Source organism: Flavobacterium gawalongense (assembly GCF_007097265.1).
Classification (GTDB): domain Bacteria; phylum Bacteroidota; class Bacteroidia; order Flavobacteriales; family Flavobacteriaceae; genus Flavobacterium; species Flavobacterium gawalongense.
On record NZ_VJZP01000026.1, the window covers coordinates 1 to 57,671 of the forward strand.

At 34.8% G+C, this 57,671-nt stretch carries 42 protein-coding genes; 23 read left to right on the plus strand and 19 right to left on the minus strand.

The genetic code is table 11. The features are described from left to right. Window positions 1-747 precede the first annotated feature (747 nt). Both FNW38_RS12975 and FNW38_RS12980 read left to right on the plus strand, forming a co-directional pair. Window positions 748-975 carry a helix-turn-helix domain-containing protein gene (locus FNW38_RS12975; RefSeq protein WP_144064898.1) on the plus strand — a complete coding sequence of 76 codons (228 nt, stop codon included), beginning with the start codon at window positions 748-750 and terminating at the stop codon, window positions 973-975. Further along, entirely contained in the window at window positions 972-1,142 is a 171-nt protein-coding gene (locus FNW38_RS12980) for a HipA N-terminal domain-containing protein (RefSeq protein ID WP_143388107.1), read from the plus strand. Before FNW38_RS12975 ends, FNW38_RS12980 begins: the two co-directional genes overlap by 4 nt. Window positions 1,143-1,312: 170 nt before the next feature. Here the strand turns inward: FNW38_RS12980 and ltrA are convergent, their stop codons facing one another. The 11 genes from ltrA to FNW38_RS13035 form a co-directional block, all read right to left on the minus strand. Further along, window positions 1,313-2,710 (minus strand): group II intron reverse transcriptase/maturase, encoded by a 1,398-nt coding sequence (gene ltrA, locus FNW38_RS12985; protein WP_143388148.1) that lies wholly within the window; start codon window positions 2,708-2,710, stop codon window positions 1,313-1,315. 637 nt (window positions 2,711-3,347) lie between these two features. Next, on the minus strand, window positions 3,348-3,863 hold the full coding sequence (locus tag FNW38_RS12990; protein ID WP_144064897.1) for a cupin domain-containing protein: 516 nt from the start codon (window positions 3,861-3,863) through the stop codon (window positions 3,348-3,350). 53 nt (window positions 3,864-3,916) lie between these two features. After that, a complete protein-coding gene (locus FNW38_RS12995) occupies window positions 3,917-5,545 on the minus strand; it encodes an alpha-amylase family glycosyl hydrolase (protein WP_144064896.1) in 1,629 nt (542 codons plus the stop codon). Window positions 5,546-5,557: 12 nt separating this feature from the next. After that, entirely contained in the window at window positions 5,558-7,282 is a 1,725-nt protein-coding gene (locus FNW38_RS13000) for a glycoside hydrolase family protein (RefSeq protein WP_144064895.1), read from the minus strand. Between the two features lie 47 nt (window positions 7,283-7,329). After that, the gene (locus FNW38_RS13005) at window positions 7,330-8,619 is read right to left on the minus strand and encodes an MFS transporter (protein ID WP_144064894.1); all 1,290 of its coding nucleotides are present in this window, start codon (window positions 8,617-8,619) and stop codon (window positions 7,330-7,332) included. Next, window positions 8,619-9,677, minus strand: coding sequence for a glycoside hydrolase family 130 protein (locus FNW38_RS13010; protein ID WP_144064893.1), 1,059 nt, complete (start codon window positions 9,675-9,677; stop codon window positions 8,619-8,621). Before FNW38_RS13010 ends, FNW38_RS13005 begins: the two co-directional genes overlap by 1 nt. A 131-nt stretch (window positions 9,678-9,808) precedes the next feature. Continuing rightward, entirely contained in the window at window positions 9,809-11,479 is a 1,671-nt protein-coding gene (locus tag FNW38_RS13015) for a hypothetical protein (protein WP_218043835.1), read from the minus strand. 608 nt (window positions 11,480-12,087) lie between these two features. Continuing rightward, the gene (locus FNW38_RS13020) at window positions 12,088-15,162 is read right to left on the minus strand and encodes a SusC/RagA family TonB-linked outer membrane protein (RefSeq protein ID WP_144064892.1); all 3,075 of its coding nucleotides are present in this window, start codon (window positions 15,160-15,162) and stop codon (window positions 12,088-12,090) included. Window positions 15,163-15,315: 153 nt separating this feature from the next. Beyond that, window positions 15,316-16,797, minus strand: coding sequence for a RagB/SusD family nutrient uptake outer membrane protein (locus tag FNW38_RS13025; protein WP_143388112.1), 1,482 nt, complete (start codon window positions 16,795-16,797; stop codon window positions 15,316-15,318). A 24-nt stretch (window positions 16,798-16,821) separates the two neighbouring features. Further along, entirely contained in the window at window positions 16,822-19,887 is a 3,066-nt protein-coding gene (locus FNW38_RS13030) for a SusC/RagA family TonB-linked outer membrane protein (RefSeq protein ID WP_218043726.1), read from the minus strand. A 203-nt stretch (window positions 19,888-20,090) separates the two neighbouring features. Beyond that, the gene (locus FNW38_RS13035) at window positions 20,091-24,383 is read right to left on the minus strand and encodes a hybrid sensor histidine kinase/response regulator transcription factor (RefSeq protein ID WP_235890199.1); all 4,293 of its coding nucleotides are present in this window, start codon (window positions 24,381-24,383) and stop codon (window positions 20,091-20,093) included. 301 nt (window positions 24,384-24,684) lie between these two features. Between FNW38_RS13035 and FNW38_RS13040 the strand changes: the two genes are divergently transcribed. Both FNW38_RS13040 and FNW38_RS13045 read left to right on the plus strand, forming a co-directional pair. Further along, entirely contained in the window at window positions 24,685-25,467 is a 783-nt protein-coding gene (locus FNW38_RS13040; RefSeq protein ID WP_143388113.1) for an RMD1 family protein, read from the plus strand. Window positions 25,468-25,705: 238 nt separating this feature from the next. Beyond that, the gene (locus FNW38_RS13045; RefSeq protein ID WP_143388114.1) at window positions 25,706-26,416 is read left to right on the plus strand and encodes a DUF4339 domain-containing protein; all 711 of its coding nucleotides are present in this window, start codon (window positions 25,706-25,708) and stop codon (window positions 26,414-26,416) included. Window positions 26,417-26,418: 2 nt separating this feature from the next. Here FNW38_RS13045 and FNW38_RS13050 read toward each other — a convergent pair whose 3' ends face one another. Continuing rightward, on the minus strand, window positions 26,419-26,991 hold the full coding sequence (locus FNW38_RS13050) for a DNA polymerase ligase N-terminal domain-containing protein (RefSeq protein WP_143388115.1): 573 nt from the start codon (window positions 26,989-26,991) through the stop codon (window positions 26,419-26,421). A 295-nt stretch (window positions 26,992-27,286) separates the two neighbouring features. On the opposite strand from FNW38_RS13050, the gene FNW38_RS13055 reads away from it, so the two are divergent. Then, entirely contained in the window at window positions 27,287-28,357 is a 1,071-nt protein-coding gene (locus FNW38_RS13055) for a DUF3667 domain-containing protein (protein WP_144064891.1), read from the plus strand. 47 nt (window positions 28,358-28,404) lie between these two features. Here the strand turns inward: FNW38_RS13055 and FNW38_RS13060 are convergent, their stop codons facing one another. Further along, complete coding sequence (locus tag FNW38_RS13060) at window positions 28,405-28,770, minus strand: hypothetical protein (RefSeq protein WP_143388117.1); 366 nt, start codon at window positions 28,768-28,770, stop codon at window positions 28,405-28,407. Between the two features lie 325 nt (window positions 28,771-29,095). Between FNW38_RS13060 and FNW38_RS13065 the strand changes: the two genes are divergently transcribed. The 14 genes from FNW38_RS13065 (at window position 29,096) to FNW38_RS13130 (ending at window position 42,389) form a co-directional block, all read left to right on the plus strand. Then, the gene (locus FNW38_RS13065) at window positions 29,096-29,356 is read left to right on the plus strand and encodes a heavy-metal-associated domain-containing protein (RefSeq protein WP_143388118.1); all 261 of its coding nucleotides are present in this window, start codon (window positions 29,096-29,098) and stop codon (window positions 29,354-29,356) included. A gap of 105 nt (window positions 29,357-29,461) precedes the next feature. Beyond that, complete coding sequence (locus FNW38_RS13070) at window positions 29,462-29,845, plus strand: hypothetical protein (RefSeq protein ID WP_143388119.1); 384 nt, start codon at window positions 29,462-29,464, stop codon at window positions 29,843-29,845. Window positions 29,846-30,297: 452 nt separating this feature from the next. After that, complete coding sequence (locus tag FNW38_RS13075) at window positions 30,298-30,630, plus strand: ArsR/SmtB family transcription factor (RefSeq protein ID WP_143388120.1); 333 nt, start codon at window positions 30,298-30,300, stop codon at window positions 30,628-30,630. A gap of 103 nt (window positions 30,631-30,733) precedes the next feature. After that, complete coding sequence (locus tag FNW38_RS13080; RefSeq protein ID WP_143388121.1) at window positions 30,734-31,204, plus strand: DUF6428 family protein; 471 nt, start codon at window positions 30,734-30,736, stop codon at window positions 31,202-31,204. Window positions 31,205-31,221: 17 nt separating this feature from the next. Further along, window positions 31,222-31,854 (plus strand): arsenate-mycothiol transferase ArsC, encoded by a 633-nt coding sequence (locus FNW38_RS13085; RefSeq protein WP_185963145.1) that lies wholly within the window; start codon window positions 31,222-31,224, stop codon window positions 31,852-31,854. 2 nt (window positions 31,855-31,856) lie between these two features. Next, complete coding sequence (gene arsB / locus FNW38_RS13090; protein ID WP_144064890.1) at window positions 31,857-32,900, plus strand: ACR3 family arsenite efflux transporter; 1,044 nt, start codon at window positions 31,857-31,859, stop codon at window positions 32,898-32,900. 341 nt (window positions 32,901-33,241) lie between these two features. Then, window positions 33,242-35,749: a nitrite reductase large subunit NirB gene (nirB, locus tag FNW38_RS13095; protein ID WP_144064889.1), complete on the plus strand. Its 2,508-nt coding sequence runs from the start codon at window positions 33,242-33,244 to the stop codon at window positions 35,747-35,749. A 157-nt stretch (window positions 35,750-35,906) separates the two neighbouring features. Next, window positions 35,907-36,284 (plus strand): nitrite reductase small subunit NirD, encoded by a 378-nt coding sequence (nirD, locus tag FNW38_RS13100; RefSeq protein WP_143388124.1) that lies wholly within the window; start codon window positions 35,907-35,909, stop codon window positions 36,282-36,284. A 29-nt stretch (window positions 36,285-36,313) separates the two neighbouring features. Beyond that, a complete protein-coding gene (locus tag FNW38_RS13105; protein WP_143388125.1) occupies window positions 36,314-36,901 on the plus strand; it encodes a DUF4202 domain-containing protein in 588 nt (195 codons plus the stop codon). Window positions 36,902-36,913: 12 nt separating this feature from the next. Continuing rightward, a complete protein-coding gene (locus FNW38_RS13110) occupies window positions 36,914-38,719 on the plus strand; it encodes a sensor histidine kinase (RefSeq protein WP_143388126.1) in 1,806 nt (601 codons plus the stop codon). A gap of 256 nt (window positions 38,720-38,975) precedes the next feature. Further along, window positions 38,976-39,635 (plus strand): response regulator transcription factor, encoded by a 660-nt coding sequence (locus FNW38_RS13115; protein ID WP_143388127.1) that lies wholly within the window; start codon window positions 38,976-38,978, stop codon window positions 39,633-39,635. A gap of 154 nt (window positions 39,636-39,789) precedes the next feature. Beyond that, entirely contained in the window at window positions 39,790-41,268 is a 1,479-nt protein-coding gene (locus FNW38_RS13120) for an MFS transporter (RefSeq protein WP_143388128.1), read from the plus strand. Window positions 41,269-41,617: 349 nt separating this feature from the next. Next, a complete protein-coding gene (locus tag FNW38_RS13125) occupies window positions 41,618-41,827 on the plus strand; it encodes a hypothetical protein (protein WP_143388129.1) in 210 nt (69 codons plus the stop codon). A 280-nt stretch (window positions 41,828-42,107) separates the two neighbouring features. Then, window positions 42,108-42,389, plus strand: coding sequence for a hypothetical protein (locus FNW38_RS13130; RefSeq protein ID WP_143388130.1), 282 nt, complete (start codon window positions 42,108-42,110; stop codon window positions 42,387-42,389). A 358-nt stretch (window positions 42,390-42,747) separates the two neighbouring features. Here FNW38_RS13130 and FNW38_RS13135 read toward each other — a convergent pair whose 3' ends face one another. The 6 genes from FNW38_RS13135 to FNW38_RS13160 form a co-directional block, all read right to left on the minus strand. Next, entirely contained in the window at window positions 42,748-43,296 is a 549-nt protein-coding gene (locus tag FNW38_RS13135; RefSeq protein WP_143388131.1) for a chlorite dismutase family protein, read from the minus strand. 90 nt (window positions 43,297-43,386) lie between these two features. Next, complete coding sequence (locus FNW38_RS13140; protein WP_143388132.1) at window positions 43,387-44,193, minus strand: ABC transporter ATP-binding protein; 807 nt, start codon at window positions 44,191-44,193, stop codon at window positions 43,387-43,389. A 20-nt stretch (window positions 44,194-44,213) separates the two neighbouring features. After that, a complete protein-coding gene (gene ntrB / locus FNW38_RS13145; RefSeq protein WP_143388133.1) occupies window positions 44,214-45,101 on the minus strand; it encodes a nitrate ABC transporter permease in 888 nt (295 codons plus the stop codon). Window positions 45,102-45,198: 97 nt separating this feature from the next. Next, on the minus strand, window positions 45,199-46,428 hold the full coding sequence (locus FNW38_RS13150) for a CmpA/NrtA family ABC transporter substrate-binding protein (protein ID WP_143388134.1): 1,230 nt from the start codon (window positions 46,426-46,428) through the stop codon (window positions 45,199-45,201). A gap of 32 nt (window positions 46,429-46,460) precedes the next feature. After that, window positions 46,461-47,912, minus strand: a complete 1,452-nt coding sequence (locus tag FNW38_RS13155) for an alginate export family protein (RefSeq protein WP_218043727.1) — start codon at window positions 47,910-47,912, stop codon at window positions 46,461-46,463. 369 nt (window positions 47,913-48,281) lie between these two features. Then, a complete protein-coding gene (locus FNW38_RS13160) occupies window positions 48,282-48,980 on the minus strand; it encodes a Crp/Fnr family transcriptional regulator (RefSeq protein WP_143388135.1) in 699 nt (232 codons plus the stop codon). Window positions 48,981-49,158: 178 nt separating this feature from the next. On the opposite strand from FNW38_RS13160, the gene FNW38_RS13165 reads away from it, so the two are divergent. The 4 genes from FNW38_RS13165 to katG all read left to right on the plus strand — a co-directional run bounded on the left by FNW38_RS13165 (window position 49,159) and on the right by katG (window position 57,486). Beyond that, window positions 49,159-52,671, plus strand: coding sequence for a nitrate reductase (locus FNW38_RS13165; protein ID WP_143388136.1), 3,513 nt, complete (start codon window positions 49,159-49,161; stop codon window positions 52,669-52,671). 76 nt (window positions 52,672-52,747) lie between these two features. Continuing rightward, on the plus strand, window positions 52,748-54,187 hold the full coding sequence (locus tag FNW38_RS13170; protein WP_144064888.1) for a rubredoxin: 1,440 nt from the start codon (window positions 52,748-52,750) through the stop codon (window positions 54,185-54,187). A 116-nt stretch (window positions 54,188-54,303) separates the two neighbouring features. Next, entirely contained in the window at window positions 54,304-54,852 is a 549-nt protein-coding gene (locus tag FNW38_RS13175) for an acyl-CoA thioesterase (RefSeq protein WP_143388138.1), read from the plus strand. Between the two features lie 399 nt (window positions 54,853-55,251). Beyond that, on the plus strand, window positions 55,252-57,486 hold the full coding sequence (katG, locus tag FNW38_RS13180; protein WP_144064887.1) for a catalase/peroxidase HPI: 2,235 nt from the start codon (window positions 55,252-55,254) through the stop codon (window positions 57,484-57,486). Window positions 57,487-57,671: the final 185 nt, after the last annotated feature.

Below are 57,671 nucleotides of genomic sequence, written 5' to 3' on the forward strand. Positions count from 1 at the left end.
TAGGCTATGCCGGGAAAGACAAAATATGTTGGAGAATCCTAACTACCCTGCCTGTAGATAGTATCACAATGGCCATGGATATACAAATAAAAACTGCACATTAAGTTAGGCTACATTTTTTTTCGATTATGAAACCATATATAAAGATCTGTTTGCTTATCGTCTTAATTTGTTCAGATCCTTACCTCTATTTACTTGAATATATGTAAAACCCTGTAATTCTATATTTAAAATGCATTCAATTAAAGTTTAATCCCTTACCTTTACATAGTTTAAAAAAGACTTTGAAAGTCTAGTGACCCTATTGGTGACCCTGTTCTTAAATAGCATATCGAAAGCCCTGTATTTACTGGGATTATTATAAAGGCATCGGAACCTCTTTCTCCGCAACAGAAACCCAAAACGAAAGTTTTGGGTTTCTTTTTTTAAATACTCCCCTATTTTATATATTCCCACAGTTTTTAAGTTTGATCCTCATTTCTGTAAAAGTACCCGTCTAATTTGCTATTGTATTAAACTTGTTTTTTTGTCATTTAAAGACAATTCAAAGCGACTTAATTGTCGGAGTTTATTCTGAATAAGCCATTAAGTAAAACTATATGCTTTTACATATAGTTTTACTTAATTCGAAAAAATTATATGCTTTTACATATAATTTTATACATTTGTTTAAAATCGTTGCAAAAGCATATAATAATGAAGTATAGCGATTGCATAGAATCTTTAAAAATCAATAAATTGCTACTTATGAAAACACTGGCAGATTTTGTAAAAGAGAAAAGAAATGAAGTAAACCTCACGCAGGAAGCCTTTGCGGAACGTGCAGGTGTAGCACTGACGGTTATTCGAAAAATAGAGCAAGGGAAAGAAAACCTTAATCTCGAAAAAGTAAATCAAGTACTCAAAATGTTTGGGCATACGTTAGCTCCAGTTAACGCAAGAGAATTATCCAAAAACACCGACCATAGTGTATGAGAAAAGCAGCTATCTATTACAAAGAGTTCCTGGCAGGAATACTCACTGAAACAGACGAAGGGGAATATACTTTTCAATACGATGAAAAGTATGCAAATGAGCATCCAAAAGAAAGCATCACCTTGACAATGCCTGTGAGCACAAAAAAATATACCGATAAACGATGAGGGCACTGAAAAAGTATCTCTTTTTAGTAATTAGACATTTTAAGGCGATTAAGGAAAATTCGAGTTTTGCTTAAGTACTTCATTTTCAGGAATCGGATAGGAACCTAGGGATTATTTCCCTAGGTGACCTTCCACACCACCCGGCATACGGTTCCGTACCAAGGCGGTTCTTAATTTACGATACATTTTAGGTAGATGTCAGCTAGGAACGTGTATCCTGATTTTCTTAGAATTCGCGTGGTTAGAGCTGTTTGTAGGATTGGACTAAGTGCAGTTCGGCAATAGCTCTTTCGAGTATTAGCCCATTGATAGGCTTGATTGTCTCTAATACCAACCTTCCTAAGGTTGTTGTATTTAGTACTTATCTTCTTCCAACTTTTCCATATAAACATTCGTATTCTAAATCTAAGCCACTTGTCTATACTTTTAACCTTTCCTGACATATCCGCTAGTTTAAAATAGGATACCCAACCCTGTATGTAATATCGCAAGAGTTCTTTCTTCTTTTGATACCCCATACCATTACTGCGGTTAGTAATTTCCTTTAACCTGTTCTTAAGTTTACTGTAACTCTTTGGGTGTACGCAAAGCCCCCATTTCCCTTTACTTTTGTTATAGAAGCTATATCCAAGGAACTTCTTACCTTTAATATACCCAACCGTAGTTTTCTCTTTGTTTACCCTTAAGTATAATACGTTTTCAATAAACTTAGTTATACTTTCCTTAACACGAAGACATGCTTTCTTGCTTTTACAGAAGATTAAGCAGTCATCGGCGTAGCGTACAAAACGGTGTCCACGTCTAGCGAGCTCCTTATCCAATTCATGAAGCATTATATTGCTCAACAAAGGACTTAGAGGACCGCCTTGCGGAACACCTAATACACTTTCTTGGAATTTGTTTTCCACAACAACGCCAGCTATTAGGTACTTATGGATGAGTGATATCACTCGTGAGTCTTTGACTTTCCTTAATATTAGTTCTATAAGTCTACTGTGATTAACAGTATCAAAGAACTTCTCTAAGTCTAAATCCACTACATAGTGATACTTATCATTGAGATGACTTTCTACTTCTTTCAAAGCAGTATGACATCCTCTTTTAGGTCTAAAACCGTGGCTACTTGCGTGGAATTCTTGTTCGTAAATGGGCGTTAGGATTTGAGCAATACTTTGTTGGACTAAGCGATCTACAACAGTGGGAATACCAAGTGACCTTGTTTTACCTCCCTCTTTGGGTATCTCAACTCTTCGCACAGCTTGGGGTTTGTATTTCCCCTTTTCTAGCGATGTGATTAATGACTCTTTATGTTCTAAGAGCCATTCTAATAAATTTTCAGTGGACAACTTGTCTATTCCAGAACTTCCTTTATTGGATTTGACCCTTTTATAAGCCATATTCATATTGGAAGGACTAAGGATTAGTTCTAATAGCTTCCCCTGACCTAAATGTACTTCCGTGAGGTTGTTTTCAGTTATCCCAATAAAGGTCTGCACTTCTTGGTAGCTGTCGGATTCCGTCCTATCATTTCCAAGGTAGTTATCAAAATTATTCGATATTTTCTGCATTCGTTCCTTCATAGGTAACATTCATTTACTACTCACTTAATTAAGTTCAGTCCTTCGGTACTTAATTCTAGTACCTACTATGACCTCTGCTGACTTCTTATAGCAATTGTTATCCATAGTTCTGTAAAAAAAAATTCCCTATGTCTATAAGACCTCCCCAGGTAAGAACGATAACTTTCCTCTCATCTACCTGCTATATTTACCATGATGTTTCCGTACAGTTTTGGACTTCAGTTTGTTTAGCAACTTTATCCAACATCATTGGCCTTATATATAGTTTCTGTTCGTCAGGTCAAGAGTTTGCCTACTGCTTCCTTCAGATTCCACTTCACAATGGACACCCTTGCATTTAGCTAACACTTCCCACTGTAAAGGCGTGTTCGGGACTTGCACCCTAGAGTTACCGCCCATGCTGGGCACACTAAAAAAAAGAGTAGAAAATCTTATTTTTCTACTCTTTTAATGAAATCTAATTCTTTAAGGACTTTTTCAGTGCCCCTCGCTCGCTGGCTTATCTTTTTTTTCATGTCAAAAGTGATTATTCCAAAAAAAACATTGTTTAGGAATAAATGTATTCCTTAAACAATGTTTCTATTTTTAAAATTTTGTGACACAAAAGTAAAAAACAATACTTTCTTTATCTGCCAAAGTCATCTTGTAAACGAACGATATCCTCTTCATCAGAAGGGTTTTCAGGGTCTGTATGTTGCCAAATCTCGGCTACTATCCCCCATGAATCTAAACCTATTAAACGATGGCGTTCCCCTTTGTCCATTTGGATAAAAGTACCTGGTGTAAGTTCCTGAATTTCTCCTTCTTCATCTGTGGCACTGGTTTTCACCCCTACAACTCCGGAGAGTACTTTCCATATTTCCGCTCTGCGAAAGTGATATTGCCAAGACAAACGTTTGTGAGGTGCTACCACCAATATCTTCGGACTTAACTTATTGGTAATTTTAATCGCTTCCATATCAAGATGAGGAAAAAATTTTGCGGCAAAGGCAGACGCCTCACTTTCATCAATTACAAAAAAACCTCCCCAAGGTCGTGTTTCATCTTGTTTAACGACTGTGAAATTTTCTTTTTTTAATGCTGCAGCAATTTGTTCAAAAACAGCACTTTTGTCTAAAGTGTTAGAGATATTAAAATTCATTTTTATTGTTTTAAAAAGTAAAAAATATTCGATTGCTTGTATTTATACAAATTCTAGTGACTATAAATGATAAAGTCATTTGATTTCAATTTTGCTTTTCCCATCAGAATTTTTGCTCCTTTTGGAAGGCTTATTTTCTTTACTGAGCCAAAGTTAATCATCACAGTAATTTTATGGCCTTCAAAAGATCGGGTAAACAAAATTTGATTGTCTTGATGTTCCAATCTGTCGTATTTCCCGTATTGCAAGACTTTTTCATTATTTCGTATGGCTATCAACTTTTCATAGTGATTAAGAATAGAATTTTCTTTGTTCGCTAAATCCTGAACATTAACTTTCTTATAATCGGAATTGGTTTTAATCCATGTTTTTTCAGTTGAAAAACCGGCGAAAGCATTTCCATTCCATTGCATTGGACTGCGTGATTTGTCTCGGTTGTGTTCGTTTCCTTCCAAAAGTGCTTCATCGGGACTTTTACCTTTGGCAAGAGCCAATTGATAATGAGTTTTTCCCTGAATATCGGCCATCTCTTCCACATTTTTCGCGATGATGTTGTGCATTCCAATTTCTTCGCCGTAGTAAACAAAAGGAACTCCTTTTGCCGTGAGCATCAAAGCCGCTAATGCCAACGCTTTATCTGGATTCCCATCGGCTAATCGGTCTACCATACGAGGCATATCATGGCTTCCAAAAAACAACGTTGGGTAATTGCTCATGTTTTTTTCCATGCTTTGCAACTCATCAAAAATACGTTGCGAAGAAAATGTTTGAATACTTCCAAAGTTGAAATTAAAAACCACATCCAATAAATCCTGTGATTGGTATTGCTTTAAAACCTCAATTTTATCACTTCCTATTTCGCCAACAATGAAACGATTATCATACTCGCTTACGGTCGATTTTATCATTCGCATAGCCTCTTTTACACCTTCCTGATCGATGTCGTTGATGTGTTCTTGTTGTCCGTCTTTGACAGGATTATCAGCTGTAATTTCGTTGGTGGTTAAAAAATTGATCACATCCAATCGAAATCCATCCACACCGCTATCCAGCCAAAAGCGAAGCACTTTTTGAACCTCAGCAACCACTTTAGGGTTGGACCAGTTGAGATCCGCCATTTTTTTATCAAACTTATGATAGTAGTATTGATTAGTTAAAGTGTCTTTTTCCCAAGCCGTACCACCAAAAAAAGATTCCCAATTATTCGGTTTGCCCTTCCAGATGTAATAATCACGGTACGGATTATCTATTGATTTCCGGGATTCTTGAAACCACTTGCATTCCGTAGAAGTATGATTCAAAACCATATCCATAATTACTTTGATTCCTCTTTTATGGGCTTCTTTCAAAAAATTATTAAAATCGGCTTTGCTGCCATAAGTGGGATCTACCTCGTAATAATTAGCAATATCATAGCCATTGTCCACCTTTGGCGAAGTCAGAAATGGCGTGAGCCAAATCCCTTTTACACCTAAACCTTTCAAATAATCCAACTTATCAGTCATCCCTTTAAAATCCCCATAACCATCGCCATTGCTGTCTGCATAACTGGGCATATAGATTTGGTAAAACACCGATTCTTTCCACCAATTTTGTGAGTACTGCGTATTTTGTGCCACTACTAAACTAGTATTAAACATAATGAAAGAAAGCAGCGCAACGATTAACAGATTCGATTTCATAAGCAAATCCTTTTATTTTTTCTGTTGAAAGTTATAATCTACAACAACACCGTTCACCAGCATTTTAGAATCTTCATACGTTATTTTACCGCCTGAGGGAACACAAACAATTACCGCTGCACTTTCTGGTGCAATCTTTATTTTAGCCGAAGAAGAAACGTTACGGGCAACAAAACGTCCAGAAACTGTATTATACAAATCCACTTTTTTTCCTTGCTCTGTTTGTATTGAAACTTTTTTCTTAGTGGTATAAGGGTTATAATATAAAAAAGAAGGATAGGCTTTATCACTATAAAAATCAGTAGCCAGTAAATTCAGTTGTAAAATCCCCGTAACATTGGTTGCACGGATAATACTTCCGAAGATACCCACATGCCCACTGCCATAAACACTAAATTGAGATTCCTCAGGATTTTGACCCAGTACCCAAAGCGGTCCGTCTCCTTGTGCCACAGGTCCTTTTAAATTTTCATAGGCTTTATAACTGGACTGGCGAATAATACCCTCATATCCTATCACACCTTTGCTAACCTCAGCCAGTTGCGGAATCGTTTCATGCTCATCGGGCATGTACTGCGGATAAAAAAAACGGGATGCATTAGCGGCATTCAACATCCATTTACCAATTGCCGTAGCGTAGGATTGATTGTAGCGAACCATTGGAACCAACGGCCAGGCCATATCATAGGTATTCATTAAAAAACCATATCCGCCGTGATCTACTGTACTACCAACTGTTCCTGAAATATCAATTCCATTCCAGTTACCCACCAATACTCCCCAACCTTCGCGACATATTGCGGTTCCGTCGAAAGTCCAACCCAACATTTTATCGGTATCGTATTGCTTTCCTTCTTCAGCATTTATTCTTGCCGCTAAATAAGCGCCAAACGGCATTAATAATTCATACGTTGGATTTATAGGTTGTGATTGTAGTGCGGATAAAGCACTTTTGGCTCCTTTTAAATATCTTGGGTCTCCAAACTTTTTATACGCTGCATATAAAACCCAGGCATGTCCCGCCGCTGCATCGGGCTGCGCACAGATATTATTTTTCATGGGTTTCATTTTGCCGTAATCAAAATAGGAATAATCATAATTCCCATTTAAAATAGAATCGGCCTTGAAGAACTTTTCGGCAATACTTTTAGCAATAGCATCAAAACCCGGTTCACTAGGATATTTATCATAAACGGCATAAAACAAGAGATTCGGATACACATCGTACCACCAGTCACGACCATAACCGCCACCCAATAAAGCGACTTCCGGGCACGTATTATTCATCATAATATCCCAACCTGTTTCGGTATTGAAATAATTTTTCAGCATACCAACATAATTTAAATTTTGTTGCTTGCTTTTGTCAATACCTACTAAACTCGCTCCTAATGTCGCTCCCATAGTAGCCAAAGCTTCATGGAACATCCCTTTGTTATTTTTTCCTTGCCTTACATCGGCCACTGCAGTGTAGATACCTACAACGTCTTGAGGAAAATTCTTTTTGCTGCTGTCGATCCATACCATCGGCCAAAATTTACCTTTGGCATTGAAATCATACACTGTACTGTCAAAGCTGACCGCCAGTTTTTTATAATCGATGATTTGAAATGGTTTTGGCAAGTTTGGCATTTGATCCACACGAGCTATCTTTTGTTGTTTTACCTGTGCTGTTCCATTTATCCCGAAAAGGATAAAAAACAAACCAGCGAAAGTGATTTTGAAAATAGTATTCATTTCTTATTTTGATTTAATTGTAACTCTATTTTAGACACTAATCGGTATTACACCATTTTTTCAGCAACTTCGCTCAGTACTTTGCTATCAATTACAGGTTCATCCGGAGAAAGTAATTTTCCTTCTGCTATAATTTTTTTGGCTACAAAAATAGAACTCAACTGCAATATAGCAACAATTACAATAGCGTAACGCAACGCAATTTCAGTAGAAATAGCATAAGCCAAAACTAAGAATGTTCCTGCTCCTAAAAATCGACCCGCAAACAAACCTGCTTCATGGTTCAGGATATAAGCAAATTCGCCTCTTTTTTCTATTTTCGAAACAATATCAATTACTTTAAATTGAATTGGAAAATACGCCAAATCCATCAGCGGTTTTGCAATCAGCAACAATAAAATAAATATGATTACACCGGTTTGATTGAATAACAACCCATTGACTACTGCCCCTAAAGCAAATAAAACGAGTCCCGCTGTAAATATTTTTATTCGGTCAGAAGGTTTTGAAATCCTTCCTAAAACATACATAATTACCGCTGCGATTATAGCTCCTATCGACTGTGCAGTTCCTAACGCTCCTTCTTTACCTATCAACAACATGATAAGCATTGCGGGTGCTGTTACCAGAAAACCTTGAACCAACCCTTTCAATAATGACAACGACAATAATTTATACCATAGCTGATGAAATTTAAAAAACACATATTTTTTCTGTTCCGGATTTTGGAACGTTCCTCTGAAACAAACAATAGATGCTGCAACAGTCACTAGAAACACTATTCCGGTAATAACTAAATAAGCAGTATGTATTTGTGCTTCGTCTCCGCTTGATTCGATAAACCAACCAATAGTAATAGGAATGACAACGGCAATAATAGTGTAAAAAAAAGTTTCCAAACCATAATAATAATTTCGATTCGTATCATTGGTAATGGCTAATGCCAAATAATCCCGGTTAGACCAATAAAAACCAAAAGACAATCCCATCGTAATTCCGGCAAATCCTATTCCTACCAAGTCAAGTGTTTTCAATGACATCATGATCATCATAGAAACGCCGCTCAGCATCATTCCTGCCGAATATAATTTTCTGATGTTAAAATGTTTCAATAAAAATCCATTTAATAAAAAAGTAAGTGGAATTCCCGCATAAATTGTCAGTTGATAGATGACAACTTTAACAGGATCATTGGAACTTCGCATCACATAAGCAGCCACAAAAATATCGATTACAGGCAAGACAATGGCATAGACCAGATTCGTAAGCACTAATATTTGAAAATTGTGCGTCTGACTTTTAAAGTGACCTATTTCGGTTTTTAGTTTCTTGAACATTAGTTAAATTTTAAAAGTGAATAAATGTCTTTGATAGAAAACTCAGCACCACAAACAAACTCATCAGAAGCGCCGTAATAAATGGTAACGGTATCGCCATCAGAATGTACAACATGTCCGTTAGTAAAAACTACGTTACCAAAAAAGCCAGTCAATTCATAGGTCGCAGTAGGTACCATAATAGGTTCTTCTGTTCGTGCAATTACTTTTGTAGGATCTTCTAAATCCATTAAAAAAGCCCCTAAGCAATATTGATGTGCTGCATTTGCTCCATGATAAATAGACAACCAGCCTTTTTCCGTTTTTATGGGAGCGGCACCGGCACCCACTCTTTTGCTATCCCATAAACCGACTCTGGTTTTAATGATACAATGGTGATTTCCCCAGTGTAGCCCATCCGGAGAAGAAGTTATCCAAATATAATTTCCACCGATATCAACACTACTTGGACGGTGCAAAGCGTAATACAAACCATTGATTTTTTCATCAAAAATGGCACAATCCTTATTGTGTGGAGGCAACATCATTCCATGTGATTCAAAATTTCTCCAATCGGTTGTGGTGCGTAAACCCACTCCTACTCCATTGTCAGAAACAGCTGTATAGGTAAGGTAATATTTATTTTCAAGTAAAGTTACCCTGCAATCTTCCACTCCAAATGTTTCCAGCATTCCCTCACCAACTAAAAGCGGATAATTCTCCGGTTCATAAAATTTATGTCCATCGGCACTGCATAGCAATCGCAGGTGCGATAGCGTAGTTAGATAATCGACTCCTTTATAATTAATTACCCTTGCGTCACTGGCATCTAAATCAGGGTCATCTGTAGGAATTTCGATGATTTTAATGGCCCCTGTTTCCGTTAAAATAGGAAAAGAAATAATGTTTTCTTTTTGTTCCGGCCTTTCAGCTACACGAACAATCAACCATGTTTTTCCTTCAAATTGAAATACGCCTGGATTGAGAAGACAGGTAATTTGTAAGCCTTCTCTACTGGGAGGTAAATCTGCCGGTGACAATAAAGGATTTTGTATAAAGCGTTTTGCTATGTCTTTCATTTAATTTTTATTAAAGTTATATACTATATTCAAAGTACTATGACCATTGCTGGATAAAAAAATTGAGTTTTATTTTGAGTGTTTTTGGATAACTATTCTTTTGTATAAAGTATAAAAACAAATACTTAGGCTTATTCATAGTGATAATCAATAACATTATTACCAACAGTAAGCATTTTTCTTTTTGTTACAGTCTTTAGATTTGATGGAACTAAAACTAATGTCATCGCAGCATCTCCATTTAAATTGAAATTAAAATTCCCTACTACATTTTTTGCAATGTATTTTTTTGATACGTTATCGTATATATTAACTGGATTATTCCCAACATTAAAAGAAACGTTTTTTACTTCCTTATATGGGTTATAAAATAAAAAAAAAGGTAACGCTCTTGAAGAAAAGAAATCCGTTGCATTACAATTAATCTTTAATATTCCTTCTACATTAGTCGTGTCAATAATGGAAGCCAACATACCAACCCATGCCGATCCATAAGGACATATATCCGTAAAAGAAGTGTACTGCTTCATTTGATCTCCTATTGCATAAGGTCCCTCCTCTGCTAATACACCTTTAAAAACCTGAAAATTATTTCCATGATCTAAATCTTTACGCAGTCCTTCATAACAAATAACATGCTCGGAATCTCCCTGCCATACCGCACTACTTTGTCTATTTTTTGGATGTTCATCAGCATAGAAAAGACGACTTGCGTTTGCCAAATTCAGCATCCACTTTCCTATTGTTCTCGAATAAGACGGATTGTATTTAACGATTGGAACAAGCGCCGCTGCCTGAGAAAAAGTATTCATGGCGAACGCATATTGTTCCTCTTTTTTCTGACCCACTAATCCATCCACATCATATTGTCCCCATTTTTCAGCCATAACGCCCCATCCATTACGGTCGGAGTTCTGTCCGTCAAAACACCAGTTCAACAACTTCAACTCGTCATATTTTGTTCCAAGTTCAGCATTCATCTTTACCGCCATATAGGCACCATAAGGCATCATAATTTCATAATAGGCACCTTCTTTTGCTGGTCGGTTCTGCAAATAGTCCAGACAAGATTTACTTGCTTTTAAATAGGTATTGTCCCCCCATTTTTTCCAAGCTGTAAATTCAAGCCAAGCTAAACCTGCCGCCGCGTCCGGTTCATGCCATACCCCGTTATAAACTCCTACTCCGCTTTTAAAATTATATGCTGTAAAATTAAAATCAGGATATTCCCTTCCTTTAGACAATCCATTGATGGCTGTAATCCATTGAGTCGCATTCAATTTCATAATTTCAACAATTGCTTTATTTTCTGGATATTGATCAACCAACATATTAAAAGACATACCAGGCCATATATCATACCAAAACGTTTCACCTGATTTTCTGTCAACAGAATTCATTACCAGATTTACCCCGTTTTTAGAATTATAAAACTGCTGGCACATCGTTACGAAATCAATCCCATTATACTTGCTTTTGTCAATTCCTACCAATGATGCTCCCAAAACCGATCCTATCACAGGTAATGATTCATAACTAGATTGCTTGTCTTGGTTTCTTGAAGCCCCAACATAACTAGGAAGTCCAAAAGAACGAATCGGAAAGTTAACATAGTTGTCATCCCACCAAATCAGGGGAAGAAATGTTCCTTTGGCTTTGAAATCATACAACAGTGAATCTTGTTGAATGGCGACTTTTTTCCAGTCTTTCATTTTATATGGTGCCGGCATATTAGGCATCGCCTCGACCAAACGAATTGGGATTTGTTCAACTGCTTTTTGAGCCTGTCCCAGTTGAGCCATTGATAGGCTTATAAAAAAAATTATTCTAATCCTCCACCTCTTTTTTTTCATATGTGTTTTGTTTTTTTATTTCGAGAGACACCATAAACAACCTCTAAAAACTTAATTTCAGTCTTTTAATTCGGTATTTTGGAGTTTCTCAATAGTTTGTTTTTGTTTAATTATACGTTCTTTATCAATATTTTATTTTACAAAAGGATAAGAAAATGTAAATTTTCATATACGTGCTTCCGATTTTGTATTGCTACAATTTCATTGCTACAAGTGTTTGTGCTTATCCAGTTTATACTCAATTTCATATACAGATTTGTTGTTCTAGTAAAAAAAACGAGTTTATATTTATCTTTACAACTTTTATTTTCACAAGAGTTGTTTTTTACCCATCATTCAGAAAACCAATTTCTTTTCGTTTTTTTGCCTTTCTTGTCAGTAACCACAAGCATCCGTCGTATCTTACTGAAACATACTAAATCGAATTCTATTGCAAATTTTCCAAATGTTTATTTACGATACTAATTTACGAATACTTTTTGGCGCTACGAAAAACTCATCGGTGTTTGCGCTTGCTAAATCATGTTGATTTCATAATTTATATTTTTAATGTTTTATTAAAGTTTAACTTTTAATCCCAAAATAAATGATTTTGACTGAGGATAGGTTCCTTTATCAATCAATGAAGTAGATTCTGGATCTAAGCCTGTGTATTTGGTTACAGTAAATAAATTTTGACCTGATGCATACAAACGCAGGTATTTAATCCCAACTACTTTTGTATCAAAAGCATAGCCAATTTCAATATTTTTCAATCTTAAATAAGAAGCGTCTTCCACAAAAACACTAGAAACATTTCCGCCTCCATTATTGTTAAAAGTCAATCTAGGGGTAGTGTTGCTTGTGCCTCCCCCATTCCAGCTACTCAAGACTGCAGTTGTAGAATTAAAAGGACGGCTATCATAGTTTAGAATTTGTTTCAAATCATTATAACGATCTACACCTTCAACACCTTGCAATAAGAAAGAGAAATCGAAGTTTTTATATTCACCATTAAAAGACAAACCATAAGTAACTTTTGGAATAGGGTTACCAATAAAAGTCCTATCATCTGCGTTTATCTGACCATCATTGTTGATGTCTTTAAATTTAATATCTCCAGGTTGCGCTCCGTTTGAATTAGAAAATAAATAAGCGCTTACTTCACTTGCATTTTGATAAATGCCATCAAATTGATACCCATAATAAGAGCTTATTGGTTGCCCCACTTCGGTCTTAGTATGCGTAGCATCATCGGTAATGTTTTTTACAAATGTATGAAGTTTGTTTACTCTATTTGTTAATGTTGCTATGTTTGCATTTACACCATATTTAAATTTGTGATCATTGTTTTGTAAATTTAACCCAAATTCAAAACCTTTATTGCTCACTTCACCAGCGTTTGCATAGGTTCTTTCTATTACTCCTACAGAAACAACGGGTAGCCCTACAGTTAATAAAATATCATTTGTTGTTTTTGTAAAGTAATCGGTGGTAAAAGATAATTTGTTATTCAAAATCCCTAAATCTAATCCAAAGTTAGTTTGTGTAGTGGTTTCCCATTTTAGGTCTGGATTACCATAACGCACCACAACACCACCAGAAGTAGAAACAAGTGTTTGATAAGCATTGTTTGGTATTTCTTGATTTCCAGCTTGACCCCAGCTCGCTCTAAGTTTCAAATTGGTTATCCAATCTACTTTCATAAAGTTTTCTTTAAAAATTACCCAACCTCCAGAAACAGATGGAAAATAACCCCATTTATTATTAGGTCCAAATCTTGAAGAAGCATCTGCTCTCATTGTTGCTGTGGCAAAATATTTATTGGCATAGCCATAAGTACCCGAAGCAAAGAAGGATAATAAACTCCAGTTGCTGGCAGATCCTGAACTATAAATATTATTAGTACTACCAAAATCAAGATATCTAAAAGGATCCGTAGAATTATCAAAATTTTGTCTGCTACCACCTATTGCTGAAGATTTACTGGTAATATTTTCAGTTCCTAGCAATAAATTAATATTGTGTACATCATTTATAGTTTTTACATAGTTCAACGTATTACTGAAAGTGAAAGTCATAGCTTCACCTCTATTTTCATCCAAACCATTAGGGCGGTTATTTCTTCCTAAACCATAATATTGATTAGAAGTATCACCAATATTAGCATCTCCAAAATTTTCTCCAAAATTCTTGTTATGTGAAAATTGAATATCAACTCCCAAATTACTTTTGAATTTTAATGATTTATCACCCAAGAATGCATATTCGCCATATAAATTTCCAAAAGTTTGAAATGTATTTCTTTTGTCATCTGTAAAGTGAACGATGGCTATAGGATTTGAAGTGTATTCATAAATTTTACTCCATCCGTCATTAGGCCCAGTATAGAAAGGTAAATCAGTATACGGGTTGCTTGCAGAATATGTTGGATCGTTAACATCTTTGTAAACACCTAAAACTGGTGGACGCAATAAGGCATTACGAATAACACCCGGAACATCTCCGCTGGAAGATAACTTGTCTTGTTTCGCATAGCTAAGTTGTAAATTAGTACCTACTTTAAAACGATCCGAGATATTCGCATTGATATTTGATCTAAAATTAAAACGTTGGTATTTATCATGATTTTCCACCACAATACCATCTTGTCCAAAATAACCTCCGGAAATTAAATATTGCACTTTGTCAGAACCACCACTCGCCGAAGCTAGGAAATTTTTAGATATCCCTGTAGTGAATAATTCATCTTGCCAATTTGTATTTGCCAAGTCAGTTCTACTTCTGTCAGCTGCATAAGGGCTAATTGCCGATGCTGCATTTCCAGCAGTATTATGCCAAGCTTGGTCTTTTACGGTTAAATATTGATCTGTATTCAACATTTTTGGAAGATTAGTGGCAAAGTGAATTCCAGAGTAATAATCAACATCAAAACTTGATTTCCCTGATACACCACCTTTGGTTGTAATTAAAACGACACCACCAGCAGCTCTTGAACCATAAATAGCTCCTGCCGCAGCATCCTTTAATACCGACATTGTTTTCACATCCGATTGATTAAGGAAAGAGATATCACGTGTAGGAACTCCATCAACCACATACAATACGTCATTATTTCCAAGCGTACCTTCTCCACGAATACGAATTTTTATACCATCACCAGGAGCACCTGTATTGGCTGCTACAAAAACACCTGCTACTTGTCCTTGTAAGGCTTGCCCAACATCAGCAACTCTGGTTTTTGATAAATCATCCATATTAACCGTGCTAACTGCACCAGTTATGGAAGCTTTCTTTTGGCTGGTATACCCTACAACAGCCGTATCTAATAAATTTTGTAAATCATCTGCCAATACTAAATCAACTGCCAATACAGCATTGATAATGCTATTCCCATTAACTGGAATTTCTTTAGTCAAATATCCTATATAACTAAATACTAAAACAGCATTAGAATCTACTTTATTAATGGTATAATTTCCATCAAAATCAGTTACAGTATTTATAGCTGTTCCCTTGACAGCAACATTTACTTGTGGCAATGGACCACTACTATCTGAAACAACACCTTTAACGGTTTGAGCATACATCATACTTCCTGATAATATTGTCCATAATAGGACCATATTATAAATGACATTTTTTTTTATCATAAGGAAGTATTAAATTGATTAATAAATTGAGTGATTTTTTTCATGGTAAAAAGATGATTATTAGATAAAAAATAGAGAAGTAGCAATTTTTATTATTTAACTGCTACTTCTCAAGGGATATTAATTAAAACAAACCACTTTTTTAATTAAAACTTAATACCCTGAATTTTGTGTCAAAGTCCCTGCGGATGCATCAATTTCTGATTGAGGGATTGGATACAATAGGTGCTTATCTTGGAAGTTTTTTCCATGAGCTGTCAAAACTGCTTTTGCAATTCCCCATCTTTTTAAATCCAGCATCCTTTGATTTTCAAAACCAAGTTCTGCCCTTCTTTCTGAAATCAACCAACCTTTTACAGTCGCTTTATCTGTAGATGCTACTCTGTTCAACAAAGTCCCAACAGGTGGAATTGTTCCTGATGCTGTCACGGTAGTTCTGGCTCTGGCTCTTATTAAGTTTATAATAGCAATTGCACCCGAATAATCACCTGTTTCATTTAGTGCTTCTGCTTTCCAAAGTAAGGCATCTGCATAACGCATGTACACTTTATTGGTAGCTGCATCATCATTTCCTTTATTGGCACCATCTAAACTTCCTAGAATTTTATTCACATTCTGATTGGCTGCATCTACTGTGTATAATTTTCTTGGATCATTTGGCTCAAATGAATTTAAAAAATCAGTGCTCGGTGCAAAAAATCCCCATCCTAAAGGAGCACAAATTCCATTACCTCTTCTTGGAGTTGTATTGGATTGATGGTCGTAAGAAAAAATAACTTCATTATCTGTATACTCTTTAGAAGTATTGAAATTATCAAAATAATTAGCATTTAAGCTATATCCAAGTGGCGCTAACTCGTCAACCAGAGTTACTACTTCAGACCATTTTTCAGTATACAAAGCTGCTTTTGCCTGTAGTGCTATTACAGCACCTTTAGAAACTCTCCATTTTTCGGTACTAGAAGAATATTTGCTGTTTGGCAATAATCCTTTTGCTAAAACTAAATCTGCTTTAAGTCTGTCCCAAACCAATGTTTTATCAGCTCTCACTGCAACATCAAAAGCTTCCTGATATGTTTTTACCGGTGCCAGAATTAATGGTACATCCCCAAAATTGGTAACCAAAGAGAAATAGTAGTACGATCTCAAGAAATAAGCTTCGCCCAATAATTGATTTTTTCTGGCAGTTGTAATTCCGGTAATTGCTTCTATATCTGATTTTGTTAATAATTCAATCGCGATATTTAGTCTTTTTATTCCTTCATAATTATACTTCCATAATCCGTTTGGACCACCGTTTGTTGAAGTAAATGTGAAATTATTGATTTCGTCCATCCAAGGTTGATCTCCATCTGAACCCCATTTTTTCTCCATATCATCCGATGCGATATCCTGCATGATGTAATCATTTTGAAAAACAAGACCTCCGCCCCAATCCCATTGCGCCAATATGTTCAATCGGTTTGAAAGCAACTCATAAGAAGAGTTTACAGAGCTTTCTACTGTATTTAATGTTGGAGTGCTGTTTGCCTGGTCCAAAGTCGTTAATCCAATAGGCTCTTGTGTAAGCTCATCTTCACAACTTACCAATACCATCAAGCACATTAGAATACCGGTTTTAAATAAATTTTTCATAATTTATATTTTTTAATTTTTTATTTAAAGTTTAACTCTTACTCCAAAAATAAACGACTTAGACTGAGGATATGTTCCTTTGTCAATCAATGAAGTAGATTCCGGATCCAAGCCTGTGTAGTCGGTTATTGTAAATAAATTTTGACCTGACGCATACAAACGCATGTCTTTTATACCAAGAACAGATTTATTAAACGTATACCCAATTTCTAAATTTTTCAATCTCAAATAAGAAGCATCTTCCACAAAAACACTAGAAACATTACCGCCACCATTATTGTTAAAAGTAAGGCGAGGTGTTGTATTACTTGTGCCTTCACCATTCCAGCTATCCAATACGGCTGTTGTAGAATTGAACGGACGGCTATCATAATTTAAGATTTGTTTCAAATCATTGTAACGATCCACCCCTTCTACTCCTTGCAATAAGAAAGAGATATCAAAGTTTTTGTAACTCGCATTAAAATTGACACCGTAAGTTACTTTTGGAATTGGATTACCAATAAAAGTTCTATCATCGGCATTTATTTGTCCATCACTATTTATATCTTTAAACTTAATGTCTCCAGGTTGAGTCCCATTAGTATTCGAAAATAAATGAGAACTAACTTCGCCAGTATTTTGATAAATACCATCAAATTGATAGCCATAATACGAACTTATTGCTTGACCAACTTCTGTTTTAGTATGCGTATAATCGTCAGAAATATTTTTTACAAATTCATGAAGTTTGTTCACTTTGTTTGTTAGGGTAGCAATGTTTGCATTTATACCGTATTTAAACTCATGATCATTATTTTGAAAATTTACTCCAAATTCAAGTCCTTTATTGTTTACTTCACCAGCATTTACAAAAGTTCTTTCTATAACTCCCACCGATACTGCAGGTAAGCCCACGGTTAATAAAATATCATCGGTAGTTTTTGTAAAATAATCAGCTGTAAAAGTCAATTTGTTATTCAAGATTCCTAAATCAACTCCAAAGTTAGTTTGCGTAGTAGTTTCCCATTTCAAATCTGGATTACCATAACGTACTACATTTACAACTCCTCCTGTAGAAGATACCAATGTTTCGTAAGCATTATTTGGTAATTCCTGATTTCCGGCTTCACCCCAACTTGCTCTCAATTTTAAATTAGAGATCCAATCTGATTTTTTCATGAAACTTTCTTGAGATACTACCCAACCCGCAGAAACAGATGGGAAATACCCCCATTTATTATTAGGTCCAAATCTTGAAGATGCATCTGCTCTCATGGTTGCTGATGCAAAATATTTGTTGTCATATCCATAAGTCCCAGAAGCAAAATAAGATAACAAACTCCAGTTACTAGCTGATCCTGAACTGTAAGCATTAGTTGTACTTCCATAATCAAGATATCTAAAAGGATCTGTAGTATTGTCAAAATTTTGTCTGCTACCGCCAATTGCTGCCGCTTTGCTATTGATATTTTCCATCCCAAGCAATGCATTTACGCTATGCAATTCTTTGAATGTTTTAACATAATTCAATGTATTCGTAAAAGTAAATGTCATTTCCTGACCTCTATTTTCATCTAAACCATTAGGTCTGTTGTTTCTTCCCAAACCATAATATTGATTAGAAGTGTCATTGATATTGGCATCTCCAAAGTTTGAAGCAAAATTTTTGTTGTGAGAAAATTTGATGTCTACACCTAAATTACTTTTAAATTTTAAAGATTTATCTCTCAACAAAGCATATTCGCCGTACAAATTTCCAAAAGTTTGAAATGTATTTCTTTTGTCATCTGTAAAGTGAACAATAGCTATTGGATTTGAAGTGTATTCGTAAATTTTACTCCATCCGTCATTAGGTCCTGTATAAAAAGGTAAATCCGTATACGGATTGCTTTCAGTATAAGTTGGATCTGAAACATCTTTATAAACTCCTAAAACTGGAGGACGAATCAATGCATGACGAATAACTCCCGGTACATCTCCACTGGAAGATAATTTATCTTGTTTGGCGTAGCTAATTTGAAGATTAGTTCCCACTTTAAAACGATCTGAAATATCCGCATTAACATTTGATCTAAAATTAAAACGTTCGAATTTATCATTATCTTCTACCACTATACCATCATGTCCAAAATAACCTCCGGAAATTAAATATTGTACGTTTTCAGAACCACCACTTGCCGAAGCTTGAAAGTTTTTAGATATACCTGTAGTAAATAATTCATCTTGCCAATCAGTGTCTGCTAAATCAGTTCTGTTTCTGTCGGCTGTATAAGGACTAATTGCCGATGCTGCATTTCCGGCAGTATTATGCCAAGCTTGATCTTTTACCGTTAAGTATTGATCTGTATTCAACATTTTAGGAAGATTGGTAGCAAAATGAATTCCGGAGTACATATCAACATCAAAACTTGATCTGCCTTTTAGTCCACTTTTGGTCGTAATTAAAACAACTCCACTAGCTGCTCTGGAACCATAAATAGCTCCTGCCGCTGCATCCTTTAATACTGACATCGATTTGATATCCGATTGATTAAGGAAAGAAATATCACGGGTAGGAACACCATCTATAACATAGAGAACATCATTCTTACCAAGAGTTCCTTCACCTCTAATACGCAATTTTATACCATCACCAGGAGCACCGGTATTGGCAGCTACAAAAACACCGGCAACTTGTCCTTGCAAGGCTTGTGCAACATCTGCCACTCTTGTTTTTGAAAGGTCTCCCAGATCAACCGTGCTAACTGCTCCCGTTATGGAGGCTTTCTTTTGACTGGTATACCCTACGACAACAACCTCTTCTAATTTTTGTGAATCTTCAACTAATACAACATTTATTACAGTGTTTCCTTTAACCGGAATTTCTTTGGTTAAAAATCCAATATAACTAAAAACTAAAACAGCATTTGAATCTACATTGTTAATGGTATAATTTCCATCAAAATCAGTTGCTGTATTTACAGCTGTTCCCTTGACAGCAACATTTACTTGTGGCAATGGACCACTACTATCTGAAACAACACCTTTAACAGTTTGAGCGTACATTACACTCCCTGACAATATTGTCCATAATAAGACCATATTATAAATGACATTTTTTCTCATCATGAGGAAGTGTTAAATTGGTTAATAAATGGAGTGATTTTTTTCATGTTAATAAAAATTAGGTTAATTAAATGCATTAATGGTTTTTTTTGACTTAAAAATCAGTTCATAAAAGTAATTCCAGAGCATAAAAAAAGGTGTACACTATTTCATCAAAAGTGTACACCTGGATTAAAGATGCTGATTTTCAGATTCTTAAAAAATACTTAGCCTTTAGCTTTATACTTAAGCTGATAATTTTTAGGAGTGGTATTGTATATTTTTTTAAACTCACGGTAAAAATAAGAACGGTTATTAAAACCGGATTGATAACATACCTCAGAAACCGTCAATACATTCTTACGCAAAAGTTCAGCCGCATATTTTAATCGTATTGTTCGAATTAAATCACCCGGAGTAAAACCGAAAATTTGTTTGATTTTTCGATACAACTGCGAGTTGCTGATGCCCAATTCTTTTTCGATGAATAAGCTCTGAAGATTTTCATTATCGATATTTTTACGGATCAGTTCAATTACCTTTTTTACAAAATCTTTTTCCTCATTATTTATGGGAAGTGTCGATAGATTTTCGACCAGCGTATCTTGGGTAAAATGTTTTACTATTAACTCTTTTTCTTCCAGCAATTTTTGTATCCTTACTAATAAGTGATCGGGATAAAAAGGTTTCGGGATATAGGAATTAGCACCACTTTCCAAACCTTCAATTCTATGGATAACCGAATCTTTTGCGGTAAGCATAATAAATGGAATATGACAGGTTTTAATGTCCGTTTTGATTTTTTTACAAAGGTCTACCCCATCCATCAAAGGCATCATGACATCGCTAATGATAATATCAGGGATTTCTTTTTCAAGGATTCCTAAAGCTTCTACACCATTAAAAGCTGTAATAATTTTATATTTTTCATTTAATAAATCATTCAGGAATAAATGAATTTCTTTCTCATCTTCGACTATTAAGACTGTTTTCCGGCTGTCTTCCAACACTTCAAGTGATGAAATTTTATTTGGAGTATCATCAGACTTGCCCGGAATTTCTTCAAGGATATTTTTAAGATGATGAGAAATCAAAACCGGGCTCACTTCTACATCCAATTCTTTTTCAGTAAACGCCTCTTTGCTGCAAGGCACCAGAATAGTAAAGGTGGTCTCTTCATTAGGAATGCTTGAAACCAGAATTTCTCCTCGCAACACGGTAACCAGTTTTTTAATATAAGCCAGCCCGATACCCGTTCTAAACATATCGTTTTCCGTTACTGCATTGGTATCCGAAAGAAAAAAGCGATCAAATAAGGAATCTAATTTTTCTTTTGGAATTCCTTTTCCTGTGTTTACAATGGTTATGTTTAATCTTTTTGGATCCTCATCCTGAATGTGAAATTTGAGATCAATTTTTCCATTTTCAGGAGTATATTTAAAAGCATTTGACATCAGGTTGAATAGTATTTTCTCGATTTTATCCTTGTCAAACCATCCCGGCAATGTTGATGGAATGTCAAGATTATAATCGATATTTTTATCTAATGCCCATTCGTCAAACAATTCGGCAATTTGTTCGACCAGGTTTACAAGATCAAATTCCCTTGCCGTTACTTCTAAATAATCATATTCTGCTTTTCTGAATTCCAATAATTGCTGCGTTAGAAACAATAATCTTGAAGAATTACGCTGGATCATCTGTATGAACTTCTGATTTCTTTCGCTGAGATTTGCTGTTTCAGATAGTTTTTGAACAGGCCCGACAATCAAAGTTAAAGGAGTCTGAAACTCATGGGCAACATTCGTAAAAAATGTAAGTCGGTTTTCGTGAAGTTCTTCTTCTCTTTTTCGGAAAAGTATATTTTGGCTCAAGGATTGACGTTTCTTGTAATAACTGAGTACAAACAATATAAAAAGTGCAACCAATACGGAATAGATTACAATAGCAAGATTAGACTGCCAAAACACCGGTTTAATCCGGATATCAATTGCATGAACGGGTTTGCTCCAAACACCATCACTGTTGGACCATTTTATCCACAAGGAATAGTTTCCCTTAGGAACATTGGTGAAGGAAATAATTCTTCGGTTGTTAATGAAATTCCAATTGGTATCAAAATTCATCAATTGATACGCATATTGACATTTTTCATTATTGATATAAGTCAAAGCTGCCAATTCGATGTCAAAAAAGTTTTGATTGTGTTTTAAAACAATCGAAGGATGCGTAACAGCATTAGGCGCTATCACCAATCCCTGATAATAAGGAATCGCTTGATTTTGCCCGCTGATTTTATTAATAAGAATAGCTGGAATAATGGACGATTCTTTTATTTTTTGAGGTAAAAAATAATTAAATCCTTTTATTCCCCCCATAAAAATATAATCTGATTTTGAATCTTGGTAAAAAGCCCCATCGGCAAATTCATTATTTTGGAGGCCTTCATTTTTTGTATAATTAATAAACTTTGATCCATTAAGGATAAAATTGGATAACCCGAAATTCGTGCTTAACCAAAGATTGGATTTTTTATCCGAAACAATTCCATGAATGGTATTATTAGGAAGTCCTTGTTTAACCGTGAAACTTTTAAAAACTGCCTTCCCATCACTTTTTAAATCTTCTAACAAATTCAACCCAAAGCTAGTCCCTATCCAAAGTCTGTTTTTGGCATCGGTCTGCAGGCATAATATATCATTATTGGAAAGGCTTTTCGGATCGTTTAGTATATTTTTATACGTTTGAAATTGGCCCGATTCTTTGTCAAAAAGATTCAAACCTCCTAGTCGGGTTCCAATCCAAAGCTGATTTTGATTCTTCGGAATTATTGAAAAAATAATATTACTGCTTAATGCTTTTTCGCTATTATTAGCTGCAAGGTATTTTTTGAATTCGGTTACTTTTAATTTTTCGCCTGAACGCTCAATTTTACAACGAACCATTCCATAGCCATTCGTTCCAAGCCAAATAAATCCTTTTTCATCCTGATAAATAGTGTACGTTGACTTAAAATAACCACATTGTTCATTCCCTAAAATTTCCGACCAATTAATAAGTCTTGATTTTTTTAAGTCAAAAACAGTAATGCCACCTCCATCAGTACCTATAAAAATTAAATCGTCCTTCCCTTTGCATAAAGCAAATACAGCATTATTAATGGCGCTGTTACTTTCATTGAAGTTTTGGTATTGTAACGGTTTTTCAGTATTCAGATAAAAATCAGAAGGAAAGCGGAATAATCCTTTTCCTTTTGTCCCAACCCAAAAAGAATTTCCCTCTACTTTCAGAAATGCCCTAACAATACCTCCATCCAGTTCCGGAATTTGTGCTTTAGAAATAAGATTGAATGCCTTTTTAAGCGGATACATTTTAAAGATTCCGTCTCCATCGGTTCCTGTCCAAAGTACATTTTCACTTCCTTGAATTAAGGTTGTAATCTTTTGATTCTTCAGGTATTTCAACCATGATTTGTTAGCAATATTACCATTGCTGTCTATAATGAAATAGCCTGATTTACTGGAAATCACAAGCCCTTCCGGAACATGTCCAATACTATTTTCAATATTTTTTTCAGAAAGAATCTGATTTTTTTTATCCAACAAAGAATGTAGAACAGCATTTCCTTTTGTTGAGATAATACAAACTTTCTGATTTGAAACTATTCCAAACGTTTTAACATTGTTTGAAATCAATCTTACTTTTGAAACTGATTTCTTGTTGTTTTTAGTTTCAAGTGACAAAGTATAAAGTTCATTATTCTCAAACAAAACGAGTAATTCACCCGTTGGCGAGAACTCCATTTTTATGACCGCTTTTGTGGAAAGATTTTTGGTTCTTAACAACTGAAATTCAGTTCCGTCAAAGTAACCTATACCCCAATCTTTTACGGCACAAAATACGTTCTTTGAAGCATCAAGTGCCATATTAAATTCTGATTCTGATAATGGTGGCTTATTCTTTCTGGTAAAATAATAACGCTGAAACGTATCCGTTTTTTTATCATACCGATTAATTCCATGCATAGTTAATATCCAAATTCGACCCGCATTATCTTCGTCTATTTTAAGGATTACCTGATTACTCAGACTGTTTTCATTGTCTAATTCGGGTCTGAAAATTTTGAAATTATTTCCGTCATATCGATTTAGTCCATCCCAAGTCCCTATCCAAAGTAAATTTTCGGAATCCTGAAAAATAGCATTAACAGAACTATTTGAAAGTCCTTTAGTATTATCTAATTGTTCTGAAGAGTATTTTAAATCTAAAGTCCTGGATGAATCTAAAAGTGATTTAAGATTCTCATTTTTAACTTCAGGCATCGCAGCTCCTTGAAGACTATGAGTAATTGTCTTGTCTGCCGATTTTTCTTTATTGTTACAAGCAACAAGTCCTATAAAAATAAAGCTGATGAATAAAGTTTTAAATTTCAATGTAAAAAGTGTTTTCTGGATTTTTATTTTGGCTTTTCTGAAATGAATAATATTCATTATAAATACTATTGCATATATTATTTTCATTTTGTTGTTACAGCAGGCATGAAGTTAATATCCCAGTCATTTTAAGGGTACATAACTTATACCAGAAAATAAAATTTAACGAAATCGATATAATTATTAAGTTTTCAAATGTACAAAAAAAAGTTATCCGTAGAATACCATTAAAGAGCATGTGTTTTATGTAAGAATAGAATGTTTTAGCTAAAAATTGTTTTTTTAAAAAAATTATATTTAAAATATAACACTGAATATCAAAGCAATAACATAACCAAAATCTTATATCAAAGTTAAAATTTCTTAAATTTGTATAAAATAGTTTGTTATGGAAATTCGAATCGAAGCTGTTCAAATTGCCGAATCTTTCAATATCAAAAAATTTCGTGGGGATTTTCGTGCCGAAGTCCATTCGGGTTCCACTTCTGAAGTTTTTTATGCATTGGAGGAAAGCGAACGTTATTTGTATGTTTTTGATTATGGCGTGGTGGTCTTTGCCAATTATGATGCTGTAGCCAAAAGTGAATTCGTGGGCTTTATAAAAAATTACGCTACTACTCTGGTGGACTTGGATTTGTCTGAACAGTACCGCATTGAATCCGATGAAAAACTACAAAAGGTCATCGTAAAAAACAATTATGTCACCGTTCCCCAAATAGACTCTTCTTTCCTGCGAATCGTAATGCTTAACATAGGACAATCTGTTGCACTGGAATATTACGAAGTATTGACGGATGAACTCATTACGTCTTCAAAACACTATATACTGGAATTGGAACAACGCGGAAAACTCAGTATCTCCAAAACTAATTTGCTTAAATATATTGGCAAAGTTTTGAACGTCAAAAACAGTATTGTAGATAATTTATATATTCTTGATGACCCCAATCTGGTTTGGGATAATGAAGAACTCAACCTGCTCAACCGCCACCTCAAAGCTAATTTTGATATCAATACCCGTTTTAAAGATCTTGATTACCGTCTCCAAATTGTAGAAAACAATCTTACGCTGTTTACGGATGTACTGAACGTGAGGGAAAGTTCCCGTTTAGAATGGGTTGTCATCATATTAATTGCTCTCGAGATTGTAATTGCCTTGTTTTTTCATTGAAAATCTATAAAATTCACCCACCTGTGAAGTCTCCTAAATCAGATTTACTCTAACTACATCCGTAAACAGCGTGAAAATATTTCTTTGTCTCTTACTATCCTAGACAAACTTATTTTTTGCTATTTTTGTTTTTACAAGGATTTTTTTTAGAAAAATAAAGTAAATTGTATTTTTATATTTTGAATCTGTATAAGACCATTAAAGACACGAGCCAAAAGCGTCCATTAAAATACTATAAATGAAAACCTATTACATTCATAACGGAAGTGAAAACAGCGGCCCATTTGTTCTGGAAGAATTAAAAGCTAAAAAAATTACAAAAACAACTTTGGTATGGTTCGAAGGTATGGACGAATGGAAATATGCCGGTGATATAGACGAATTAAAAAGCATTTTGTTAGTAATACCACCGCCTCTAAAGAATATTCCCCCTTTACCAACAGCGGAGAAAAAAATAGCCAGTCAAACTATTTTGGGCTTAGATAAAAACATCTTTTTTTTAGCTTCTGGGATTTTAGTTTTAATTATAGGAACACTAATTTTCAATACTTATCAAGAAAACAGAAGTATGGAATTAGAGCAAAAAAATCACCAAACCGAATTTCGCAATCAACAAATTGAACTACGGCAAAAAGAAATTGACGAGCAAAAAATACAAATTGCCATCAAAGAAAAAATAGAATCCGAAAGGCTTACAAAAGAAAAAAAAGACTCCATAAATAATAGACTTTTAGAAATCAAGAAAATACTCGTTTCCAACAAGACCAATTTAGAAGAAAATAAAATTAAATTAGCTGACGCTAAAGAGTTTAAATTATTAAGGTCTACAGACGAAAGAGATGAGGATATTAGCCTGATTGAAAATGATATCAACCATTGGCAAAATGAAATTAAAAAACTAGAAAACGAAATGTATCGATTGTATTTAAAACTACAAACCGTTCATTAAAATTATTTTTCTAAACTTTCTAAAGTCACATTAGAAATTACCGATTTGTCTTGTTGCAAAACATCATCATCACTCGCGTATTGATCTTTTTTCTTTATCAAAAGCCAAGCATTTTTCTGTTTGATTTTAAGTTTCACCAATGCGAATTCGCCTTTGAGTTTTTTTCCATTTAAAATAAAACCAAGATGTCCTTCTTGTAAATCGGATTTTAATTTATTCTCGATATCTTCTACATCATCTGTATCAGCTAAGGCATAGGTTCCATTATCCCAAACGATAACATTCCCTGCACCATAATTTCCTTCGGGAATAGTACCTTCAAAATCTTTGTAATCGTAAGGATGATCTTCTACCATGATCGCCAGTCTTTTATCTGCCGGATTCATCGATGGTCCTTTGGGTATGGCCCAACTTTTTAATACTCCGTCCAATTCCAATCGAAAATCATAATGTAAATGGGATGCGGCATGTTTTTGCACTACGAAAATCAATTCGGTTGATGATTTTTTAATTTCACCTTCGGGCTCGGCGGTGGAATTAAAATTACGCTTTTGATTGTATTTATTCAAAGACATAGTAAATTAGGATTAGCGTTGAAATTAATATAAAAGTTACGATTTTAAATTTGTTTCCAGCCTATAAATCTGATTTAATAGCTTTTAAGTCCGCTTCGTAACACAACTACATAAGAAAATCCTCAAATTAAATTTAACGGTCATCAAGCTATACATTGATACTGTTAGAGACAGATGAAGCCTTGTTATGCATCCAATTTAATAGTTAATTAAAGGCTAAATATCCTCCTAACAATTAAAAACAGGCTGAAATTTCAATAGATTTACAATCTCGAATTGATTCCTATTTATACCCATGTCAAAAGAAAAGTTACGAAAAGATAAAACCTGCCTCAACTGTAATCATGAAGTGGAACAACGTTATTGCCCTAACTGTGGACAAGAGAATACTAAAACTAGTAAATCCTTTCATCACCTGTTTATTCATTTCTTTGAAGACTTAACTCATTATGATAATGCATTCTGGAGGACTATTTTTTATTTGTTTTTCAAACCCGCTGCTTTAACAAAAGCCTATATATCAGGAAAGCGATTGTTTTTTTTGCCACCTATACGACTCTATATTTTTATCAGTTTTATAACTTTCTTATTGATATCAATATTCCCCAATGAAACTGTTAAAATAAAGGATATCCCTAAAGTAAAAATAGGGAACGAGGTTATTGTCCCTACAATAGATTCATTACATATTGAAGAGAAAAGCGTAGACGGCTTAACAAAAGTGGGGATATTATCCAAAAAAAATAACGACACAATAAAAAAAATCTTACAGCAAACAGAAGAAATTGATAAAAAAGAGGTTGCCGATTTTGGATATAAATCCATTAACGAATTAGACTCAATACAAAAAAATGGTACCGAAAAAGTAAAAGTTAGTTCAACCGAATATTGGTTCCTTAAAAAGTGGCTTTCCGTAAAAGAAGAGAATACAAATGAAGAAATTATTGAAAAGTTCAGTGAATCTTTTACCAATAATCTATCAAAGGTATTATTTATGTATATGCCGGTTTTTGCCTTTATTTTATGGCTTTTTCATGATAAAAAAAGATGGCTCTATTTTGATAATGGTATTTTTACCCTACACTATTTTTCTTTCTTGCTTTTACTGATTTTAACTCTATTTTTTATAGACAAACTTTTCCCTGTATTTGGTAGCAACCCGGTTTTGGGTTGGATACATTTTGGTATAAAATCAATTGGTATTTTTTGGATGATTTATTATTTTTTCCCGGCACACCGCCGCTTTTATGGCGAAAATTTTATGCTCTCTTTTTTTAAAAGCAGTGCAATAATTATTATTAATCTAGTAATTATCACTATGTTGATAATTCTATTTGCATTATATACTTACATAAATATTCATTAAAGAATAACTAGAATATATAGTAATCTCATATTAATAAAGGGTTTATTTTAACTCTTATCTCCTGTATTCTCGTCTAAATTACTGTGATCATCACCGCCTATACTATAATGATTATTTTCTTCATCTTCATTCCCTGAATTTTCCTCTTCGTCATCTAATTCTGATCCGGGAACGTCTAAATCACCTCCGGAGACATCTTCGTTAAAATCTTTTTGATTCAATTCTCTGACGTTATTTATTTCAACTGGTGCCTTATTTTTAGAAATATCTTCCGGATCAATTTCCATTTCTTTATGGAACTGGCTATACATATCTTCGTTTGGAGGATACAAAAGGGAATCCGGTAATTTATCTTTATCTTTCTTATCCGGTTTTTGTTTATCCGGATTCGATTTGTCGTCTTTATTTTTCATTTTTAAACTTTATTTAATTGATTTTAAGAATACTAAGTTAATCATTTTTAAACAAAACACATCTGGTATCTTCTGAAAAAATCATACGATTCTTGCTATTAGCCATTTATCATTCATCCAATCCTGATTCACAATCTTTGTCCACCCTATTCTATAAACGGCTATTCATTCTAAATCCTAAAAAAAGATGCTTTGTCCAATATATTTTTAAAAATAATAGCATCATTTTTTATGTTCTTCCAACATAAATGATTAATTTTAAGCAACTTAATCGGCACTTCAATTATGTATAAACCGTATTGCCAATCTTTAAAAAATAAAAAACATGAGCGTACTAACTGACAATGTAATTCCAGGAAATCATGGTAAAATTTTTGGAACAAATGCTATGGAAGATTCCGATTTAATGGAAATTAAAGCCAGCTTATTGGAATTAGACGGAATAAAAGATGTGTTGCTGAATACCGAAATATTTCCCCGAGAATTCACAGTACACACATCCAAAATGGTATCCATAAGTGATATTGAAAACAAAGTAAAATCAGTGGGCTTTCACGCTATTCCAAAAGATTTATTTGAGCTTTAATATTTTGGAATAAATTTTCCCCAATTCTTTGCCTTTTGCAATTTCTACTAAAATAAAAAACAACTCAGATTCAATTAATCTCAAATTATTTAAAAAAGACGAAAAATGGAAACTAAAAAAACAATTTATCAATTACACGAAGAACACAAAACGTGGTTAAACAAACTTTTGTTTTATAAAGATGAACTTAAAATTATGGATAATCGAATTTTGGAAGTGGCAAAAAAAAACACTTCTAAAGAAGTACGCTCCTTAGCTGATCATTTTAATAATCAGCTGATTATTCAAAAGGAACAGATTGACATCTTAAATCATGATATTAAAAGCCACGAATTGTATCTTGAAGCAGCAGCGCTTGATAATCCTAATGGTATTGATAATGAAAAATTTTCAGACCATAAAAGGCACCGAGAAAGTATCGCTATTTTTGAGAAACTATTTAAAGATTTGAGAGAAGATTTGATTGATTTTCTATCGAAATGGATGTGAATTGGATGATTTGCAAAAATTAGAAGCACATTTTTTGAAAAAAAATGTAAAAAACTATTCCTTCGGCTACCGTCTGGACACAAATATTCAGACGAAATTTTAGCCACGAATTTCACTAATTTTTACGAATTAATTAGAGTAAATTAGTGAAATTCGTGGCTGTCTTTTTTATAATATCATAAAATCTGTGTAAATCTTTTCAATCTGTGTTATCTCTGTCCTATTTTAAACTTGTGTCCAAACGGTAGATTCCTTCGGAGTTTTTTTATTGTCGAATAAATTTTAAATTTTATTTGGAAACCATATCCTTTGCAAGCATCAACTTCAAAATGCTTGCCATACTATTGGCTATAGTAAACCAGACAGCCAATTAAAAATTTAAACAAAAATTATTATTCTAAATTTGGTTTTTATATATCTATATTGTAATATTGCAATATAAATATATAACGATGGGAATTACTAAATCAGAACATTTCACAGACGAGCAAAACGAATTAGCAACATTGGCAAAAGCCATTGGCCATCCTGCCCGAATTGCCATAATAGAACACCTTATAAAAGTGAACAGTTGCGTATGCGGTGATATCGTAAACGAACTGCCTCTGGCGCAACCTACCGTTTCGCAACACTTGAAGGAACTAAAAAACGCCGGACTTATAAAAGGCAATTTTGAAGGAAATGCCATTTGTTATTGCCTCAACGAAGAAGGTTTTAATAAAATAAAAGGCTTTTTTCAGCACATAAACACCTATTTAGAAAACAAGAAAAATCAATGTTGTTAATTTTTAAATTATAAAAAAATGAAATCGCCATGACTCAAAAAAAACAATATAATGTAGGAATGGCGATACCATATTCCGTTGAAAAAACAAATATTATCTTCATATGAAACTATCAGAAATTAAAAAACAGTTGAGCACGCTGGAAAACGTTGCTTTTGTATTGCCAAACGGAACTTATGTTCCAGAACATTTTCACGTAACTGAAGTAGGTTTAATCACCAAAAACTTTATTGACTGCGGCGGAAAAGTACGAAAAGAAACCGTTGTTAACTTCCAATTATGGGATGCCAATGACTTCGAACACCGTCTAAAACCACAAAAACTTTTGGATATCATCGCTCTTTCAGAAAAAGTATTGGGTATTGAAGATTATGAAGTTGAAGTAGAATTCCAAGCAGAAACTATTGGTAAATATGATATTGGTTTCAACGGGGAAGAGTTTACCTTACTAAACAAACAAACAGCTTGTTTGGCTCAAGATCAATGTGGCATTCCAGCAGAAAAACAAAAAGTAAAATTATCCGAAATTTCAACGCAATCAAACTGCTGTACTCCTGGAGGAAGCTGTTGCTAATTTTTTAAAACCGTCAAATGACTTTAACCAAAACAATCGTATTTCCAGAAATCGAAAAAGTAATCCGTGCTTTTGATTTTGAAAGCATTTCAGCAGAGCGCAAAATTATTTTGCAACCGCTTATTGATTTTATCCAAGACAAAGTTACCAACCAACAAGAAGTAAGGCTGAACTTGATTTGTACACACAATTCCAGAAGAAGCCATTTGTCCCAAGTATGGGCACAAACAGCAGCGGCACATTTCAATATAAAAAATGTATTTTGCTATTCTGGTGGTACCGAAGCAACGGCTTTATTTCCTATGGCTGCCAAAACACTAGAACAATCGGGCTTTAAAATTAAAACCATTGCAGCAGGCAATAATCCAATTTATGCCATAAAATATGCCGACAATGAACATCCCATTATTGGTTTTTCAAAAACTTATGATGACGATTTTAACCCACAAAGTGAGTTTGCAGCAATATTGACTTGTTCGCAAGCAGATGGAGGTTGTCCGTTTATTGCAGGTGCTGAAATGCGCATTCCTATCACATTTGAAGATCCAAAAGCGTTTGACAATACGCCACAACAAGCAGAAAAATATCAGGAACGCAGTTTGCAAATTGCAACTGAAATGTGCTATGTATTCTCCCAAATAAAATCATGATAATGGCCTCCAAAAAAAGATTAAACTTTCTCGATAGTTACCTTACACTTTGGATATTTCTGGCAATGGCAATCGGCGTTTCCATCGGTTACTTTATTCCGTCAAGCAGTGGTTTTATCAATTCCTTTTCAAGCGGAACGACAAATATTCCTTTGGCAATTGGATTAATAGTAATGATGTATCCGCCATTGACTAAAATTGATTTTTCAAAAATTCCTTTAATGTTTGAAAAGCCAAAATTACTCACCGCCTCTTTTTTAATCACATGGATTATTGGTCCGTTTTTAATGTTTTTATTGGCAACATTCTTTTTGAAAGATTATCCGGAATACATGACCGGTTTAATCATAATTGGGATTGCGCCTTGCATTGCGATGGTAATTGTTTGGAATGAATTAGCTGAGGGAAATAGAGAATTAACAGCTGGCTTAATCGGAATTAATAGTTTACTCCAAGTCTTCTTTTTTAGTTTGTATGCTTATTTCTATTTGAAAATTATGTTGCCATTATTTGGAATAAAAGGTGTGGAATTAAATATTACAATTGCTGAAATTGCAACAACAGTCGGAATTTATTTAGGAATTCCATTTGCACTAGCGGTAATTAGCCGCTATGCCATTAAGAAATTCATTGGCGAGAAATGGTTCAATCAGAAGTTTATTCCTTTTGTTTCTCCAATTACTTTGATTGCTTTACTATTTACAATCGTAATCATGTTCAGTTTAAAAGGCGAAATGATTGTTGATTTACCACTTGATGTGATTAGAATTGCTATTCCGCTTGTCATTTTCTTTACCATTATGTTTTTCTTGATGTTTTTTGTTTCAAAAAAGATTGGAGCCAATTATAGAGATGCCGTTGCCCTATCATTCACCGCTTCAGGTAATAATTTTGAATTGGCAATTGCAGTATCTATCGGAGTTTTCGGAATCAATAGCGGACAAGCATTTGCAGGAGTTATTGGACCATTAGTAGAAGTTCCCGCTTTGATAATTTTGGTAAATGTCGCTTTTTGGTTAAGAAAAAAGTATTATCAATCTAAATAATTTCTATAATAAAATAGATAACGATGGGTTTCGAATGTGATGCAAACCCTATAAAATACAAATGCAAAATTTTAAATTAAGACAAAGCTCCCAGACACTATTTGGGAGCTTTTTTTTGTTCGGTGCCATTTGATTAAAAAATACGATTGTGCAATAAATTACAGCTTGAATTAAGGAAATACAAAATATTTATTTCAGAAAAAGAGACCTTTAATTATAAATATCATATTTAAAATAAGTTTTTTTAAATAATTACCAATTAATTCTAAAAATACAAAATTAAACATCTAAATTAAGTATTAATACTTATATTTGCTTGATAATACTTAATTAATGAGATTATGATTAAAGTAATAGTAGTCGGAAACGGCATGGTAGGTTACAAATTTTGTGAAAAATTCATTGCAAAATCAGGACAGGAAGAATATCAAATCACCGTATTTGGAGAGGAACCAAGACGCGCCTATGATAGAGTTCATTTGAGTGAATACTTTGCAGGTAAAAGCGCTGACGACTTATCATTATCAACCTCAAATTGGTATGAAGAAAATAATATTACTCTAAATACTTCTGAATTAATTACTGATATTAATAGAGAACAAAAAACGATACATACCCATTTAGAAAAAACGCATACTTACGACTACTTAGTTCTAGCAACAGGTTCGTCTGCTTTTGTGCCACCTATAGAAGGAGTTGATAAAGAAGGTGTTTTTGTATACAGAACTATTGAGGATCTGGATGCGATTATGGCTTACGCAAAAAAAATAAAGCAAAACGGCGCTACTGAAGCTGCTGTTTTAGGTGGAGGATTACTAGGACTTGAGGCTGCAAAAGCAGTATATGATTTAGGTTTAAATCCTCATGTAGTGGAATTTGCCCCTCGATTGATGCCAAGACAGCTTGACAAAGGGGCGAGTGATATGTTGCAATCAAAAATTGAGGAACTCAATATTAGCATTCACCTTAACAAATCAACACAATATATTGCAGGAGAAGATGCTATAACAGGAATGATGTTCGAAGAGAATGAACTCCTAAAAGTAGATATGCTGGTGATTTCTGCGGGAATAAAACCACGAGACGAACTAGGAAGGGTTTCCGGTCTTGAAGTAGGTGTACGAGGAGGAATTGTAGTCAATAATAAAATGCAATCTTCAGATCCCTATATCTATGCCATAGGTGAAGTGGCATTGTATAATCATATGATTTATGGTCTTGTAGCTCCTGGATACGAAATGGCCGATGTTGCGGCTGAACAAATCCTGCAACGAGATAAAACGATGAGGGAAACCATCGATATGTCTACACAATTAAAATTAATTGGTGTTGAAGTTGCGAGTTTTGGTGATCCTTTTATAGAAAATGAGGATGTGACCGCGATTGTTTACGAAAACAAATTAAGTGGAATTTATAAAAGAATCAATGTTACCAAAGATTCCAAAACCCTGTTGGGTGGAATTCTAGTAGGTGATTCAAGTGATTATAATGCCTTGTTCCAAATTTACAGCAATGCCATGCCATTGCCTAAAAATCCGGAAGATTTGATTTTGGGTTCAAGAGGCGGAGGAAGCTCCACTATGGGAAGCGCCATGGATTTACCGGACTCTGCTGTAATTTGTTCTTGTGAAAATGTAACCAAAGGAGCTATTTGTTGTTCAATTATCGACGAAACATCTTCTAATCTTTCAGACGTCGTTAAATTGACCAAAGCCACTACAGGTTGTGGTGGATGCAAGCCAATGGTTGCAGATTTAGTGAAAGAAACTCAAAAATCATTAGGAAAAGAAGTCAAAGATGTGGTTTGTGAGCATTTTGCTTATAGCAGACAAGAACTATATGATATCGTAAAAATCAACAAATTTACCAATCACAATGAAGTATTGGGAACTGTTGGAAAAGGAGATGGATGTGAAATCTGTAAACCTGTTTTATCTTCTATATTCTCCAGTATATATAATGATACTGCAAACAAACATATTCCTGAACAAGATTCAAACGACAGATTCTTAGCTAACATTCAACGTAATGGAACATATTCTGTTGTACCTAGAGTTACAGGAGGGGAAATTTCAGCTGATAAACTAATCATACTCGGCGAAGTAGCAAAAAAATATAATCTATATACCAAAATTACCGGAGGACAACGTATTGACTTATTTGGTGCCGAATTAAATGACTTACCTGCAATTTGGAAAATATTAATAGACAATGGGTTTGAAAGTGGCCATGCTTATGGTAAATCACTTCGTACAGTAAAAAGCTGTGTAGGTAATACTTGGTGTCGTTACGGAATGGACGACAGTACCACTTTTGCTATTGAGCTGGAAAACAGATACAAAGGATTACGCTCACCTCATAAAATAAAAGGAGGGGTTTCAGGTTGTATTAGAGAATGTGCAGAAGCCAGAGGAAAAGATTTTGGAATTATTGCTGTAGATGGAGGTTGGAATTTATACATCTGTGGTAATGGAGGAGTAAATCCAAAACACGCTGTTCTATTTGCAGAACAAGTTGACAAAGAAACTTGTTTCAAATATTTAGACCGTTTCTTGATGTATTACATCCGTACAGCTGGACCATTAGTACGTACTTCTACTTGGTTAGAAAAACTGGAAGGTGGATTAGATTACTTAAAACAAGTGGTAATCGAAGACCGCTTAGGAATTGCAGGAGCTTTAGATAAAGAAATGCAAGGTTTAGTAGATACTTACGCATGTGAATGGACTCAAGTTATTGAAAATCCTGAATTGCAAAAACGTTTTACTCATTTTACCAATTCTGAAGAAAGAGATGATACTATTGAATTTGTACCTATAAGAGATCAAAAAATGCCAAGACCTTGGTAATCCTCACCCCAGCCCTCTCCAAAGGAGAGGGAGCAAAATAAAAAAATAGAATTCATAATTCTTAATAATAAATTACCATAAAAATTAACTCTTTCCACTCTCGACTCCCTCTCCTTTGGAGAGGGCTGGGGTGAGGAAAAATTAAAATACTATTCAAATGGAAGATATTCTAAATCAATACAAAACCGTAAACTTAAACGAAGTAAAAGTATGGTTCAAAGCAGGAAAAACATCCGATTTTCCTAGTGATGGTGGTGGTTGTATCAAATACAAAAACAAGCAGATCGCTATTATAAAATTTGACCGAAGAAACGAATGGTACGCCTGTCAAAATTTATGCCCTCATAAAATGGAAATGGTGCTTTCAAGAGGGATGATTGGCTCTGCGGGTGATATTCCTAAAATTGCTTGCCCATTACACAAAAATACATTTTCTCTAATAGATGGTTCTAATCTCAATGGTGAAAATCCAAAAATAGCCATCTATCCGGTAAAAATTGTAGATGATGAGGTATTCGTTGGCTTTTTGGAATAATTATGTATCTTTGATTTTAAACATTTCAAATGACGACAACTCCATTCCAGAACGCCAGTACTTGGATTGATGCAGAAAATGCTCAAGACCCAAACCACGAAACATACCAATCCAAAACGTATCCAAAAGAATTATTATATTCTAATAGAATGTATGAAAGGCTGATGGATTTTCATCCAAATGCATCCGAAGCCGTTCAGATTGCCTCCAAAGCACAACACATTTGCCGTTGGAAAATAGCCCGGGAATCCTACCCTATGGATCGCGTGGGTTATTTAAAATGGCGCGAAGATTTGAAAAAATTTCATGCCAAAACAACGGCTGTTATTTTAGAAAAAGCAGGTTACAATGAGGAATTTATTGCCCGAGTTTCTTTTCTAATCGAAAAAAAATTACTTAAAAAAGACGAAGAAACACAACTCTTGGAAGATGTAATATGCTTAGTGTTTCTTGAGTATTATTTAGACCCTTTTGTTCACAAACACGATAGGGAAAAAATGAAAAATATCATTCTGAAAACTTGGAATAAAATGTCTGAAAAAGGACATCAAGAGGCACTAAAAATAAACTTTAGCCCTGAAAATCTTGAATTGATAAAAGAGGCCCTTGGATTGTAATTCAATTTCTTTATGAAAAGCCCTAAAGAATCCATCGATACCATTTCATTCAAAAATTTACGACGATTGTATCTTTTCGCCTTATTAACTATTGCCATTACGGTACTGTTGAGCCAATTGCTGATACAATACAATCTCAACAGTCAGTTGAGTGATTCGCGAATCATCAACATTTCAGGAAAACAAAGAATGTTGAGTCAGAAATTGACAAAAGAAGTTTTGATTTTGAATTTCGTGACCGATACCACCAAAAGCAAACAAGAAATCATTCGAATCAATAAAACCATTACGCTTTGGAAGTTTAACCATTATGCTTTGGAAAATGGTAATGACAGCCTTGGTTTCCCAAAAGAAAAAAGCGTAGCCCTTTCCAAATTATTTAAGGTAATCAAACCCAATTTTGATAATATCCTAAACGCCACAACCCTTTTTTTAGAAAATAAAAAAGTACATGCGAAGGAAAGGGAAAATCAAAAACTAGTACAAACCATTCTTGAAAATGAAGGCATCTTCCTTTCCAAAATGAACCAAATTGTGGGCGAGTACGACAAAGAAGCACTCGAGAAAGTAACACTGCAAAGCAAAACGGAATATGCAATTTTACTATTTACCCTATTGGTTTTGTTATTGGAATTCCTGTTTATTTTCAAACCCACAAACCAAAAAGTAGAAAAACTTATTTCTAAACTTTTATCCTCCGAAAAAACGGCATTAAAACTCGCTTACAACACTGAAATAATTAGTGAAATAAAAGAAAATTCAGTCAAAGAATTGAAATCACTCAATTACGCCATGGAGAATACCCTGCTCTATTGCCGTGTTGCCCCTGATGGTTCCCTAATACATATTGGTGAGAAATTCTCAAAACTGCTTCAATATAACCCATTCATTTCAGACAAAACCTTCTCCCAAGTATTAACGCCAATAGAAAAAGAGCAACTCGTAATCGATCGGATTATTTCCGAGAAACAGCGCAGTGGCTGGCAAGGTGAACTCAATATCACCAATAGAAATGGAGAATCTATTTGGTTGGACTTATCAATGGTTCCCGTAACCATAAAAAAAGAGGAGTCCGAATTATTGATTATCTGTTTTGATATTACCGAACGTAAAAAAGCGGAACAGGAAGTCGAGCGATTGAATACCGAAAATGTAACCGATAAAATAAACCAACAGAAAATTATTTCGAGTAAAATTGTCGAAAATCAGGAAAACGAACAAAACAGGATTGCCAGAGAAATTCATGATGGAATCGGGCAAATGCTTACCGGATTAAAATTTAGTTTGGAAAGCATCAATCTGGATGATAAAGAAAAAGCAGCTCAAAAAATAGAGTACTTAAAAAAATTATCACTAGATATCATAAAAGGGGTTCGTACCGCTACCTTCAACTTAATGCCCCCGGAATTGAGCGATCATGGTATTGTTTCCTCCATTGCAAAATTGGCTCAGGAATTATCAAAATTGACAGGAAAGAATATTCTTTTTTACAATAAAACCAATTTTGACAAACGACTCGATTCTTTGATTGAAATCAACATCTATCGACTGACTCAGGAAGCCATTAACAACGCTTTAAAATATGCCGATTCCACACATATTATTGTACAATTATCTCATAGTAATTCTATTTTGAGCATTACAATTGACGATAACGGAAAAGGATTTGATATTAATGGGGCTGAAAAGAAGAGAAACAGCGAGTCCGGAATGGGGTTGGTTTTTATGAAAGAAAGAATCCAATATATTAATGGTCGGGTTTTCATTAACTCTATTCCAGGAGAAGGGACTCGTATTACTTTTAATATTCCCATTTAAAGAGGAATGACAAAAAGTAATTCTCAGATCCCAAATAAATTTCAATCCCGAAGCTTCGGGACAGAAAACTTAAAATTTCAAACCTTAGCAAGCTCAAATGAATTATTTATTTACGGTACGTGAGGTTTCAAAAATTGAAAAATTGGAATTAATTTGAAATTTGTCTTTTGTTTTTGCCTTTTGTTTAAATTACGTATCTTAGCCATTATTTTAAGTTAATATACGTAATAATTAAGATTTAAAAATTAAGTAAGTTATGAGTAATACGATTCGAGTTGTTCTTGCGGATGATCATGTATTTGTAAGAGATGGTATCAAATCATTATTAGAAAACGAAGTAAACATAGAAGTTGTAGGCGAAGCTACGGATGGTTTAGAAGCACTTAAAATACTGGGAATCAGCAAACCTGACTTACTGATTTTAGACATTCGTATGCCCAATTTAACCGGTATTGAAGTGGTTGAAAAATTGAGAAGCCAAAACAATACAGTAAAAATTGTTATGCTTTCCATGCATGAATCGGAAGAATACGTATTAAAATCAATTAAAGCAGGAGCCGATGGCTATTTACTAAAAGGTTCCAGTAAAGAAGAATTTCTTAAAGCACTTCATACCGTTGCTAATGGTGGAAAATATTTTAGTGGCGACATCTCTTCTATATTAATAGGCCAACTTAGTAATCCGGCTGCATCTATGGAAACTAAGCAAATATTGGACGAAGAAATGCTGATAACCAAAAGAGAAAAAGAAATCCTTAAACTTTTATTATCCGGAAAAGGCAATAAAGAAATTGCGGAAGCTTTAGACATCAGCAAACGTACTGCAGAGGTTCACCGTTTTAATTTGATGAAAAAATTAAAAGTAAAAAATCTTATGGAACTTTCTAATAAAGCAACTGAATATTCTTTATTGTAATCTTTCTTTTTGCAGAAAAATATTTCCAATTCCTTAAAGACTACGTATATTTAGATAAATTAAGTATAAATACGTAATTATTTTTCGTAAACTGCGAAAACGCAGGTTTTAATAAAACATTAGTACTTATTTTTGTCAAAAAAATACAAGTATTATGAAAACTACAAATTCTTTATCACAATCTCACAGAATCTTATTTCTGAATACCCTTGCCTTTACGGTATGTTTTGCTTGTTGGACTCTAAATGGAGTGTTGGTTACCTTTTTGGTTGACAATGGCATTTTCAACTGGAGTGTTGTACAAGTAGGTTGGCTTTTGGGAATTCCAATTTTAACGGGTTCCATTATGCGTTTACCAATAGGAATGCTGACCGATAAATATGGCGGAAAATATGTTTTCTCCTTTTTATTGCTGCTTTGTTCCATTCCTTTGTTTTTACTTCCTTTAGCAGATAGCTTTTTTATGTTTGCGGTTTTAAGTTTCTTGTTTGGAATGGTAGGAACCAGTTTTGCCGTGGGTATTGGATTTACTTCAATTTGGTATCCAAAAGAATGGCAAGGAAGAGCTCTTGGAATTTTTGGAATGGGAAATGCTGGAGCAGCCATTACGACTTTTATGGCTCCGTCTTTGTTAAATCAATTTTCGGTTGAAGACCCACAAAATGGTTGGAAATTATTGCCGGTTATATACGGTATTGCTTTGTTAGTTATTGGAGTTTTATTCTTGGTTTTTGCCAAAAACAAAAAGATTGAAAACCACACTAAAACTGTTTCTCAAATGCTTGGATCATTGAAAAGTGTTCGAGTTTGGAGATTTGGAGCTTACTATTTCTTGGTATTTGGATGTTTCGTGGCCTATGCACAATGGTTGTTGCCTAACTTTATGAACGTCTATCAAACCAGTTTGGTAATGGGAGGAATGTTTGCCACCATGTTTAGTTTGCCATCTGGAGTAATTCGTGCTTTTGGAGGATATTTATCCGATAAATTCGGAGCCAGGAAGGTAATGTATTGGGTTTTATCATCCTCTGTAATACTAAGTGCCTTGTTGATGGTGCCAAAAATGGATATCACAACGGCTGGTCCTGGTGTTATGGCAGGAAAAAAAGGAATAATAACCGAAGTTTCTGAAACCAATGTAAGAGTTGGAGAAAAGGATTTTCCAATCAATAAAAAAGTAGAAAAACCAGTTGAAAACTCTGTTTTTCCAACTAAAAATTCTTGGCAAGAAGTTGTTGTGAAACAAAACCAAGAAGTAAAGAAAAAAGAATTGTTGGCCAAAGGAGTAACAGCCATTCATTTTAGTGCCAATATGTGGGTATATTTAGTTTTAGTAATCTTGATTGGTATTTCCTGGGGAATTGGAAAAGCGGCGGTTTACAAACATATTCCAGAATATTTCCCGACAGAAGTGGGTGTAGTAGGAGGAATGGTAGGAATGATAGGTGGATTGGGAGGTTTCTTTGGGCCAATTATCTTTGGATATTTATTGACCAGTACTGGTTTTTGGTCAAGTTCTTGGATATTCATTTTGGTATTATCAGCCATTTGTTTGATTTGGATGCACAGAACAGTAACCAAAATCATGAACGAAAATCAGCCTACGCTATCCAGAGAAATGGAACGTAAATAATAATACTTTTTTGAATGGGTTATTTGGGTTAAAAAAATTGTTAATAAACACACCAGTAAACTTCATTTAAAAAAGAGCAGCAAAACTTTCAATTCCTCTAGAAAGTTTTTACTTCATGCACAGACGTAACGCTTTCTATTACGGTTTTACGTCTTGTGTAGAAGCTAAAAAACAACCGCAAAGTCGCAGATTTTAAAGCTGTGAGTTTGCGGTTTTGTTTTTAATTATTTGAGAAATAATGAAATTTAATTTAGTGTATATTTGAGTTTGATAATAAATACTTGTGATTTATAAGTTGCGTGTATAAATGAGTTACCTGCCATTCTAGAACTACTAACAACGACAGAAAATGAACAGAATTTTGATTCTTTTAATAATTGCACTATTAATCTCTTGTAAAAACAACAAGACACAAAATTATGCGATAACTTCAAAAATACCATTATCTGCAAAACCAACTGAGGAGATAGCCACTGAACCAACTATCGAAGATAAACTCAAAAGACACTTCGAACTTTACAGAATTAAACCTTCGATTATAATTAATAGAAGACAATAAAACAGAAATTCAACTCTCAAATCACAAAATAAAATGGTTCAACACCGACAATGAAACCAAAATCAGAATTGATAATGACCTTTTTACGTTAAAGGACAAATTAACTTTAAACAAAGTTAGAGACGACAAAGACAGCGTAGATTTTGCAAACAATTGGGACGAAATTAAACTCTACAAACATAATGATAGAGAATATATAGGAATACGAATGTCTTTCGACCCTTGCACAGGAATAGGTTGTAGTGTCAACTATTACTTGATTTATGACGTAAAAACAAAAATGAAAAACTTCTTCGGCACTTTTCGTACCGAAAACAAATTAGAGCTTTTTGATTTCAATAATAACGACAAAATTGACTATGTATCTAAAACATATATTGATGATGTAGCGGAAGAAATTGTGAACTTGTATGAACTATATTCAATGGGAATTAACGGAAAATTCAATTTTCAAGTTGACAACCAAAACAAACCTTATTTTATTAAGAGAACTTTTAACTCAGAAACTGATAAAGAAATTAAAGAAAAGTTTGAACAATATTGGATAACGAAAATAAAATAACCCCAGCTCCGCAAAGCAAAGTTTCCTACTTTACGGAAGTGAAAAACGGTCTAAAATCGAAAAATAAAACGTCAAAGTCCGATAATTTTCTGGGTTGAACAGGAAACATTAACTATTGAACAATCGCCTGATGTAGAGACGCACTGCAGTGCGTCTCTGCCGCGTCTCTACGACGGTACGCAAATATATTTTATAGACACATAATAAAAAATCCCTGCAAATGGTTTCATTACAGGGATTTATTCAATAACACAAGCTAAACCAAAAACTAACTTTTATACACCATACCCTTATCTTCGATAGAGAATTTATCGGTTAATAAGTGTAATAATTTATCTCTTAACGCTATGATTATCGTTTACATTCTTACCAATCTAATATCAATTTCCCTGTCCACATAACTCCATTCTTCTGTTTTTCGAAGTGCATTTAAAAGTTCTTCAAAAGCAGCTGCATCAGCTGGAGCGTATTCAAACCAGGTCAAAAAATCAAAAGGTTCACCAATATCCCGAGAATGGAATAGCTTCCGAGCAATTGCAGGCAAATATTTCATTCCTGTTTGGGTATGCTGGGATTTATTTTCCATTATTTTTCTACGTTCATCTTGCGCTAAATTCCACCATGCTTCCGATTTCCGGATGGGAATAAATGCAGCTAAAGTAGCTTCTGAGCGGCCTAAATCTTCTTGAATAGCAACCAAGTTGTCTTTATCCTCTTTCTCCGTATACCGAAGGTTACTCACAATTCCTTTTAGGGTCCAAATTCCTTTATTAGACGGAACTAAAGAACTTGAAATCTTTTTTATGTGAGAAACCGGCTCTATTGATTCTCCTTTCAAAGCAATCATTGAAGTTACTTTCCATTCCCCAACATTATCGCCTACGAAATCAAAAATTGTAGTATTCATATTGATTTATTTTTATAATTATTTAGGGTTTATATAAAAAAACCCCATAATGCCAAATCATTACAGGGAATCTCAACTAAACTAAACCAATTATTTTTCATAGACCATATCCATATCTTCAATGGAGAACTTATCCGTTAACAAATGTAATAATTTATCTCTTAGCTCAATATATTCAGGCATTTTTACGATTTCTATTTTGTTTCGAGGTCTTGGTAAATGGACTTCTACAATCTCCCTAATGGTTGAAGCGGGACCATTATTTAATACCACAATTCTATCTGACAAAAACAATGCTTCTTCAATATCATGTGTAATCATAACAATAGTTTTATCTCTATGGTTTAAGTTCCATAATTTCAAAACTTCTAATTGCATCGTACCTTTTGTAAGTGCATCAAGTGCTCCAAAAGGTTCATCCAATAATAAGACTCCCGGATTGATAGCAAATGCTCTCGCGATTGCCACTCTTTGCTTCATTCCGCCTGACAATTGTCCTGGTAATTTATCTTTATGTTCAAATAAATTAACCATTTTAAGGTTTTTCTCTACAATTTCATGCTTTTCTTTTTTGGAACAATCCATTACGGCATCTACTGCCTGAAAAATATTTTGTTCTACTGTCATCCAAGGTAATAAGGAATAATTTTGAAAAACAATACCTCTATCCGGTCCTGGGCCTTTTATTTTTTTATTATCTAATTCTACTGATCCTCCTGTTGGAGTTAACATCCCTCCTATTGCATTCATAATGGTCGATTTACCACAACCTGAATGACCGATAATTGAGATAATCTCGCCTTTTTTGATGGATAGATTAATATCTCTTACTGCAATGTATTTTCCTTTTGGAGTTGGAAACGAAATTTCCAAATCTTTTATTTCTAAATAACTCATAGTCGTATTTTTAAATTTTATTAAGCTTTATAAGCCACTTTGTTTTCGATGAAAGTAAATAATCTGTCAAAAAGTAATCCTACAATACCAATGATGATAATTGCCGATATAACTTTTTCTAAGCTTAATGCATTCCAGCTGTCCCAAACAAAGAACCCGATTCCGGCACCACCTGATAACATTTCACCGGCAACAATTACTAACCAAGCGACGCTGATACTCAATCGTAATCCTGTGATGATATGAGGCAAACTGTAAGGAACAAGAATTTTTGTCAGATAACGCATTTTCGAAAATCCAAATGCTTTAGCTACGTTTTTATGATCTTGCGGAATCGATGCTACTCCAAAAGAAGTATTGATAAGTGTAGACCATAATGACGTTATAAAAACAATAAATATAGTTGCCATTCCGGTATCTTTAAAAACTACCAAACCTATTGGAAACCAAGCCAGTGGTGAAACTGGTTTTAATAATTGAACAATTGGATAAAAAAGTTGCTTACAAATAGTACTGGCTCCCATTAAAATCCCTACTGGAATAGCAATTAAAGATCCTAATAAAAATCCCATCAATACTGTTTTTATCGAATTGAACAGTTGTAAACCAATTCCTTTATCATTAGGGCCATAGTCATAAAAGGGATCGCTTAACATTTCTTTCAAAACCGTTAGAGTCGGTATTGGACCAGGAAGTGCATCTTTAGTATAATAACTCAATAAACTCCAAAATCCGCCAAAAACAAACAAACCTACACCTGCCAAAAGCAATGATTTCGATTTTATAAGTAAAGTATTTAATGCTAATTTGAGTTTATAATTTTCTTCTATGACACTTTTTTTAATTTCTGTCGAAACATTGATTTCTGTATTTGGTTTATCAATGATTAGTGTGTTTTTATCAGACATGGTAATATAATTTAGTTTAATTAAGGTATTTCTAATGCCTCACTCCAACCCTCTCTATAAGGAGAGGGAGTAGAGACAATGTTATTCTATTTTGGATTTATCTTTTTACAACTTTTAAGTAAGCTTCAGGGTTTGATGGGTCAAAAACAGTTTTATCCATAGTAAGAGAAAAAGGTTTCATATCATCATTTGGAACTTTCACTTTCATGCTCTTAGCTACTTCTTCGTACAAATCTTGCAAGATTAATTTATCAGCAATTGCAGCATAATTTGGAGCTTCTTTCAAATATCCGAATCTTACATACTGTGCCATCGCCCAAATCGCATATGATTTACGAGGATAATTAACCATTCCGCCTTTGTGAAATAACATATAATCTTTAGAATAAACTTGTGTTCCCTGGTTACAACCTAAATTGTAATCTCCCATCAATCTAGCTTCAATTACATCTGCTGGTGCATTCACATAAGGTGCTCTACCAATAATAGCAGCCGCTTTTTTACGATTAGATGGATTGTCTAACCAGATACAAGCTTCCATTACGGCTTTCATTACTTTTACTAAATCTGCTTTACGTTTTGCACTGAAATCTTTGTTCACAACCAAAGCTTTTTCAGGATGATCTTTCCAAATGTCTTGAGAAGCTACCTGTGTAAATCCAATTCCTTGTTTTACGGCAACACCTCCCCAAGGCTCTCCTACGCAATAACCATCCATGTTTCCAACCTTCATGTTAGCTACCATTTGTGGAGGAGGAATAGTAATAATTTTCACTGATTTTTGATTCAAACCAGCGATAGACATCCAGTTACGCAACCACAAATCGTGTGTTCCACCAGGAAAAGTCATGGCAAATGTCACTTCTTTTTCGGCTTTTAATTTGGCAGCAACTACTGGAGTTACTTTATTCATTTGTTTAAAACCCACTTTTCCACAAAAATCATTAGAAAGTGTAATGGCCTGACCGTTTACATTAAGCATCATGGCAATTTTCATTTCAGATCCAGCTTTACCACCAACTCCTGTGTATACGGAGAACGGCATAGAATACAAACAATGTGCTCCGTCTAATTCACCTGTTAAAATTTTGTCACGAACATTCGCCCAAGAAGATTCTTTGGTTACAATAACTTCAACTCCGTATTTTTTAAATAACCCTAGTTCTTTTGCCATAACAATTGGAGAACAATCCGTAAGTGGAATGAAACCTAATCGTACTGGATCACTCTGAGCGCTTATTGTTGTAAAAGCCGAACTCAGTACTATTAACAAAGTCAAAACAGCTGTTTTAAAACCCCTTGTTATTTGTTTATTTGAATTTTTCATTTTTTTTCTGTTTAAGAATTGAACACTTTAATTTATTTTTTAGCTAAAAAATTAGGTTTAATATTTACCATCAGATAAGCAAATTGTGGGCTAAGATCTGGTGTTGCAACATTTTTAACCGCTGCTGACGCCATAGAATTGGTTGCTTTCATAAAAGAATATCCAGCTTCTAAATTGATCATTTTAGTTAAATTGTATCTTACTAATAAGTCAACCTCGGTACCTAAATAAGAATCTAATTCTCCTCCGGCTCCGTTTGACAAAGTGTTAGCAGATTCAAAACCATGAATGTCTAAAAAGAAAGTAAGGTTATCTTTCGCATTGTATTTCATTTTAAAGAAATAGTTCAATAATCCTTGTTTTCCAAAACCATTCGCTGCATAGAAATAATCCATACTTCCCCAGAATTTGTGTGGTGTTCCGTATAATGGATCAAAAAGATTGCTTTCTGAAGTAGCTGTAACTGCTTTTGTCCCGTCAGTTCCAGATAAATAATCAATCCCAGGACCTACAAATAATTTTCTTCCTACTTGCAAAGTTGATGTTATAGAAGCCAAATTAGCGCTTATAGATCTGCCGTCTTTGTCCTTTCCACCTTGATGGTACAAGCTTCCTGTAAGATTGAATTTTCTGGTAACATTAGTGTTGAAGTAAAATCCTGTAGTATTGCGACTCCAAACTCCTTGTCCATTTACTTTGGTAGTTACTGCAGGCGTTCCTGAAGTTACATTAGTGTATCTGTTAAAATCATCTTTAAAGAACAAAAACGAGATATCACCAAAGGAAAGTTTCTTTCCTATATAAGCATACTGAAATGATTTGTACATGGTACCAATTCCGTTTGTACCGGCACCATAAGCAGTAGGAACTCCGTTATAAACTGTTCCTGTGTTAAGTTCCTTGTTTTGGTTAAATGCAGCTCCAACATCAGCAATCCATCCTTTGTTTGCAAATTTGAAAACAATCGCATCATGCCTTCTTCCTTGTTGCAACCAATCTAAACCTCCTAACACTTTTTGGTCATCATAAGAGATTTCTTGACGTCCTGCTTTTAAGGATAAATTTTGAATTTTGCTTATCGTGTCATTTAACATAATCTCTCCCCAAGCTTCATGCAATAGGATACCATTATTTGCTTCTGTTGTTGTTCTGTTTATGGTAGAAGCATCCTGTCCCCAAACGCGCACATCTTGTAACGCCATAAACACTTTGAATCTATACCCTGTGAACCCTATATTTAATCGTGCTCTTTGAGAATTGAACAATCCTGCTTTATCCCCTTCTTTTTGCAACGTTCCTTGACCTGCTCTAAGTTCAGTTCTTTCTCTAATTTGTCCCGTTGCGGTTAATTGAGCTTTTGCTTCATTGTGGCTTACAAATGTTAGGGCGATGCCTAAAAAAATAGATTTTGAAAGATTTGCACTTGAAATGCTTACTTTTCTTAAACCTTGAATACTTAGTAATGTGGTTTTAATCTTTTGCATAATCATATGTTTTAATTAGTATGAAGCAAATTTACGTAAGTACTTATACTTACGTACGATGTAAAATACAGACTAAAACAACTTTTTAATACTCAAAACACCGTAATTAAGACAGTTTTATTCCTGCTTTTTTACAGATAATAAAAACAAAACCAACTATAGCACGGCTTAAGCACTATCAAACACGTAGTGAAATAAATACGTACAGGTAAAATTTGTCTTGTGCAAGTCTTATTAATCAGCTTTTAAAAACATAAAAAGCGATTATTTATTCGAATAAAAAGAGTTGGGAGAATATATGTTCTCCAAAAGGAGACTACATATTGGAAGAAAAAAGGAGGAAGAGAAAATGGGAATTTATTGTTGCAACTATTTATGTTCTTTAATTTCTGATTTTAATTTATCGGTATTAATTAATCCGATTTTCTTACCAACAGTTTTAATAAGCAATTCTTTTTTTAAACTAGAAATTACCCGTATCACTTGCTCATCGGTGGTTCCGGCAAAATCTGCAATTTCTTTTCTGGACAAATCAAGCTCAATTACGCCATTCACTTGTCCAAATTTTCTATGAATATATAATAAGGTATCAATTACCCTTTCTCTCACATTCATTTGCGCAATTTTGCGAATATTATTCTCACTTTTATTCAACTCTTCCGCATAAAACAACATTAAATCAAAGGTAAATTCGGGAACATTATGAAGTATTTCCAGCATATCTTCATTACTGAAATTACATAATACCGTATCTTCCAGCGCATAAGCACCAATAAGATAGCGCTTACTGGTACCAAAACCTCTAAACCCGATTGTATCTCCATCCTTAGTTAATCGTACGATTTGTTCTCTTCCGTTAATACCTGTTTTTACCGTCTTTACCTTTCCTTTGTAAATAAAATACAAACCCTGAATTGGTGCGCCTTCAATTATAAATTGCTGTGATTTTTTACAAATAAAACTGCGCTTTCTATCAATATAACTTTTCATTTGTTCTAAATGAATATGCTTTTTAATAAAACAATTTTCATTTATGCAGCTGGTACAAGTGGCTAATTCTTCTTTCATGGATAAAATTTTAAATTGTTCACAAAATGATTTGGCGTTCAAAATTTATTTTAACCAAAATTATAAAATAAAATTCATTTAATACGTATTAATACGTAAAAATACTTATTTTTACACTTTCGTAAGATAGAAACAGATCAATATATTAAGCTTTCATTATTAATAAAGAAATTCAATAATGCAAAATTCAGAAATCAAAACTACGTGTTCCTATTGTGGAGTAGGATGCGGAATTATAGTAACCAATGATTCTAAAAATGGAGTAATCGTTACGGGCGATAAAGACCATCCGGTGAGTAAAGGGATGCTTTGCTCGAAAGGTATGAACCTGCATTATGTAGTCAATGATACCTCCGACAGAATCTTGTATCCAGAAATGCGATGGAGTAAATCGCATCCTATGGAACGTGTAAGTTGGGATACCGCTTTGGATCGTGCTGCAGCAGTATTTACATCCATAATAAAAAAACATGGTCCTGATAGTGTTGGGTTCTACATTTCCGGACAATGCCTCACTGAAGAATACTACCTAGTAAACAAACTGGTAAAAGGATTCCTGAAAACTAATAATATTGACACTAACTCTCGCTTATGCATGAGTTCGGCAGTGGCAGGTTACAAAAAAACATTTGGAGAGGATTCCGTTCCAATTGCATACGATGATATTGAATTAGCAGATACTTTTTTGATAACCGGAGCCAATCCTTCTTGGTGCCATCCTATTCTTTTTCGTCGAATAGAACAACACAAAGAAAAAAATCCAAAAGTAAAAATCATTGTAATCGATCCTCGAAAAACAGATTCGGCTTTAGCTGCGGATTTGCATTTACAAATCATTCCGGGTACTGATATTATTTTATATCATGCTTTGGCCAAAAGATTAATCGAAAAAGGATATGCCGACAATGATTTCATTAAAAACCACACTGAAAATTTCAAATTATATAAAGACCTTGTACTGTCTAGCTCATTAGAAAAAGCATCCAAACTTTGTGGTATTCCTTTAAATGACATCAAATTGGCCGCTGATATCATTGGTAAAGCCAAAGGATTTCTTTCGCTTTGGGCAATGGGATTAAATCAAAGTGCTATTGGCGTAGATAAAAATACAGCCTTACTCAACCTTTCTTTGCTAACCGGACAAGTAGGAAAACCAGGTTCAGGACCTTTTTCATTGACTGGACAGCCTAATGCTATGGGTGGCCGTGAAGTAGGCGGAATGGCAAATTTACTGGCAGTACATAAAGAACTAAATAATCCGGTACATCGTAAAGAGGTAGCTGATTTTTGGGGAGTTGAAGACATATCTGAAAAACCGGGATTGACGGCTACTGAAATGTTTGATGCCTTGGAATCTGGAAAAATGAAGGCGATTTGGGTTATTTGTACCAATCCAATGGTAAGTTTACCAGACTCTCGAAGAGTGGAAAAAGCGCTGGCTAATGCCAAGTTTGTCATCGTCCAAGATATTTCCCATAATGCCGATACTTCAAAATTTGCCGATTTATTATTGCCGGCAGCAGGATGGTTAGAGAAAGAAGGAACCATGACCAATTCCGAAAGACGAATTTCTTATTTGCCGAAAGGTATCAATGCACCGGGAGAAGCACTTTCGGATGTGGAAATTCTGACTCGTTTTGCTAAAAAAATGAATTTCAACGGATTCAATTTCAACAATACAGAAGATATTTATAAGGAACATTGTCTAATGACAAAAAATACCAATATTGACATTTCCTTTTTAAATTATAATCGTCTTAAAAACGAAGGAACTTTTCAATGGCCCGTTCCTGATTACGGACATCCCGGAACACCGCGTTTATTTACCGATAAAAAATTCTATACGCCTTCACAAAAAGCTATTTTTAATATTCCAACAGCTATTGAAAATACTTCGGAACAACCTAATGATACCTTTCCGTACATTCTTACCACGGGTCGAATAAGAGACCAATGGCATACGATGACCAGAACGGGTAAAGTGTCCCGATTGATGACACATATCCCGAGTCCAGTGCTTGAAATAAATCCTATTGACGCCTACAAAGCCTCGATAAATAATGGAGATATTGTTGTGGTGACCAGCAAAAACGGAACCGTTCGTATAAAAGCAAAAGTTTCCGACACCATTCGAGAAGGTGTTGTTTTCTTGCCAATGCACTGGGGAAAACAATTGGAAAATGATTTGAATCGAACCAATAATTTAACCAACACACTTGTAGATCCTGTATCGAAAGAGCCCGATTTTAAATTCACAACTGTAGCGGTTGCCAAATACGTGAAACCTTTCGAAAAAATCGCTGTTGTGGGCGCTGGAGCGGCTGCTTTCCGATTCATTCAAAACTACAGGGAAATCAATACCACTGACGAAATTATTGTTTTTTCAAATGAGGAAAATCCTTTTTACAACAGGGTTTTATTACCTGAATACGTAACTGCGGAGCTTTCGTGGGAACAGCTTTTAAAAATAAAAGACGAAGCATTAAGCAAGCTAAATATCACGATGAAATCGGGTGTTTCAATTGACAACATCAACACCAAAGAAAATATAATTCTCGATAGCGATGGTACAACACATACTTTTGATTCTTTGATACTAGCTACAGGAAGCAGGCCTTTTATTCCTGAAAATGCGCAACTGCATTTACCGGGACGATTTACCATTAGAAAAAAAGAAGATGCAGACCGATTAAAAAACTATCTGGATGATACTAATTTAGTTCCCGAAGAACAACATGTAGTTATCGTAGGTGGTGGATTATTAGGATTGGAATTGGCTGCTGCTTTAAAACATAAAAAAGTAAAAATCACGATAGTTCAAAGGGCTTCCCGATTAATGGAACGTCAATTAGACCGAATTTCGAGTAAATTATTGGCCGAAGAAGTGCAACTTCGAGATATTCAAATTTATTTTGATAATGAAGTAAGTACGGTTTTTGATACCGATAATGCAAATGAAATTGAAATTGCCCTGAAAAGTGGTCGAATTATTACTGCCAATGCCATTGTGTACACCATTGGTACGATTCCAAATATAGAATTAGCCAAAGAATCAGGAATATCCTGCGGACGTGGCGTAAAAGTAAACCAGTATTTACAATCATCAAATCCAAATATATTCGCCATAGGAGAAATAGCCGAATTCAACAACCAATTATTCGGAATTACTTCAGCTGCCGAAGAACAAGCTGATGTTTTGGCTAATTTTATGGCTGGTGATATCAGTAGTTTTTATAAAGGCTCGGTTTTGATGAATATCCTGAAACTCGAAGACATCAATTTATGTAGTATTGGCGAAATAGAAATCCCAGACAATGACGATTCTTATGAAGAAATTGTGTTTGCTGATTTAGGAAAAAGATATTATAAGAAATGTATCGTCAAAAACGACTTATTGATTGGCGCTATTTTGATGGGCGATAAAAGTGAGTTTGCCGAATTCAAAACCATGATCGAAAGCAAAATCGAATTAGCCGATAAAAGAAATACATTATTAAGAGGAAGTTCGAATGCAAAACCCGTTTTAGGAAAACTCGTTTGCTCCTGCAGCCAAGTGGGACAAGGTAATATTGAAGAAGCCATCAAAGGTGGTGTGACCAATTTCACCGAATTATGCAGAACCACAGGTGCTGGATTAGGTTGTGGAAGTTGCAAAACCGAAGTAAAAGAAATCTTATCAAAATGTAAATAATAGTTGGCAGTATTCTGTAATCAGTTAGCAGTCAGCAACTGAATACTGAACACTGAGAACTGAACACTAAAAAAATATGGAATTGACAAGACTAATAGTAAAAGGAGGCGTGATTTCACCAGGTGAATTACGAGAAATTGTAAATATGGCTTTAGAACAAGGATTGGATGCAATCTCCTTTGGTTCTCGACAAGACATTATATTTCCTAAAGGTTTTACCCCTATAGAAAAGGAAAAAACAGGTAAGAATTATTTTGTTTATCCCAATGAAAAAAGTGGAAACAACATTGTTTCTTCCTATGTATCTACAGATATTTTTAGAAATACTCCTTGGCTGACGGGAAATAAATTTTTATATATTTTAGAGCAATTTAAAGAACAACCCAAGCTAAAAGTAAATATTACAGATCCAAAACAACAGTTAGTTCCTTTGTTTACAGGACACATCAACTTTATTGCTTCAGATCATGAAGATTATTGGTTTTTATACATTCGTTTGCCAAAATGGGATAAAATGGAAATGTATCCCGTACTGATTTACAGTTGGAATACCGCCGAAGTATATTATGCCATTGAAAAAATACTCGAAGAAGAACCTGATTCTGTCGAAATGATTTTTCAATTGATCAGCGATGCTTTGGACACAAACAATCGAACAATTGATAAACCCTTAAACATTCCTTTTTACCCTTTTCCTTACTATGAAGGAATGAATAAATTAGGCATCGATCAATATTGGCTAGGTTTGTATTGGAGAAATAATCTATACGATTTAGACTTTTTAAAAGAAATGTGCGATTTATGTTTTGATTGCAAAATAGGCAAAATATGCATCACGCCATGGAAGTCCTTTATCGTAAAAGGAATTCCAAAGGAACGAAAATTAGATTGGGAAAAATTCTTGGGTAAAAAAGGAATTAACGTTCGTCACTCCTTATTGGAACTTAACTGGCATTTACCTGTTGCCATGGAATGGGCTTTAAATCTCAAAACTTTTCTGGTTCGAACATTGGACCAATTTGATATCAGTACCTACGGACTTACCTTTGGTATATCAGAATACAATCGTGATGGGCATTATTTTACTTCGATTGTAGTCGAAAAAAATGAATTGCCAAAAGATTTAGAATCCATCAAAATTAGGGATACGTATAATGTTTTGTATGCTAAAAATTTTGATCCAAATACCAAAGAATATATTGTTCACACGCAAGATGTCGACAAATTGGAATTACCAACCATTTTGATTGAATTGAGTAGAAAATATTTTGAAGAATTAGGGAATTTAGTTCTTGAAGTAAGCACAACAGCAACCAAAAAAGAGAAAAAAGAACAAGATATCCATCAATGCCCAGAATGTTTGACCTTATATAATTCAGAATACGGAGATATTGTTCAAGGAATTCAAAAAGGAATTTTGTTTAAAGATTTGCCCGATGACTACTGTTGTTCTTTATGTGGATCTCCAAAAATAAATTTTATAGCATTGACAGGAGAAAAAATGGACACTTTATAATAATCCCGAAAAAAAGTTAGCCACGAATTTCACAAATTAGTACAAATTATTTTAAAATTTTAATGAATTAATTCGTGGCAAATTCATGGAATTCGTGGCAAAAAAATAATTACAATATGAATACTACTTTCAAAACGGTAAGTTCTTCTTACATTACAATTTCCGAATTAATGCTGCCTTCACACACTAATTTTAGTGGCAAAATACATGGAGGTTATATTTTATCATTACTCGATCAAATTGCGTTTGCCTGTGCTTCAAAATTTTCTGGGAATTATTGCGTAACTGCTTCTGTGGATACCGTTAACTTTTTAAAACCTATTGAAGTGGGCGAACTGGTAACGATGAAAGCCAGCGTAAATTACGTGGGAACAAGCTCTATGATTGTTGGTATTCGTGTGGAATCAGAAAATATTCAAACAGGAACCGTTAATCATTGTAATTCGTCCTATTTTACGATGGTTTCGAAAGACAAAGACGGCAAAAATGCAGCCGTTCCCGGATTAATACTTACGAATCTAAAAGAAGTGAGTCGGTTCCAAAACGGTGTAAAACAAATCGCTTTGAAAAAAGAAAGAGAGTATCAAAAGAGCATTGCCACTTTTGGATCTATAGAAAGTATTTTGAGTTTAAATCAGTATAATGTTAAGGTCGAATTACAATAATAATTAAGATTACTTAAAATTAAAATAGCAATATCCTACGGCTTTAGGCAGGTTGGTATTTTAGAATTCAGTCTGCCTAAATTTAGGACAAAAGTTTAATAGAATTACTCCTTTTCAATTTATTCCTTCTGCCCCCATTTTGGTAAACCCTAGACTTGCTATAAATAGGATTTACAGATTAATCAACCATTTAACTAATTCTCGAGTTTGTGGGCTTAATGCTGGCTGGGTAATATCCAAATACTCTGATTCCCTTTTAATTAACCATTTCCCATAAGTTGATTGCATAACTTATTTTAACAACAACTATAATTTTTATCTATTGTAAAAATAATTTAGATAAGAAAAAATAGGTAAATTAGCATTGAAAGTTGTATAAAACAAAAAAACAATCGCATTATGGAAAATAATAAAAATGGGAGCACATCAGATAATGTTAACGTTGAAAGCAAGTGCCCGTTTTCAGGAGGAGCTCAAAAGCAAAGCGCTGGCGCTGGAACGAGAAACAATGACTGGTGGCCTAATCAGTTGAAATTGAATATCCTCCGCCAACATTCTTCACTGTCCAATCCGATGGGCGAAGAGTTCAACTATGTAGATGAGTTCAAAAGTCTCGATCTGGATGCAGTGAAGAAAGACATCTTCGATCTGATGACTACTTCTCAAGACTGGTGGCCAGCAGATTACGGTCACTATGGGCCGTTATTCATTCGTATGGCGTGGCATAGCGCAGGTACGTATCGTATCGCGGACGGCCGTGGTGGTGCGGGTTTCGGTACCCAGCGATTTGCACCACTCAACAGTTGGCCTGACAATGCGAATCTAGACAAGGCTCGTTTGCTGCTATGGCCAATCAAACAGAAATATGGCAAGAAAATTTCATGGGCTGACCTGATGATTCTTGCCGGGAACTGTGCCCTTGAGTCGATGGGCTTCAAGACCTTCGGTTTCGGTGGTGGACGAGAGGATGTTTGGGAACCTGCGGAAGACATCTATTGGGGTTCTGAGGGAAAGTGGTTGGATGACAAACGCTATACGGGTGACCGCGAACTGGAAAATCCTCTTGCTGCCGTTCAGATGGGGCTTATCTACGTGAATCCTGAGGGTCCTAACGGAAATCCTGATCCACTCGCAGCAGCCCGTGACATTCGCGAGACTTTTGCTCGTATGGCTATGAATGACAAAGAAACTGTCGCGCTTATAGCCGGTGGGCACACCTTCGGGAAAACCCATGGTGCTGCCGATCCAAGCCAGTACGTTGGTCCAGAACCTGCAGGTGCGCCCATTGAGGAGCAAAGTCTCGGCTGGAAAAATACTTTTGGTAGCGGAAATGGAGAAAATACTATTACCAGCGGGCTAGAGGGTGCTTGGAGTACAACGCCAACCAAGTGGAGCAACAACTATTTCGAGAACCTGTTCGGCTTCGAATGGGAGCCAGACAAGAGCCCGGCAGGCGCGCATCAGTGGAAACCGAAGGGCGGCGCAGGTGCAGGTACAGTGCCAGATGCTCACAACCCGTCAAAGAGTCACGCTCCATTTATGCTTACGACTGACCTCTCCTTGAGAGTGGACCCTATTTACGAGCCCATTTCAAGACGCTTCTTCGAGAATCCGAATGAATTAGCAGATGCATTCGCTCGTGCATGGTTCAAGTTGACACACCGCGATATGGGGCCAATAGCACGTTATCTTGGCCCAGAGGTACCTAAGGAACAACTAATCTGGCAAGACCCGATTCCGGCCGTTACGCATCAACTAATTGATGATAATGATATTGCTGCGCTGAAGGCTAAAATACTTGATTCAGGATTATCTGTGTCCCAACTGGTAGCAACAGCTTGGGCCTCAGCATCAACGTTCCGTGGCTCCGATAAGCGTGGTGGCGCAAACGGTGCCCGTATTCGTCTTGCTCCTCAAAAGGATTGGGCAGTCAACAATCCGGCTCAACTAGCGAAAGTGCTAGAGACGCTTGGTGGCATCCAAGCAGCATTCAACAGTGCTCAATCTGGCGGAAAGCAAGTATCACTAGCTGACTTGATCGTTTTGGCAGGATGTGCAGGAATTGAGAAAGCAGCTGCAACTGCGGGTCAAGATGTGAAAGTTCCTTTTACACCGGGAAGAGCCGATGCTTCACAAGAGCAAACTGATGTTGAATCATTTGCTGTCTTGGAGCCTGAAGCAGACGGTTTCCGCAACTACATGAAAACCAAATACACAATATCGGCAGAGGAAATGTTGATTGACAAGGCACAATTGTTGACCCTGACAGCACCAGAAATGACCGTTCTTATTGGAGGTATGCGTGTCCTTAACGCGAACTTCGATCAGTCTCAAAACGGTGTTTTCACGAAGCGTCCAGAAGCACTTACCAACGATTTCTTCCTGAACTTATTGGATTTAGGTACGACTTGGAAAGCAGCTTCGGAGTCTCAAGATGTATTTGAGGGGCGTGACCGTAAGACTGGAGCATTAAAGTGGACAGGAACTCGCGTGGATCTTATCTTCGGTTCGAACTCAGAACTTAGAGCAATCGCTGAAGTCTATGGATGTGCCGATTCTCAAGAGAAATTTGTAAAGGACTTTGTGAAAGCTTGGAATAAGGTGATGAATCTGGATCGTTTCGACCTAGCCTAATTACAACCCTGCATTATATAGTATCAAAAGGTGGTTTGTCAACAAACCACCTTTTTTATGACCTTTTAATAAACCTAATATTTTTTTTGTTTTACTGTAATAAAATTTAAATAATTACACTATTTCTTAAATGAACTTATATTCCTTATATGGTGATAAATGCCAACCATATAAGAAATATAAGT

Bases quoted from the DNA above. Each gene is read 5' to 3' on its own strand.
- FNW38_RS12975 (WP_144064898.1), top strand. From the start codon at position 748: ATGAAAACACTGGCAGATTTTGTAAAAGAGAAAAGAAATGAAGTAAAC.
- FNW38_RS12980 (WP_143388107.1), top strand. From the start codon at position 972: ATGAGAAAAGCAGCTATCTATTACAAAGAGTTCCTGGCAGGAATACTC.
- ltrA (WP_143388148.1), bottom strand. From the start codon at position 2,710: ATGCAGAAAATATCGAATAATTTTGATAACTACCTTGGAAATGATAGG.
- FNW38_RS12990 (WP_144064897.1), bottom strand. From the start codon at position 3,863: ATGAATTTTAATATCTCTAACACTTTAGACAAAAGTGCTGTTTTTGAA.
- FNW38_RS12995 (WP_144064896.1), bottom strand. From the start codon at position 5,545: ATGAAATCGAATCTGTTAATCGTTGCGCTGCTTTCTTTCATTATGTTT.
- FNW38_RS13000 (WP_144064895.1), bottom strand. From the start codon at position 7,282: ATGAATACTATTTTCAAAATCACTTTCGCTGGTTTGTTTTTTATCCTT.
- FNW38_RS13005 (WP_144064894.1), bottom strand. From the start codon at position 8,619: ATGTTCAAGAAACTAAAAACCGAAATAGGTCACTTTAAAAGTCAGACG.
- FNW38_RS13010 (WP_144064893.1), bottom strand. From the start codon at position 9,677: ATGAAAGACATAGCAAAACGCTTTATACAAAATCCTTTATTGTCACCG.
- FNW38_RS13015 (WP_218043835.1), bottom strand. From the start codon at position 11,479: ATGGCTCAACTGGGACAGGCTCAAAAAGCAGTTGAACAAATCCCAATT.
- FNW38_RS13020 (WP_144064892.1), bottom strand. From the start codon at position 15,162: ATGATAAAAAAAAATGTCATTTATAATATGGTCCTATTATGGACAATA.
- FNW38_RS13025 (WP_143388112.1), bottom strand. From the start codon at position 16,797: ATGAAAAATTTATTTAAAACCGGTATTCTAATGTGCTTGATGGTATTG.
- FNW38_RS13030 (WP_218043726.1), bottom strand. From the start codon at position 19,887: ATGATGAGAAAAAATGTCATTTATAATATGGTCTTATTATGGACAATA.
- FNW38_RS13035 (WP_235890199.1), bottom strand. From the start codon at position 24,383: ATGAAAATAATATATGCAATAGTATTTATAATGAATATTATTCATTTC.
- FNW38_RS13040 (WP_143388113.1), top strand. From the start codon at position 24,685: ATGGAAATTCGAATCGAAGCTGTTCAAATTGCCGAATCTTTCAATATC.
- FNW38_RS13045 (WP_143388114.1), top strand. From the start codon at position 25,706: ATGAAAACCTATTACATTCATAACGGAAGTGAAAACAGCGGCCCATTT.
- FNW38_RS13050 (WP_143388115.1), bottom strand. From the start codon at position 26,991: ATGTCTTTGAATAAATACAATCAAAAGCGTAATTTTAATTCCACCGCC.
- FNW38_RS13055 (WP_144064891.1), top strand. From the start codon at position 27,287: ATGTCAAAAGAAAAGTTACGAAAAGATAAAACCTGCCTCAACTGTAAT.
- FNW38_RS13060 (WP_143388117.1), bottom strand. From the start codon at position 28,770: ATGAAAAATAAAGACGACAAATCGAATCCGGATAAACAAAAACCGGAT.
- FNW38_RS13065 (WP_143388118.1), top strand. From the start codon at position 29,096: ATGAGCGTACTAACTGACAATGTAATTCCAGGAAATCATGGTAAAATT.
- FNW38_RS13070 (WP_143388119.1), top strand. From the start codon at position 29,462: ATGGAAACTAAAAAAACAATTTATCAATTACACGAAGAACACAAAACG.
- FNW38_RS13075 (WP_143388120.1), top strand. From the start codon at position 30,298: ATGGGAATTACTAAATCAGAACATTTCACAGACGAGCAAAACGAATTA.
- FNW38_RS13080 (WP_143388121.1), top strand. From the start codon at position 30,734: ATGAAACTATCAGAAATTAAAAAACAGTTGAGCACGCTGGAAAACGTT.
- FNW38_RS13085 (WP_185963145.1), top strand. From the start codon at position 31,222: ATGACTTTAACCAAAACAATCGTATTTCCAGAAATCGAAAAAGTAATC.
- arsB (WP_144064890.1), top strand. From the start codon at position 31,857: ATGGCCTCCAAAAAAAGATTAAACTTTCTCGATAGTTACCTTACACTT.
- nirB (WP_144064889.1), top strand. From the start codon at position 33,242: ATGATTAAAGTAATAGTAGTCGGAAACGGCATGGTAGGTTACAAATTT.
- nirD (WP_143388124.1), top strand. From the start codon at position 35,907: ATGGAAGATATTCTAAATCAATACAAAACCGTAAACTTAAACGAAGTA.
- FNW38_RS13105 (WP_143388125.1), top strand. From the start codon at position 36,314: ATGACGACAACTCCATTCCAGAACGCCAGTACTTGGATTGATGCAGAA.
- FNW38_RS13110 (WP_143388126.1), top strand. From the start codon at position 36,914: ATGAAAAGCCCTAAAGAATCCATCGATACCATTTCATTCAAAAATTTA.
- FNW38_RS13115 (WP_143388127.1), top strand. From the start codon at position 38,976: ATGAGTAATACGATTCGAGTTGTTCTTGCGGATGATCATGTATTTGTA.
- FNW38_RS13120 (WP_143388128.1), top strand. From the start codon at position 39,790: ATGAAAACTACAAATTCTTTATCACAATCTCACAGAATCTTATTTCTG.
- FNW38_RS13125 (WP_143388129.1), top strand. From the start codon at position 41,618: ATGAACAGAATTTTGATTCTTTTAATAATTGCACTATTAATCTCTTGT.
- FNW38_RS13130 (WP_143388130.1), top strand. From the start codon at position 42,108: ATGAAAAACTTCTTCGGCACTTTTCGTACCGAAAACAAATTAGAGCTT.
- FNW38_RS13135 (WP_143388131.1), bottom strand. From the start codon at position 43,296: ATGAATACTACAATTTTTGATTTCGTAGGCGATAATGTTGGGGAATGG.
- FNW38_RS13140 (WP_143388132.1), bottom strand. From the start codon at position 44,193: ATGAGTTATTTAGAAATAAAAGATTTGGAAATTTCGTTTCCAACTCCA.
- ntrB (WP_143388133.1), bottom strand. From the start codon at position 45,101: ATGTCTGATAAAAACACACTAATCATTGATAAACCAAATACAGAAATC.
- FNW38_RS13150 (WP_143388134.1), bottom strand. From the start codon at position 46,428: ATGAAAAATTCAAATAAACAAATAACAAGGGGTTTTAAAACAGCTGTT.
- FNW38_RS13155 (WP_218043727.1), bottom strand. From the start codon at position 47,912: ATGCAAAAGATTAAAACCACATTACTAAGTATTCAAGGTTTAAGAAAA.
- FNW38_RS13160 (WP_143388135.1), bottom strand. From the start codon at position 48,980: ATGAAAGAAGAATTAGCCACTTGTACCAGCTGCATAAATGAAAATTGT.
- FNW38_RS13165 (WP_143388136.1), top strand. From the start codon at position 49,159: ATGCAAAATTCAGAAATCAAAACTACGTGTTCCTATTGTGGAGTAGGA.
- FNW38_RS13170 (WP_144064888.1), top strand. From the start codon at position 52,748: ATGGAATTGACAAGACTAATAGTAAAAGGAGGCGTGATTTCACCAGGT.
- FNW38_RS13175 (WP_143388138.1), top strand. From the start codon at position 54,304: ATGAATACTACTTTCAAAACGGTAAGTTCTTCTTACATTACAATTTCC.
- katG (WP_144064887.1), top strand. From the start codon at position 55,252: ATGGAAAATAATAAAAATGGGAGCACATCAGATAATGTTAACGTTGAA.